At 66.1% G+C, this 56641-nt stretch carries 50 protein-coding genes; 16 read left to right on the top strand and 34 right to left on the bottom strand.

The annotated features are described in order from the left end of the window. The 4 genes from mrdA to M3I53_RS30145 form a co-directional block, all read right to left on the bottom strand. Window positions 1–2343: penicillin-binding protein 2 (gene mrdA / locus M3I53_RS30130; protein ID WP_254319456.1), on the bottom strand; the 2343-nt coding region annotated here is incomplete at its 3' end. A gap of 101 nt (window positions 2344–2444) precedes the next feature. Beyond that, window positions 2445–2957, bottom strand: coding sequence for a rod shape-determining protein MreD (gene mreD / locus M3I53_RS30135; RefSeq protein WP_069264625.1), 513 nt, complete (start codon window positions 2955–2957; stop codon window positions 2445–2447). Next, window positions 2957–4087 carry a rod shape-determining protein MreC gene (gene mreC, locus M3I53_RS30140; RefSeq protein ID WP_254319457.1) on the bottom strand — a complete coding sequence of 377 codons (1131 nt, stop codon included), beginning with the start codon at window positions 4085–4087 and terminating at the stop codon, window positions 2957–2959. Before mreC ends, mreD begins: the two co-directional genes overlap by 1 nt. Before the next feature lie 191 nt (window positions 4088–4278). Next, window positions 4279–5322 (bottom strand): rod shape-determining protein, encoded by a 1044-nt coding sequence (locus tag M3I53_RS30145; RefSeq protein WP_004189550.1) that lies wholly within the window; start codon window positions 5320–5322, stop codon window positions 4279–4281. 431 nt (window positions 5323–5753) lie between these two features. On the opposite strand from M3I53_RS30145, the gene gatC reads away from it, so the two are divergent. The 5 genes from gatC (at window position 5754) to M3I53_RS30170 (ending at window position 11064) form a co-directional block, all read left to right on the top strand. Next, the gene (gene gatC, locus M3I53_RS30150; RefSeq protein WP_254319458.1) at window positions 5754–6053 is read left to right on the top strand and encodes an Asp-tRNA(Asn)/Glu-tRNA(Gln) amidotransferase subunit GatC; all 300 of its coding nucleotides are present in this window, start codon (window positions 5754–5756) and stop codon (window positions 6051–6053) included. A 193-nt stretch (window positions 6054–6246) separates the two neighbouring features. Continuing rightward, a complete protein-coding gene (gene gatA / locus M3I53_RS30155; RefSeq protein WP_254319459.1) occupies window positions 6247–7737 on the top strand; it encodes an Asp-tRNA(Asn)/Glu-tRNA(Gln) amidotransferase subunit GatA in 1491 nt (496 codons plus the stop codon). Between the two features lie 2 nt (window positions 7738–7739). Continuing rightward, complete coding sequence (gene gatB, locus M3I53_RS30160; RefSeq protein ID WP_254319460.1) at window positions 7740–9215, top strand: Asp-tRNA(Asn)/Glu-tRNA(Gln) amidotransferase subunit GatB; 1476 nt, start codon at window positions 7740–7742, stop codon at window positions 9213–9215. Between the two features lie 146 nt (window positions 9216–9361). Next, the gene (locus M3I53_RS30165) at window positions 9362–10198 is read left to right on the top strand and encodes a PPK2 family polyphosphate kinase (RefSeq protein ID WP_254319461.1); all 837 of its coding nucleotides are present in this window, start codon (window positions 9362–9364) and stop codon (window positions 10196–10198) included. 86 nt (window positions 10199–10284) lie between these two features. Beyond that, window positions 10285–11064, top strand: a complete 780-nt coding sequence (locus tag M3I53_RS30170) for an exodeoxyribonuclease III (RefSeq protein ID WP_254319462.1) — start codon at window positions 10285–10287, stop codon at window positions 11062–11064. Window positions 11065–11094: 30 nt separating this feature from the next. On the opposite strand, the gene M3I53_RS30175 is transcribed toward M3I53_RS30170, so the two are convergent. The 8 genes from M3I53_RS30175 to argB all read right to left on the bottom strand — a co-directional run bounded on the left by M3I53_RS30175 (window position 11095) and on the right by argB (window position 18883). After that, on the bottom strand, window positions 11095–12207 hold the full coding sequence (locus tag M3I53_RS30175; protein WP_254319463.1) for a M48 family metallopeptidase: 1113 nt from the start codon (window positions 12205–12207) through the stop codon (window positions 11095–11097). Beyond that, window positions 12204–13598, bottom strand: a complete 1395-nt coding sequence (locus M3I53_RS30180) for an AmpG family muropeptide MFS transporter (RefSeq protein WP_254319464.1) — start codon at window positions 13596–13598, stop codon at window positions 12204–12206. The genes M3I53_RS30175 and M3I53_RS30180 overlap by 4 nt, the downstream gene beginning before the upstream one ends. Before the next feature lie 81 nt (window positions 13599–13679). Further along, complete coding sequence (gene metW / locus M3I53_RS30185) at window positions 13680–14288, bottom strand: methionine biosynthesis protein MetW (RefSeq protein ID WP_133188307.1); 609 nt, start codon at window positions 14286–14288, stop codon at window positions 13680–13682. Next, entirely contained in the window at window positions 14285–15430 is a 1146-nt protein-coding gene (locus M3I53_RS30190) for a homoserine O-acetyltransferase (protein ID WP_254319465.1), read from the bottom strand. Before M3I53_RS30190 ends, metW begins: the two co-directional genes overlap by 4 nt. Window positions 15431–15740: 310 nt before the next feature. Next, window positions 15741–16331 (bottom strand): HdeD family acid-resistance protein, encoded by a 591-nt coding sequence (locus M3I53_RS30195; RefSeq protein ID WP_254319466.1) that lies wholly within the window; start codon window positions 16329–16331, stop codon window positions 15741–15743. A gap of 64 nt (window positions 16332–16395) precedes the next feature. Beyond that, window positions 16396–17082 (bottom strand): nucleoid occlusion factor SlmA, encoded by a 687-nt coding sequence (slmA, locus tag M3I53_RS30200; protein ID WP_254319467.1) that lies wholly within the window; start codon window positions 17080–17082, stop codon window positions 16396–16398. A 45-nt stretch (window positions 17083–17127) separates the two neighbouring features. Beyond that, complete coding sequence (locus M3I53_RS30205; RefSeq protein ID WP_254319468.1) at window positions 17128–17931, bottom strand: pyrimidine 5'-nucleotidase; 804 nt, start codon at window positions 17929–17931, stop codon at window positions 17128–17130. Window positions 17932–17983: 52 nt separating this feature from the next. Continuing rightward, on the bottom strand, window positions 17984–18883 hold the full coding sequence (gene argB, locus M3I53_RS30210; RefSeq protein ID WP_028203194.1) for an acetylglutamate kinase: 900 nt from the start codon (window positions 18881–18883) through the stop codon (window positions 17984–17986). A 331-nt stretch (window positions 18884–19214) separates the two neighbouring features. Here argB and M3I53_RS30215 point away from each other — a divergent pair, with 331 nt between their 5' ends. Then, on the top strand, window positions 19215–19451 hold the full coding sequence (locus M3I53_RS30215; RefSeq protein ID WP_254319469.1) for a cysteine-rich CWC family protein: 237 nt from the start codon (window positions 19215–19217) through the stop codon (window positions 19449–19451). Here M3I53_RS30215 and M3I53_RS30220 read toward each other — a convergent pair. Continuing rightward, window positions 19441–21102 (bottom strand): hypothetical protein, encoded by a 1662-nt coding sequence (locus tag M3I53_RS30220; protein WP_254319470.1) that lies wholly within the window; start codon window positions 21100–21102, stop codon window positions 19441–19443. The two genes, M3I53_RS30215 and M3I53_RS30220, sit on opposite strands and share 11 nt — an antisense overlap. A 117-nt stretch (window positions 21103–21219) precedes the next feature. Here M3I53_RS30220 and M3I53_RS30225 point away from each other — a divergent pair, with 117 nt between their 5' ends. Both M3I53_RS30225 and M3I53_RS30230 read left to right on the top strand, forming a co-directional pair. Beyond that, window positions 21220–22653 (top strand): ATP-binding protein, encoded by a 1434-nt coding sequence (locus M3I53_RS30225; protein ID WP_254319471.1) that lies wholly within the window; start codon window positions 21220–21222, stop codon window positions 22651–22653. Window positions 22654–22671: 18 nt separating this feature from the next. Continuing rightward, window positions 22672–23214 carry a response regulator transcription factor gene (locus M3I53_RS30230; protein WP_254319472.1) on the top strand — a complete coding sequence of 181 codons (543 nt, stop codon included), beginning with the start codon at window positions 22672–22674 and terminating at the stop codon, window positions 23212–23214. A 65-nt stretch (window positions 23215–23279) separates the two neighbouring features. Here M3I53_RS30230 and hslU read toward each other — a convergent pair whose 3' ends face one another. From hslU to M3I53_RS30275, 9 genes are all read right to left on the bottom strand, one after another. Then, a complete protein-coding gene (gene hslU / locus M3I53_RS30235) occupies window positions 23280–24641 on the bottom strand; it encodes an ATP-dependent protease ATPase subunit HslU (protein WP_254319473.1) in 1362 nt (453 codons plus the stop codon). Window positions 24642–24677: 36 nt separating this feature from the next. Next, a complete protein-coding gene (gene hslV / locus M3I53_RS30240) occupies window positions 24678–25214 on the bottom strand; it encodes an ATP-dependent protease subunit HslV (protein ID WP_254319474.1) in 537 nt (178 codons plus the stop codon). Window positions 25215–25552: 338 nt separating this feature from the next. After that, window positions 25553–25972 (bottom strand): RNA polymerase-binding protein DksA, encoded by a 420-nt coding sequence (gene dksA / locus M3I53_RS30245; protein WP_028203189.1) that lies wholly within the window; start codon window positions 25970–25972, stop codon window positions 25553–25555. A 594-nt stretch (window positions 25973–26566) separates the two neighbouring features. After that, entirely contained in the window at window positions 26567–27652 is a 1086-nt protein-coding gene (locus M3I53_RS30250; RefSeq protein ID WP_254319509.1) for a GTP-binding protein, read from the bottom strand. 221 nt (window positions 27653–27873) lie between these two features. Further along, window positions 27874–29088 (bottom strand): class I SAM-dependent rRNA methyltransferase, encoded by a 1215-nt coding sequence (locus M3I53_RS30255; RefSeq protein ID WP_254319475.1) that lies wholly within the window; start codon window positions 29086–29088, stop codon window positions 27874–27876. A gap of 63 nt (window positions 29089–29151) precedes the next feature. After that, a complete protein-coding gene (xerC, locus tag M3I53_RS30260) occupies window positions 29152–30090 on the bottom strand; it encodes a tyrosine recombinase XerC (RefSeq protein WP_254319476.1) in 939 nt (312 codons plus the stop codon). 19 nt (window positions 30091–30109) lie between these two features. Continuing rightward, window positions 30110–30793 carry a DUF484 family protein gene (locus tag M3I53_RS30265; RefSeq protein WP_254319477.1) on the bottom strand — a complete coding sequence of 228 codons (684 nt, stop codon included), beginning with the start codon at window positions 30791–30793 and terminating at the stop codon, window positions 30110–30112. Window positions 30794–30923: 130 nt separating this feature from the next. Continuing rightward, on the bottom strand, window positions 30924–31790 hold the full coding sequence (gene dapF, locus M3I53_RS30270; protein WP_254319478.1) for a diaminopimelate epimerase: 867 nt from the start codon (window positions 31788–31790) through the stop codon (window positions 30924–30926). A 58-nt stretch (window positions 31791–31848) separates the two neighbouring features. Then, window positions 31849–32736, bottom strand: a complete 888-nt coding sequence (locus M3I53_RS30275; RefSeq protein WP_254319479.1) for a lipid A biosynthesis lauroyl acyltransferase — start codon at window positions 32734–32736, stop codon at window positions 31849–31851. Between the two features lie 271 nt (window positions 32737–33007). Here M3I53_RS30275 and metK point away from each other — a divergent pair, with 271 nt between their 5' ends. After that, window positions 33008–34198: a methionine adenosyltransferase gene (gene metK, locus M3I53_RS30280; RefSeq protein ID WP_028203182.1), complete on the top strand. Its 1191-nt coding sequence runs from the start codon at window positions 33008–33010 to the stop codon at window positions 34196–34198. A 123-nt stretch (window positions 34199–34321) separates the two neighbouring features. Here the strand turns inward: metK and M3I53_RS30285 are convergent, their stop codons facing one another. Continuing rightward, window positions 34322–34690, bottom strand: coding sequence for a hypothetical protein (locus M3I53_RS30285; RefSeq protein WP_254319480.1), 369 nt, complete (start codon window positions 34688–34690; stop codon window positions 34322–34324). A 525-nt stretch (window positions 34691–35215) separates the two neighbouring features. Here M3I53_RS30285 and M3I53_RS30290 point away from each other — a divergent pair. After that, the gene (locus M3I53_RS30290; RefSeq protein WP_254319481.1) at window positions 35216–35977 is read left to right on the top strand and encodes a phytanoyl-CoA dioxygenase family protein; all 762 of its coding nucleotides are present in this window, start codon (window positions 35216–35218) and stop codon (window positions 35975–35977) included. A gap of 23 nt (window positions 35978–36000) precedes the next feature. On the opposite strand, the gene M3I53_RS30295 is transcribed toward M3I53_RS30290, so the two are convergent. Beyond that, a complete protein-coding gene (locus M3I53_RS30295) occupies window positions 36001–36207 on the bottom strand; it encodes a DUF3185 family protein (protein WP_254319482.1) in 207 nt (68 codons plus the stop codon). A gap of 216 nt (window positions 36208–36423) precedes the next feature. On the opposite strand from M3I53_RS30295, the gene mgrA reads away from it, so the two are divergent. Then, complete coding sequence (gene mgrA, locus M3I53_RS30300; RefSeq protein WP_254319483.1) at window positions 36424–37467, top strand: L-glyceraldehyde 3-phosphate reductase; 1044 nt, start codon at window positions 36424–36426, stop codon at window positions 37465–37467. 274 nt (window positions 37468–37741) lie between these two features. After that, a complete protein-coding gene (locus M3I53_RS30305) occupies window positions 37742–38665 on the top strand; it encodes a fatty acid desaturase (RefSeq protein WP_254319484.1) in 924 nt (307 codons plus the stop codon). 156 nt (window positions 38666–38821) lie between these two features. Here the strand turns inward: M3I53_RS30305 and M3I53_RS30310 are convergent, their stop codons facing one another. The 5 genes from M3I53_RS30310 to M3I53_RS30330 form a co-directional block, all read right to left on the bottom strand. Then, window positions 38822–39007 (bottom strand): hypothetical protein, encoded by a 186-nt coding sequence (locus M3I53_RS30310; protein WP_254319485.1) that lies wholly within the window; start codon window positions 39005–39007, stop codon window positions 38822–38824. A 385-nt stretch (window positions 39008–39392) separates the two neighbouring features. Further along, on the bottom strand, window positions 39393–40634 hold the full coding sequence (locus M3I53_RS30315; protein WP_254319486.1) for an MFS transporter: 1242 nt from the start codon (window positions 40632–40634) through the stop codon (window positions 39393–39395). A gap of 104 nt (window positions 40635–40738) precedes the next feature. Next, the gene (locus tag M3I53_RS30320; protein WP_375542605.1) at window positions 40739–42292 is read right to left on the bottom strand and encodes an efflux transporter outer membrane subunit; all 1554 of its coding nucleotides are present in this window, start codon (window positions 42290–42292) and stop codon (window positions 40739–40741) included. After that, the gene (locus M3I53_RS30325; protein ID WP_254319488.1) at window positions 42292–43533 is read right to left on the bottom strand and encodes an efflux RND transporter periplasmic adaptor subunit; all 1242 of its coding nucleotides are present in this window, start codon (window positions 43531–43533) and stop codon (window positions 42292–42294) included. Before M3I53_RS30325 ends, M3I53_RS30320 begins: the two co-directional genes overlap by 1 nt. Before the next feature lie 10 nt (window positions 43534–43543). Further along, window positions 43544–46726, bottom strand: a complete 3183-nt coding sequence (locus M3I53_RS30330) for an efflux RND transporter permease subunit (protein WP_254319489.1) — start codon at window positions 46724–46726, stop codon at window positions 43544–43546. 547 nt (window positions 46727–47273) lie between these two features. Between M3I53_RS30330 and M3I53_RS30335 the strand changes: the two genes are divergently transcribed. Beyond that, window positions 47274–47486: a hypothetical protein gene (locus M3I53_RS30335; protein ID WP_028203174.1), complete on the top strand. Its 213-nt coding sequence runs from the start codon at window positions 47274–47276 to the stop codon at window positions 47484–47486. A 124-nt stretch (window positions 47487–47610) separates the two neighbouring features. Beyond that, window positions 47611–48663 (top strand): serine/threonine protein kinase, encoded by a 1053-nt coding sequence (locus tag M3I53_RS30340; RefSeq protein ID WP_375542606.1) that lies wholly within the window; start codon window positions 47611–47613, stop codon window positions 48661–48663. A 15-nt stretch (window positions 48664–48678) separates the two neighbouring features. Here M3I53_RS30340 and M3I53_RS30345 read toward each other — a convergent pair whose 3' ends face one another. Then, complete coding sequence (locus M3I53_RS30345) at window positions 48679–50637, bottom strand: DUF3857 and transglutaminase domain-containing protein (protein ID WP_254319491.1); 1959 nt, start codon at window positions 50635–50637, stop codon at window positions 48679–48681. 451 nt (window positions 50638–51088) lie between these two features. Here M3I53_RS30345 and M3I53_RS30350 point away from each other — a divergent pair, with 451 nt between their 5' ends. Next, window positions 51089–52489, top strand: coding sequence for an OFA family MFS transporter (locus M3I53_RS30350; RefSeq protein WP_069265223.1), 1401 nt, complete (start codon window positions 51089–51091; stop codon window positions 52487–52489). A 13-nt stretch (window positions 52490–52502) separates the two neighbouring features. Then, window positions 52503–52631 (top strand): DUF1145 domain-containing protein, encoded by a 129-nt coding sequence (locus M3I53_RS30355; protein ID WP_233878921.1) that lies wholly within the window; start codon window positions 52503–52505, stop codon window positions 52629–52631. Between the two features lie 174 nt (window positions 52632–52805). Here the strand turns inward: M3I53_RS30355 and M3I53_RS30360 are convergent, their stop codons facing one another. Genes M3I53_RS30360 through M3I53_RS30375 form a run of 4 tightly spaced genes read right to left on the bottom strand, consistent with a single transcriptional unit; the run spans window position 52806 to window position 56585 of the window. Beyond that, window positions 52806–53828, bottom strand: coding sequence for an XdhC family protein (locus tag M3I53_RS30360; protein WP_254319492.1), 1023 nt, complete (start codon window positions 53826–53828; stop codon window positions 52806–52808). Further along, window positions 53801–54373 (bottom strand): CoxG family protein, encoded by a 573-nt coding sequence (locus M3I53_RS30365; protein ID WP_254319493.1) that lies wholly within the window; start codon window positions 54371–54373, stop codon window positions 53801–53803. The genes M3I53_RS30360 and M3I53_RS30365 overlap by 28 nt, the downstream gene beginning before the upstream one ends. After that, a complete protein-coding gene (locus tag M3I53_RS30370) occupies window positions 54364–55647 on the bottom strand; it encodes a VWA domain-containing protein (RefSeq protein WP_254319494.1) in 1284 nt (427 codons plus the stop codon). Before M3I53_RS30370 ends, M3I53_RS30365 begins: the two co-directional genes overlap by 10 nt. 50 nt (window positions 55648–55697) lie before the next feature. Then, window positions 55698–56585: a MoxR family ATPase gene (locus tag M3I53_RS30375; protein ID WP_254319495.1), complete on the bottom strand. Its 888-nt coding sequence runs from the start codon at window positions 56583–56585 to the stop codon at window positions 55698–55700. Window positions 56586–56641: the final 56 nt, after the last annotated feature.

Raw genomic sequence — 56641 nt, forward strand, 5'->3', positions numbered from 1 at the left:
GTGCGGGCGTTGGGGGCCAGGGCCGAAATGGCGAGGCACCGAGGCGGGCGCGGGGCGGGCGGCGCCCGTGCCGGGCGTGCCGTTCGCGCCGCCGGTGGCGCCGTTCACGGCGTCGGTTGCGGCGGGCGCGTCGGGACTAACGTTCTGGCGGGGCTTGCGAGTCTTGCCGACGGCGCTGCTGGCGGGCGTGGGCCGCGCAGCCGCGCCCGAGGCTTGCGAAGCCGCCGCAGCAGCGGAAGCCGCCGCGGCCGCAGATGCCGCGCCGGGAATCGGCAGCGGCGTGAAGCCGGCGGCGACCCTCACAGGCTGCACGGCGGGCGTGGCCGGGGCAGCGCCCGACGCCGCCGACGCTGCCGACGCCGCCTCGGGCGGCGCGCCGATCACCGGGGCGGACGCGTCCTCCGTGGCCGAAGCCGCCGCGCTCACGGCCGCCTGTTCGACGCCGGGCTTCAAGCGATCGACGAGGTAGTAGTCCAGCACGCGGCGAGCGATCGGGCCTGCGGCCTGCGCGCCCCAGCCGCCGTTTTCGACGATCAGCGCGACGGCGATCTGCGGCTTCTCGGCGGGCGCGAACGTGATGAAGAGCGCGTGGTCGCGCAGATTTTCGGCGAGCGCATGCGCCTTGTACTTGCCGCCCTGCAGCGAGAAGACCTGCGCCGTGCCGGTCTTGCCCGCCGAGGTGTACGGCGCGTTGCGGAACACCTGGTAGGCCGTGCCCGACGGATTCATCGTCACGTTTTCCATTCCGCGCTTGACCACGTCGATATCGGCCTGGCTCACGTTCAGGCGCCCGCTTTCGCTTGGCACCGTGAGGCGCTCCTGCTTCGTGATCGGATTCTCGATCTCCTTCACGAGGTGGGGCTTCATCAGAATGCCGTTGTCGGCGAGCGTGGCCGTGGCGTGCGCGAGCTGCAGGATCGTGAACGAGTTGTAGCCCTGGCCGATCCCCAGGCTGATCGTCTCGCCCTCGTACCAGCGCTGCTGCTCGGGCTTGCGGTACGCCTTGCGCTTCCATTCGGTGGAGGGCAGAATGCCGCGCGCCTCGCCCGCGATGTCGATGCCGGTGAGCTGGCCGAAGCCGAGCGGCTTCATGAAATTCGCGATGTTGTCCACGCCCAGGTCGTGCGCGAGCATGAAGAAGTAGGTGTCGTTCGACACCATGATCGCGCGGTTCATGTCGATCCAGCCCTGGCCCGAGCGCACGTCGTTGTTGAAGCGGTGGCCGCCGAACATGTAGTAGCCGGGGTCGGAGAAGCCCCACTGCGGCGTGCGCTTGTGCAGCGTGAGCGCGGCGAGCGCCATGAACGGCTTGTAGGTCGAGCCCGGCGGGTAGGTGCCGTGCAGCGGACGGTTCAGGAGCGGGTGATCGGGCGAGTTGTTGAGCTCGTCCCAGGTCTGCTGGTCGATGCCGTCCACGAACGAGTTCGGGTCGAAGCTCGGCGCCGAGACGAACGCGAGAACGTCGCCCGTGGACGGCTCGATCGCCACGAGCGCGCCGCGCTTGCCCGCGAACGCCTGTTCGGCCACCTGTTGCAAACCGATGTCGATCGAGAGCACGAGGTTGTTGCCGGGCGTAGCCTGGGTGCGCGAGAGCGTGCGCACGGGGCGCCCGCCTGCCGTCACTTCCACTTCCTCGAAGCCGGTCAGGCCATGCAGCTCGGTTTCGTAACTCTGCTCGACGCCGATCTTGCCGATGTAGTCGGTGCCGTTGTAGTTGTTCGCGTCCAGGCGCGGATCGTAGTGCTCGGGATCGCTGTCGTTCTTGTCGGAGAGGTCGTCGATGCGCTCCTGGTCGCGCTGCGAAATCCGGCCGATGTAGCCGATCACGTGCGCGGCCGTGGGCCCGAGCGGATATTGGCGGAACAGGCGCGCGCGCACTTCCACGCCGGGGAAGCGGAAGCGCTGGGCCGTGAAGCGCGCGACTTCGTCGTCGGTCAGGCGCGTGCGGATCGGCAGGCTCTCGAAGTTCTTCGAGTCTTCGAGCAGCTTCTTGAAGCGGCGGCGGTCGCGCGCATCGATCGGGATCACGGTCGAGAGCTCGTCGATCGTGTTGTCGAGCGTGTCGGTGAGCTTCGAGGGCGTGATTTCGAGCGTGTACGCCGAGTAGTTCTTCGCGAGCACGACGCCGTTGCGGTCGGTGATGATGCCGCGGTTCGGCACGATCGGCGCCACGGAAATGCGGTTTTCGTCCGCCTGCAGCGAGTACTTGCTGTGGTTCCAGACCTGCAGATAGAGGAAACGGAACGCGATCAGCCCGAAGCAGACGAACACGAACAGCCCCGCCGCCGCGACGCGCAGGCGGAACTTCGTGAGCTGCTGCTGGGTGTCCTTGAATTCGGTCATGCTGTCAGACCCAGGCTCCGCGGTTCCAATCGCGAGGAACGGCGGGCCGGGGTGCGTAAGAGGTAGTCAAGCGAGTCTTCCAGCGGCGAGCGGCGCGCCGCTCAAATAGGCCGGGTGTCGTCGGGATCGACGGGGCGGCGCTGCGGCAGCAGCAGCAGCACGCTCGCGATCGGCCAGAGGATCGCCTCGACGAAGCCGCTGATGAGATAACCCCAGCCAGGAAACGACGCGCCCATCAGCAGGCGGATGACGAACGGCACGACCTGCGCGCCGACCAGCATGGGCGTGACCGCGAACATTTGCAGGCCGATCGACATCCACAGCACGCGGCGGTGAATGGTGATCGCGCCATACGAAAGCAGCGTGTAGGCGAGCGCGTGCTCGCCGAGCAGATTCGCGTTGTGGACGTCCATGAGGAGCCCGAGGAAGAACGCGACGCCCATGCCGACCTTGCGCGGCTGGTGAATGTTCCAGAACAGCAGCACGAGCGCGACGAAGTCGGGCACGCCGGGCAGCTTGCCCCAGGGCAGCAGGTTCAGCAGGAACGCCGCCGCGAGGCTGAAAACGATGAAGTACGGATTGACCGGCTGCAGAATGTATTGCGGACGCGGCATCAATGGCCCCCTTTCTCGACGGCCTTCGCTGCCTCTTCCCGCAGGCTCTCCCGGGGTCTTCTCTCGGCCTGCTTTTTCTCCGCCGGCTTCGTGTCTGCTGCGGCTGCGTTCGCTGCCGGCTTCGCCTGCTGCGCCGCGGCCGGCGCCGCACCCGATGCAGCGGCGGCGGGTTTCGCCTTCGCGTCGTCGGCTTTCTTGTCGCTCTTCTTGTCCGCGGCCTTGGCGGGCTTCTTCTTCGCGTCCTTCGCCTCGGCGGCCGCTGCGGCTTCTTCGGCGGCGATCGGGTTGGGCGGCACCTGTGGCACATAGTGCAGCACGAGCACCTGGCGCGCCCCGCGCACGGCGGCGAGCGGCAGGCAGACCACGCGTGCGAACGCGGTGTCGGCCTGCTTATCCACGCGCAACACCTTCGCGACCGGCAGCCCTTGCGGATAGATGCCGTCGAGTCCGCTCGTCACGAGTTCGTCGCCCACTTGAAGATCAGCGCTGATCGGCACGAAGCGCAGATCAAGCAGGTCGCCCTTCGCCGTGCCGTAGATCACGCTGCGCAGGCCCGTGCGCACGACTTCGACCGGCACGGCCTGGTCCTTGTCGGTGACGAGCGTGACTTCGGACTGCATGGGGAACACACGCGTGACCTGGCCGATCACGCCGTCCTCGCTCAGTACCGGCGAGCCGTTCTGGATACCCTGCTGCGAGCCGCCGCCGATCACGACCTTCTGCGTGAACGGGTCGCGCGTGTCGTACTGGACGTCAGCCGGCGTGGTTTGCGCGCCGATGCGCTGCGAGAGCTGCAGAAGCGCGCGCAGGTGCGCGTTTTCGGCTGCGAGCGAAGCGGCCTCGTTGGCCTGCTGCGAAAGCTGGAGATTGCGTGCGTGCAGCTGCGTGTTTTCGGTGCGCAGCGTCGAACTCGTCACGGCCAGATCGGCGGCGCCCATAAAGAAGTCACGCGGCACGAGGGCCGCGCGTTGCAGCGGGTAGAGACCCGCGCCGAGCACGCCGCGCACGATTTCGAGCGTCTTGAAACGCGCGTCCGAGACGAGGAGCGCGAGCGACAGCACGACGAAGAAAATCAGCCGTGCGAGTGCCGATGGGCCCTGTCTAAAGAGGGGCGGCGGACTGTATTCCATGGTCGGCGCCGGGGGCGTGTGCGGTTCGGTGAAACAGAGGGTGTAACGGAGGGCACAACGAAGCGTGAAACTTCGGCGCCCCGCAGGACGCCCCGTTGCGGGCACCGTGGCGGCGCGCGCGCCGCCACGCCATCAGTGGCGCGGCGGCGCCGAAAGCGCGCCGCGGGCGAGCGCAGCGGTGCGCGGCGCGCTTACTCGTAGGAGAAGATGCTGCCAAGCTTGTCCATGCGCTCGAGCGCCATGCCCGAGCCGCGCACCACGCAGGTGAGCGGATCTTCGGCCACGAGCACCGGCAGACCGGTTTCTTCGGCGAGCAGGCGGTCCAGGTCGCGCAGCAGCGCGCCGCCGCCCGTGAGCATCATGCCGCGCTCGGCGATGTCGGCGCCCAGTTCCGGCGGCGTTTGTTCGAGCGCGATCTTCACCGACGAGACGATCTGGTTCAGCGGGTCGGTGAGCGCTTCGAGAATTTCGTTGCTCGAAATGGTGAAGCTGCGCGGGATGCCTTCCGACAGGTTGCGGCCCTTCACTTCCATTTCCTTGACTTCGGAACCCGGGAAGGCCGAACCGATTTCCTTCTTGATGGCTTCGGCGGTTTGCTCGCCGATCAGCATGCCGTAGTTGCGGCGGATGTAGTTGACGATCGCTTCGTCGAACTTGTCGCCGCCCACGCGCACCGAGCCCTTGTAGACGATGCCGCCGAGCGAGATCACGCCCACTTCGGTCGTGCCGCCGCCGATGTCGACCACCATCGAGCCCGTGGCTTCCGAAACCGGCAGGCCCGCGCCGATCGCGGCGGCCATCGGTTCTTCGATGAGGTAGACCTGCGAGGCGCCCGCGCCGTGCGCGGCTTCCTTGATCGCGCGGCGCTCGACCTGGGTCGAACCGCACGGCACGCAGATGATGATGCGCGGCGACGGCGAGAACATGCGCGACTCGTGCGCCGTCTTGATGAACTGCTTGATCATCTGCTCGGTGACGGTGAAGTCGGCGATCACGCCGTCCTTCATCGGGCGGATGGCTTCGATGTTGCCCGGAACCTTGCCGAGCATCTGCTTGGCTTCCTTGCCGACTGCCTGAATCGTCTTCTTGCCGTTCGGGCCGCCTTCCTGGCGAATGGAGACGACCGAGGGTTCGTCGAGGACGATGCCCTTGCCGCGCATGTAGATCAGGGTGTTGGCGGTGCCGAGGTCGATCGCCAGATCGTTGGAGAAGTAGCTACGCAGAAAACCGAACATTCAAAAATCCTGTCTCGCTTGTGGCCGTCCTTCCAGCTTGGTGGGCGAGGGCGGCAGCGGAAAAATTAACAGCCTCAGGGCGATATGCTCCACCACGAGAGCACTCCGAAATCACGGCGGAGGGCGTCGCAAGGGGCGCCACGAGGGGCCTGAGACTGCGGGGATGATTACCGGAGGCAGCCTGGCTGCGCCGCCCGTTTGATCTTGTCTGGCCGCATTGTGTTGCGAACAGAACTGAAAGGCGGATGCAAGGCGGTCCGGGTTTGGGTCGAACGCGTAATGATACCTTATAATTTTGCCTGTTTTGCAGGATCCGGAAGGCAGTTTTTGACCTCATCGAAGCTTTCCTCCAGAGCCGGATCCGGCGCGATAAACCGCTGTTGCAGCACCGAATTTCCGCACTGCCACAGCCCCTTTTTTCCGGTGACCGCATGGCCCTGACCCTGAACGATGTGAAGCGCATCGCGCATCTTGCGCGCCTCGAACTGGCCGACGCCGAAGCCGGCAATACGCTCGTACGCCTGAATGACTTCTTCGGCCTCGTCGAGCAGATGCAGGCCGTGGACACGACCGGCATTGCCCCGCTCGCCCACCCGATCGAGCAGATCGAGGACGTCGCGCTGCGTCTGCGCGAGGACGCCGTGACCGAAATCGTGGACCGCGAAGCGCTGCAGCGTCCCGCGCCCGCGGTGCAGGACGGACTTTACCTCGTACCGCGCGTGATTGAGTAAACGCGCAGCATTTTTTCGCCATTTCGAAAGCTTTCGAGTCGTCGGAACCGTTCGAAACGGCACGGACTCCCGAATTTTCCGGGGTTTTCCGGGTAGCGGCCCGCGCGTTTGCCAACGTGGCTCGAGCCGCTCCCCGGACGGCGCAACGATCTAGATGTCGACCACGCCGTGACGTTCTTCCAGGAATCACGCAATGCATGACAAAAGCTTGACCGAACTGCGCGCCGCGCTGGCTGCGAAGGAGTGCTCCGCAGTCGAGCTGGCCCAGCACTTTCTGGGCCGGATTGATGCGCACCAAGACCTGAACGCCTTCGTCGACGTCAATCCCGAATTGACGCTCGCCCAGGCGAAGGCCGCCGACGCGCTCCTGCACTCGGGCCACGCCGGCCCGCTCGCGGGCATTCCGCTCGCGCACAAGGACGTATTCGTCACGCGCGGCTGGCGCTCGACTGCCGGCTCGAAGATGCTTGCAGACTACGTGAGCCCGTTCGACGCGACCGTGGTCGAGCGGCTCGAGCGCGCGGGCATGGTCTGCCTCGGCAAGACCAACATGGACGAATTCGCGATGGGCTCGTCCAACGAGAACTCGCATTTCGGCGCCGTGAAGAACCCGTGGGACACGAAGGCCGTGCCGGGCGGCTCGTCGGGCGGTTCCGCCGCGGCCGTCGCCGCGCGCCTCGCGCCCGCCGCGACCGGCACCGACACCGGCGGCTCGATTCGCCAGCCGGCGTCGTTCACGGGCGTGACGGGCATCAAGCCCACCTACGGCCGCGTCTCGCGCTACGGCATGATCGCGTTCGCCTCGTCGCTCGACCAGGGCGGCCCGTTCGCGCACAGCGCGGGCGATTGCGCGCTGCTCCTGAACGCCATGGGCGGCTTCGACGAGCGCGACTCGACGAGCCTCACCCACGCACACGAGGACTACACGCGCTTCGTCGGCCAGACATGGAGCCAGGACGCCGGCGCCGACAAGCCGCTCGCGGGCCTGCGCATCGGCCTGCCGAAGGAATACTTCGGCGCGGGTCTCGCCGACGACGTGCGCGCCGCCATCGACGCGGCGCTCAAGACGTACGAATCGCTCGGCGCCACGCTCGTGGAAGTCACGCTGCCGAAAACCGAGCTGTCGATTCCCGTGTACTACGTGATCGCCCCGGCCGAAGCCTCGTCGAACCTCTCGCGCTTCGACGGCGTGCGCTTCGGCCACCGCGCCGCCGAATACCGCGATCTGCTCGACATGTACAAGAAGTCGCGTGCCGAGGGCTTCGGCCCCGAGGTGAAGCGCCGCATTCTGGTGGGCACCTACGTGCTCTCGCACGGCTACTACGATGCGTACTACCTGCAGGCGCAGAAGATTCGCCGCATCATTGCGCAAGACTTCCAGGAAGCGTTCAAGCAGTGCGACGTCATCATGGGACCGGTCGCGCCGAGCGTGGCATGGGACCTGGGCGCAAAGGGCGACGATCCGCTGCAGATGTACCTCGCGGACATCTACACGCTCTCCACGAGCCTCGCGGGCCTGCCCGGCATGAGCGTGCCGTGCGGCTTCGGCGCGGGTGCGAACTCGCAGCGACCCGTCGGTCTGCAGATCGTCGGCAACTATTTCAACGAGGCCCGCATGCTGCAGGTCGCCGACGCCTTCCAGCGCGCGACCGACTGGCATCGCAAGGCGCCGGCAGGGGTATGAACATGGCAACACAGTGGGAAGTGGTGATCGGTCTGGAGACGCACGCGCAATTGTCGACGGCGTCGAAGATCTTCTCGGGCGCATCGACGCAGTTCGGCGCCGCGCCCAACTCGCAGGCCTGCCCCGTCGATCTCGCGCTGCCGGGCGTGCTGCCGGTGATGAACCGCGGCGCCGTGGAGCGCGCGATCCAGTTCGGCCTCGCGATCAACGCGACGATTGCGCCGCGCAGCATATTCGCGCGCAAGAACTACTTCTATCCGGACCTGCCGAAGGGCTATCAGATCAGCCAGTACGAGATTCCGGTCGTGCAGGGCGGGCAGATCACGATCCAGGTCCCGGCTAACGAAAAGGCCGGCAAGGAAGCCTACGAGAAGACCGTCAACCTCACGCGCGCGCACCTCGAAGAAGACGCGGGCAAGTCGCTGCACGAAGACTTCGCGGGCATGACGGGCATCGACCTGAACCGCGCCGGCACGCCGCTGCTCGAAATCGTCACGGAACCCGAAATGCGCAGCGCCGCGGAAGCCGTTGCGTACGCGAAGTCGCTGCACACGCTCGTCGTGTGGCTCGGCATTTGCGACGGCAACATGCAGGAAGGCTCGTTCCGCTGCGACGCGAACGTCTCCGTGCGCCCGGTCGGCCAGAAGGAATTCGGCACGCGCGCCGAGATCAAGAACCTGAACTCGTTCCGCTTCCTCGAAGAGGCGATCCAGTACGAAGTGCGCCGCCAGATCGAGTTGATCGAAGACGGCGGCACGGTGGTGCAGGAAACGCGCCTCTACGACCCGGACAAGCGCGAGACGCGGTCGATGCGCAGCAAGGAAGACGCGCACGATTACCGCTATTTCCCCGACCCCGACCTCATGCCGCTCGTGATCGATGCGGCGTGGGTCGAGCGCGTGAAGGGCGAGCTGCCCGAGCTGCCCGCGACGATGCAAAGGCGCTTCATCGAGCAGTATGGCGTCACGCCGTATGACGCGAACGTGCTCACGTCGAGCAAGGCGATGGCGGCTTACTTCGAAGCGGTCGTGGCGCAGGCGGGCGCGGCGCAGGCCAAGACCGCCGCCAACTGGTTGATGGGCGAAGTCTCGTCGCAGCTCAACCGCGAAGGCCTCGACATCGCCGCTTCGCCGGTCTCGGCCGCGCAGTTCGCCGTGCTGCTCGCGCGCATCGCCGACGGCACGATCTCGAACAAGATCGCCAAGGAAGTGTTCCAGGCGATGTGGGACGAGAAGGCCGGGGATGAAGCCGCTGCCGACCGCATCATCGAAGCGAAGGGCCTCAAGCAGATCTCGGACACCGGCGCGCTCGAAGCGATCATCGACGAGGTGCTCGCCGCGAACCAGAAGTCGGTGGAAGAATTCCGCGCCGGCAAGGAAAAGGCGTTCAACGCGCTGATCGGCCAGGCCATGAAGGCCACCAAGGGCAAGGCGAACCCGCAGCAGGTCAACGAACTGCTGAAGAAGAAGCTGGGCTGAGTCTGGCCGCGTTTGTGTGAAGTGCCGGCCTGATTCGGGCATGCTTGCGAGGCGGCGTCGTGCGTAGCAGTGCGGCGCCGCCTTGCCGCTTCAGGCGGGCAACGGCGTTGGCGCCGTCAAATTCACGAGAAAGAGGAGAACAACGCATGTCCCATATCCCGAGTCTCGACGATTACCGCGTGCCGTACTTCAGCGACAACAAGCCGGAGACGTTCTCGCTCGGCGCGCTCGACCCCGCCGCGAGACCGTTTTCGAGCGGCAGCAAGGACGGCGACCGCAACCGGCTCGCCGAGATCGGCAAGAAGCTCGACGTGTTGCAGGAGCGTCTGCATTCGCAGCGCCATGAGCGCGTGCTGCTCGTGTTGCAGGGCATGGACACGAGCGGCAAGGACGGCACGATCCGCGGCGTGTTTCACGAGGTCGATCCGCTCGGCCTGCGCATCGTGCCGTTTCGCGCGCCGACGCCCGTCGAGGCCGCGCGCGACTTTCTCTGGCGCGTGCACCTGCAGGTGCCCGCGGCCGGCGAGCTGGCCATCTTCAACCGCAGCCACTACGAAGACGTGCTCGTGCCGCGCGTGATCGGCCAGATCGACTCGGCCGAGTGCGAGCGCCGCTACCGGCAGATTCGTCATTTCGAGGCGCTGCTCGCGCAGAGCGGCACGTCGATCATCAAGTGCATGCTGCATATCTCGAAGGACGAGCAGCGCAGCCGCATCCAGGCGCGCATCGACGACCCCACCAAGCACTGGAAATTCGACGTCTCCGATCTCGAAGCGCGCAAGCATTGGGACGCCTATCAGACCGCGTACCGCGACGCGCTCGCGGCCACCTCCACGGAACACGCTCCGTGGTACGTGATTCCCGCGAACTCGAAGTCGCATCGCAACGTCATGGTGGCCGAACTGCTGCTGCGCCTGATGGAAAGTCTGAAGCTCGAATTTCCGCCGGCCAAGGCCGAACTCAAGGGTCTCAAGATCGACTGAGACTGACCCGATTCCCTCGCGCGGCGCGGCGCACTTCCGGTTGCGCGCGCCATGCAAGGCAACGCACAATCAAGAGGAAAGAAGACATGTTGCGTGTGATCACCGCGAATCTGAACGGCATCCGCTCGGCGGCGAAGAAGGGCTTTTTCGAATGGTTCGGCGAACAGAAGGCCGACGTGCTCTGCGTGCAGGAAATCAAGTGCTCGCAGGACGACATGACGCCCGAATTCCTCGCCCCGCACGACTTCACGGGCTACTTCCAGCACGCGGCCAAGAAGGGCTATAGCGGCGCGGGCGTCTATTCGCGCCACGAACCCGACGACGTCATCATCGGTTTCGGCAGCGAGGAGTTCGATCCGGAAGGGCGCTACGTGGAAACGCGCTTCGGCAAGCTTTCGGTGATCTCCGTGTACGTGCCTTCGGGCTCGAGCGGCGACGAGCGTCAGGCCGCGAAGTACCGCTTCATGGACGAATTCATGCCGCATCTCGCGGAACTCAAGCGCGAGCGCGAAGTGATCCTGTGCGGCGACGTGAACATCGTCCACAAGGAAATCGACATCAAGAACTGGAAGGGCAACCAGAAAAACTCCGGCTGCCTGCCCGAAGAGCGCGCCTGGCTCACGAGCCTCTTCGACGACGTGGGCTACGTGGACGTGTTCCGCACGCTTGACCCGCGCCCCGAACAATACACGTGGTGGAGCAATCGCGGCCAGGCGTATGCGAAGAACGTGGGGTGGCGTATCGACTATCAGATCGCGACGCCCGGCATTGCGCACAAGGCGAAAAAGACCTCGATCTTCAAGGACATCAAGTTCAGCGACCACGCGCCGCTGACTATCGACTACGACTACAAGGTCAAGAGCTGACGCTCACCCGGGCGCGCTGTGAAACCGCTTTCAGGGCGCCGAGACCACCTTGCGCTTCTGCACTGCCGGGATGCCCTGGTAGTCGGGCAATTCGGCGAGCGGCTTGCCGATGGCCTTGGCGTAGAGCGGCATCATGTCGGCGAGGCGCTTGGCGATGTCGGCGCGCCGCGCCGGCGTGTACGGATGCACGTAGATGAAGCCCTGGTCGCGGTCGGCGCGCGTCGCCACCGCGAGCTTGTCCCACAGCGTGAGCGCCGCGCGCGGATCGAAGCCCGCACGCGAGGCGATATCGCTGCCGATCACGTCGGCTTCGGTTTCATCGGCGCGGCCGTAGTGCATCTCCACGAGCTGCGAGCCGATTCCGAGCGGAAAGACGCCGAGATCCGCGAGCCCGAATAGCTGCGGCACGGAGCCCGACTCGATCTGCGCGGCCTGTTGTTCGCCGAGGCGCTCGCGCACGTGCTCGCGCACCGCGTGTGCTATCTCGTGGCCGAGCAGCATGCCGAACTCGTTGTCGTTGAGTTTCACGCGGTCGAGCAGGCCGCCATACACGACGATCTTGCCGCCCGGCAGCGCGTACATGCGGATGTCGTTCGAGCGGATCACCGCCACTTCCCACTTCCAGTTCTTGACGCGATCGCTCCACTTCTGCGAGTAAGGCGCGAGCCGGTCGACGAAAGCCCGCACGCGCTGCACGTGCGGATCGCTCTCGGCATAAAGGCGGTTCGAATGGGCCGCGCCGCGCACGATCTCGTTGAACTCGGCGGTAGCCTGCGCTTCGAGCATCGGCGAGGGAATCAGGTTGCGGTATACGGCGGCGTCGCCAAAGCGCACCACGCGCCCCGTGTTCGGCGCGCCGGGGGCGACGCTTGCGTTTGCGCCGCTGTTTGCTGCGCCGTTCGCGCCGTTCGCCTGGTTTGTGGTGCCGTTGCCTGCGCTCGCGGAGCTGCCTGCTGGCGGCGTGGCAGGGTTGCCCGGCACGCTCGCCGGGGCGCTCGTGGCGGCCGGGCTCTCGGCGCCCCATGCACTCCATGCGCAAAGGGCCGGCCAGGCAGCGGCGAGAGCCAGCACGAGCGCGCGAGCGCGCGCGCCGCTGCGCTGCAGCGCACGCGGGCCTGGCGCGACGGTCTCATGCGTGCTCACGACCGGACTCTCCACGGGGCAATACGAATGAGCAGGAGCATACCCGGTACCGCGAGCACCGTGCAGACGATGAAATAGTCGAACCAGCCGATCTTCGCGACCACGTAGCCGCTCGCGGCGGAGGCTAACGTGCGCGGCACGGAGGCGAGGCTCGTGAAGAGTGCGAACTGTGTGGCGGTGTAACGCGGATCGGTCGTGCTTGCGATATAGGCAGTGAACGCGGCGAGCGTGAGCCCCGTCGCGAAGGTCTCGAAGCCGTACACGAGCGCGAGCGCAACGGCGCGCGGGTCGAGCGTGAACTGCACGTTCGCGCCGAAGAGGCCCGCGGCCCACGACACCGCGTGGCTCACGGCGAGCACGGCATCGTAGATGGCGGCGAGCGAGGGCGAGCCTGCGCCGAGTTGCGCGAGCCACGCGAAACCCAGAGTAGAAATCATTTGCAGGAAACCGAAGATCCACAGCCCGCGCCCGATGCCGATCTTCACGAGCGCCACGCCGCCGATAATGCCGCCCGCGAGGCTCGCGCCGAACGCCGTCATCTTTGCGATCACGCCGATCTCCGTGCGCGAATAGCCGATGTCGAGGAAGAACGATGTGGACAGGGTCGTCGCCATCGTATCGCCGAGTTTGTAGAGGAAGATAAAAGCGAGCACAAACAGTGCCGCGGCCAGACCGTCGCGGCGCACGAATTCGGCGAACGGCTGCACGATCGCTTCGCGCAGGTTCCTGGGCGGCGCGCCGTGTACTTCGGGCTCTTTCACGACGAGCGTCATGATCATGCCGGGAATCATGAACGCCGCCGTCACGACGAACACGGTGCTCCACGGCAGATGGTCGGAGAGGATCAGCGCGAGCGAGCCCGGCACGAGCGCCGCGATCTTGTAGGCGTTCACGTGCACGGCGTTGCCGAGGCCCTGCTGCGTATCGGTGAGCAGTTCACGCCGGTAGGCATCGATGGAGATGTCCTGGCTCGCGCCGAAGAACGCCACCAGCGCGGTGAGCGCAGCCACAGTCCAGATCGAATCTTTCGGCGAAACGTAGCCGAGCGTGCCGATAGCGAGCGCCACGAGAATCTGCGTGACGAGCATCCAGCCGCGCCGCCGCCCCGGACGCCAGCCGGGCAGGCGCGGCACGTAGCGGTCCATGAGCGGCGCCCAGACGAACTTCCAGGTGTACGGGAACTGGATCAGCGCGAAGAGGCCGATCTCCTTGAGATTGACGCCCTCCGAGCGCAGCCACGCCTGCACCAGATAGACGAGCGTGAAGAGGGGCAGGCCGGAGGTAAAGCCGAGGAACACGCAGATCAGCATGTGCGTATTCAGATACGCACGCCAGCCGGGGTGGGATTCGTGAGCGGTAAGAGCGGGTGCCTCGTGGGGCGGATTCTGCATGTCGTCGTTAGCGGCGGCGGTGTTTGGTGCGGTTCCTCGTGAACCGGTCGTGCAGAAAAACACGCGACGCCGCGCACGGCGTCATTTTTTTCTCACGCGATAGACCGCAAGACTACCACGCCAGTTCACACCCCAACGAACGGTCTGACCTCCGTGGAGCACGGCGCGGTCGAGAATTTCAACGCCCACTTCGGGCGCGAGCGCCTCGAAGTCCTTGACCGTGAGAACGCGCACGTTCGGCGTGTTGTGCCACTGGTAGGGCAGCGACTTCGAAACCGGCATGCGGCCGCGCAGCACCGAAAGCCGATGCGGCCAGTAGCCGAAGTTCGGGAACGAGACGATGCACTCCTTGCCCACGCGCGCCGTCTCGCGCAGGATGGCCGCCGTCTGGTGAATGGTCTGCAGCGTTTGCGAGAGGATCGCGAAGTCGAAGCTCGCGTCCTCGAAAAGGCGCAGGCCGTCTTCGAGATTCTGCTGGATCACGTTGATGCCGTTCTTCACCGAAGCGAGCACGCCCGCGTCGTTGATCTCGATGCCGTAGCCCGTGCACTCGAGCTCCTCGGTGAGCAGCGAGAGCAGCGAGCCGTCGCCGCAGCCGAGGTCGAGCACCTTCGCGCGCGGTTCGATCCAGCGCGCAATGGTGCGAAAGTCGGGACGGGCGGAAAGACTGTCGAAAGCGCTCTGGTTCATGCGCCCACCTCAGCAGCAATACGTTCGTAGTAAGCGCGCACCACATTGTGATAGCGCGCGTCGTCGAGCAGGAAGGCGTCGTGGCCATGCGGCGCGTCGATTTCCGCGTAGGTCACCTGGCGCTTGTGATCGAGCAGCGCCTTCACGAGTTCGCGCGAGCGTGCGGGCGCGAAACGCCAGTCGGTCGCGAAGCTCGCCACGAGGTATTTCGCCTTCGTGTGCGCGAGTGCGCGAGTGAGGTCGCCGTCATAGACCTTGGCTGGGTCGAAGTAATCGAGCGCGCGCGTGATCAGCAGGTAGGTGTTGGCGTCGAAGTAGTCGGCGAACTTGTCGCCCTGATAGCGCAGGTACGACTCCACTTCGAATTCCACGTCGAAGTTGAAGTTGTAGGCGTTCTCGGCGCCTTCCGCACGGCGCAGCGCCCGGCCGAATTTCTCGGCCATGTCGTCATCGGACAGATAGGTGATGTGGCCGATCATGCGCGCCACGCGCAGGCCGCGGCGCGGTTTCACGTTGTGGGCGTAGTAGTCGCCGCCGTGGAAGTCGGGGTCCGAGAGGATGGCCGAGCGCGCGACCTCGTTGAACGCGATGTTCTGCGCCGAGAGTTTGGGCGTGGAGGCGACCACGATGCAGTGGCCGAGGCGATCCGGATAGCGCAGGCTCCATGCAAGCGCCTGCATGCCGCCAAGGCTGCCGCCCATCACCGCGGCGAACTTCTCGATGCCGAAGCGATCGGCCACGCGCGCCTGGGCGTCCACCCAGTCCTCGACGGTCACGACCGGAAACTTCGCGCCATAGGGCTGGCCGGTGGCCGGGTCGATGCTCATCGGACCGGTCGAGCCGAAGCACGAGCCGAGATTGTTCACGCCGATCACGAAGAAGCGGCTGGTGTCGAGCGGCTTGCCCGGGCCGACCATGTTGTCCCACCAGCCCACGTTCCTGGGATCGTCCGCGTAGACGCCCGCCACGTGGTGCGACGCATTGAGCGCGTGACAGACGAGCACCGCGTTGCTGCGCGCGGCGTTGAGGGTGCCGTAGGTTTCGACCACGAGGTCGTACCCGGCAAGCGCCGTGCCGTTCTGCAGTTGCAGAGGCTCGTCGAAATGCAGTGTTTGAGGAGCGACGATGCCGATCGATTCCATTCGTTCCGCCTTGGTTTTTCGGGCGGCTAAACGGTGTCGGCGGGCGCGGAGTGCGAAAGGATTGGCGCAGCTGACGACCTCTTTAGCCGCATTTATATCGAACTCCGGGGCCTGGGCCTGGGAGTTCACGCGCCCGCAATCGAGTCAGCAAATCGGCGCGTGGGTATTGCAAAAGGAACGCAGAGTATATCGGAAAAAGTGCAAAGCGACGCGTGCGCACGGGAAAGGCGGCCGGGCGGCGCGCTGCCGTCCCGCGCCTTGGCGCCGCCGCTTCACGTGCCCGCGCACCGCGCGAGGCCGCGAAGCCTTATCACTTCCCGGGCTCGGACGGATGCGCGTTGCGCCAGCGCCGCAGCTGCAGGGCCGCGATGATCATCAGGATGCCGTAGAGCACTGCATAGGCGGCGATGACCCAGATCAGCGAGAGCGCGCCCGCGCCGGGGAACATCGCGAAGAAAAAGCCAACCGTGGCCGAGAGCAGTCCCGAAATCCCGACCGCCCACGGATGCGCGATGGCGTGCCGGTACTGGATCGCATAGACGATCTCGAAGATGCCCGTGAAGAACGCCCAAACGCCGATGATCATCACGAGGACGATGGCGGTCTCGCCCGGCCAGAAGAACGCGACGAGGCCGGCGATCACGCCGATCAGACCGATGACGATGTAGGTCCAGCGCCGCGTGCCGCCGCCGCGCGCGCCGTAGATGAGCGCGAACGCGCCGTCGACGAGGGCGTAGGCGCCCCAGACGATGGCGAGCGTGAGCACGGTGAGGCCGGGCAGCGAGAAGGCGAGCACGCCGAAGACGATCGCGGCAATGCCTCGCGCAATGAGCCAGCCCCAGTGGGCGGAGAGGCCCATCAGGATGGGCGGCAGGCCGAGGGGAGGAACGGGACGGTTCATGCGACGGTTCTCCTTCCTGTTAGCGACGCGAGCAGCCGCCACGGAAAAACGCCGCGCGGCCGCGCTATTGAAGAATGATGCGGATCTGCTCGTCGGCGTGCTCGCTCGGTGAACGCGTGAAGCCGCTTTGCGCGTAGCGATGCCAGCAACCGATCACATAGCGCACGACCAGATTCGCCCGGACCGTTGGATCGTATCCCTTGGCGGTGGGTTTCGCGTTGACATGGTCAGACCCCGAGATCGCCTTGCGCTCGGCCTCCTGGGCGAGGTCGACGCGCAGACACTGGCGCAGCGACGCCTCGACGCGATCGAGCATCTGGTTCACGCGCTCGGCGAGGCGCTCGTGCTCGCCCACGAGCGCTTCGCAGGTCAGCACGCGGGTCATGCCCGCGTTGCGCGTGGAAAAGTTCACGAGCATCAGCGCGATCGCACGCGCCTGCAGGACGCCGCTCGGCTCTTTTTCGACGATCTGGTTGATGAGCCCGAAGAGCGTCTGCTCGATGAAATCGATCAGGCCCTCGTACATCTGGGCCTTGCTCGCGAAATGGCGATACAGCGCGGCCTCGGAAACCCCCAGGCGCGCGGCCAGCGCCGCGGTGGTGATCTTCTCGCCGCGCGGCGCCTCGAGCATGGTGGCGAGCGTCTGGAGAATGTGGATACGGCGTTCGCCCGGTTTCGGGCGGGGGGCGCGGCGGGCCGCGCCCGGCGATTCTGCTGCTTCGACTGCGTCACGCGTTTGTGTCGGCTGCATGGATATCGTCCCTGGCGTTGGCCTCTGGGTTGGCGCTCCCCCGTTTTACTTCGAGCGTCCCGACTGCAGGCCTGGTTTCAGGGATTTTAGCGAACGAATGCGACGATCGACATAGTGCGGCCTGCCGGTACCCGGCAAGTGCGGGGGCAAATGCCCCGTGATCCAGATGGTGCGGATGCCGAGGCGCCGGTAGCGCTTGAGGTGGCTGCGCGTATCTTCGATCAGGATCGCATCGGCGAGCGCCACGCCCGCCCGGCGCAGGGTGCCGCGCAGCATCGCGCAGTCGGGCTTGGCGCGCCAGTGGCTGCGCGAGCGCATGCTTTCGATGGCGATCACGCGTTCGAACAGCCGCTCGATGCCGAGCGCCGCGAGCACCGCGTGCGCGTAGGCCTCGGGTCCGTTGGTCAGCACGATCTTGCGCCCGGGCAGGGCGGCGAGCGTGCGGGCGAGGCCGCGCTCGGCGTGCAGCATGCCGTGCAGGTCGTCGAAGGTGTGCACGACCTTGAGGAAGTCGTGCGGGTCGATTGGATGATGGCGTGTGAGACCGAGCAGCGTCGCGCCGTAGCGGCGCGTGTAGCTCGTGCGCAGGTGATTGGCTTCGTCGCGGCTCACGCCGAGCGCGTCGACGATGTACTGCGTCATGCCGGCGTTGATGGCCGGGAAGATGGCGCGCGACGCGTTGTGCAGCGTATTGTCGAGATCGAAGAGCCAGACGGGGGCGCCGTAGCTCGGGCCGCGCGAGGTGGGGGCGCCGTAGCTCGGGCCGCGTGAGGTGGGGGCGCCCGCTGTGCGGGCGGCGCGGCGCGGCCGGCGCCGGGCACGCCTGGCATGAAGGCTGGAGTCGGTCATCGCGGACGTGAGACGCGGCGGCGGCACGGCGCCGCCGCCGGGAGCAAGGGGCTTAGTGCGAGCGGATCATCGTGCCGAACGGCTGTTCGGTCAGGATTTCCAGCAGCACGGAGTGCTCGATGCGGCCGTCGATGATGTGCACCGAGCGCACGCCGCTCTTGGCCGCGTCGAGCGCCGACGAGATCTTCGGCAGCATGCCGCCCGAGATCGTGCCGTCTTCGAAGAGCGCGTCGATCTCGCGCGCCGAGAGGTCGGTGAGCAGATTGCCCGCCTTGTCCATCACGCCCGGGATGTTCGTCATCATCACGAGCTTTTCGGCATTGAGCACCACCGCGAGCTTGCCCGCCACGAGGTCCGCGTTGATGTTGTACGAGAGGCCGTCTTCGCCGAAGCCGATCGGCGAGATCACCGGAATGAACGCGTCGTCCTGGAGCGCCTTTACGACCGCCGGGTTGATGGCCTCGACTTCGCCCACCTGACCGATGTCGATGTACTGACCGGGGTTGTCGCGGTCCGGCATCATCAGCTTGCGCGCGTGGATCAGGCCGCCGTCCTTGCCGGTCAGGCCGACCGCATGGCCGCCGAAGTGGTTGATCAGCGTGACGATGTCCTGCTGCACCTCGCCGCCGAGTACCCACTCGACGACTTCCATGGTTTCTTCGTCGGTCACGCGCATGCCCTGGATGAACGTGCCTTGCTTGCCGATCTTCTTGAGCGCCGTGTCGATCTGCGGGCCGCCGCCGTGCACGATGACCGGATTGATGCCCACGAGCTTGAGCAGGATGACGTCGCGCGCGAAGCCCTGCTTGAGCCGCTCTTCGGTCATCGCGTTGCCGCCGTACTTGATGACGACGGTCTTGCCGTGGTACTGGCGAATGTAAGGCAGCGCTTCGGCCAGAATTTCGGCTTTCAAGGTTGGGGCGATCTGCGAAAGGTCGATGGGCTCGGACATGGCGGCGGAGACTGGACGAAAAACAGACGAAACTCGCGGACGAAGATCCGCGGACGAAAAACGCGGCGGCAAAACGGTCGAAACAGGCCGGATTGTACAGGACTGGCGCGGTGCAGCAGAGAAAACGGCGGGGAAAACGACGCCCACCGGGCGCTCGGCGAGGCACCAGCGCAACACGGGCGCGAGGGCATCGGCAGCGCCGTAAAACGGGGCGAAATCGGCAGAAAATGGCGGGCGCGACCCGCGAGGCGAAGCGAGGCGCGGGCCCCACGCGCGGGCTGTGGCATCATCTTTCTGTCGCCAACCCATGGCTTCAAGAGGAGCGCGCGCCATGACCGCCTCCGCCGTGCCCGCCACCGGCATGAAAAGCGCCCGCTGCCCGCGCTGCGGCAACAGCTTCGACTGCTGCAGGAACACCGAACCCTTCGATTGCTGGTGCAAGTCGCTGCCCGCGTTGCCCGCGAGCGAGCTGGACCCGCGCGGGCGCTGCCTGTGCCCCGAATGCCTCGCGGCGGCGGCGGCTCCGGCAGCGGGAGCCGCGCCGAAGGGCAGGAGCGCTATGCCGTGAAGGGCGTGCTGCGTTGCGCGCCGTGCGCGAGCGCCGCTAGATCGGCGCTCACCTCGTCGAGCACGGAGTCCCACTGCCTGAACGCCTTTTGACGGTACAGCCGGGTATTCGGATACCAGGGACTGTCGCGCCGATCCAGCAGCCAGACCCAATGCGGATTCACGTCCAGCAGCACCCAGGCGCGCTTGCCGAGCGCGCCCGCAAGGTGTGCGCTCGACGTGCACACTGAAATTACCAGGTCGAGCGCGTCGACGAACGCGGCGGTGTCGTCGAAGGTCTTCCACTGAGCGCTGAAGTCGTTCAACTCGAAGCCCGCTGCGCGCGCCGCGGCGAGGTCCTGCTGTGCGCCGGGTTGCAGCGAATAGAACGCCACCCCCTCGATGCCTGCGAAATGCCGGGCGTACCGCTCGAGCCCGACGCACCGAAACGGATTACGTTTGTGCGTGAGGCTGCCCGTCCACGCGAGCCCGACCTTCAAGCGCCGTTCGCCCGCAAGGCGCTCGCGCCAGCGCGCCGCCGCTTCGGGATCGGGCCTGAGATAACCCGTGGGGCCCGGGATCGTGGCTTCCTCGGTGCCGAAGATGAGCGGCAGGCTCAACAGCGAAACTTCGCAATCGTAGGGCGGCAGGTTTTCGACGGGGCCGCCCGCGCAGTACAAGTCGCAATGGCTGCCGAGGCTTCGCGCGAGCAGCGCGCCCATCTGCGGAAACGAATTCCAGACGAGCCGGCCGCCTTCGCGATGCACACGTTCGGCTAGCATGGGCACGTAGCGGCAGAATTGCAGCAGGTCCCCCATGCCCTGTTCGCCCCAGACCAGCAAGGTGCGGCCCGCGAGCGGCTCGCCTCGCCACTCGGGCTTCCGGAACGCCGGGCGGCCCATGGCCAGCTCGCTCGAGCCCTGCCAGCGCATCTCGTGTCCGGGCCAGCCTTCGGCATAGTTGCCGCGCAGAAGCTGCATCATCGACAGGTTCGAACGTAGCGAAGCGTCGTTGGGCGCATACTGGCAGGCGGCGCGCGCGGCGCGTTCAACCTCGTCCCACTGCTGCGTTTCCTTGCAGGCCATCGCATAATTGTTCAGGGCGAGCGGGCTTTGCGGCGCGAGTTCGAGCGCGCGGCGGCTGGCGTGGAGTGCACGCGCCGCGTCGGCATCGGTTGGGAACACGCGCGCCAGGTTGATCCAGGCGTTGACGTTGTCGGGCTCTTCGGCGACCGTTTCTTCGAGCAGCGGCAGAATCTCGCGGTCTCCAAAATTGATCTGCATCAAAGCTGTTGCAAGATTGTTGCGCAGATTTGGAAACGTACGCGCGATTCCCAGCGCGTGGCGGTAAGGTTCTACCGCTTCGGCGTGACGGTTTGCAAACTGCAGCGCGAGGCCCGCTGCGAACCACGCGGCGGGCCGCTCCGGTGCGAGCCGGGCGATCGCGCCACTCAGGCGTACGGCTTCTTCTGCCAGGGCGCTGTCCTTTGCGCGAGCGGCGATGAGCATGAGCGCGTCGTCGTCGAGGCCGCGCAAACGGGCGCGCGTCGCGGCCAGCAATTCGTGTGCGGACGCATCGGTCGCCTCGTCGGTTCCACCGGCGGTGGCAGCGTCGATGAAATCGAGAAAGAGATTGCGTACGGTGTGGAGTAAGTCAGGGGACGAGGCTTGCATTGTTCCGTCTTGCTTGTCAGAAAGCGCCGAAGCAAAAGTGGTGGGCGAATGACATAGATTGAAGCAAACCCTTTCAAGATGATGAATCAGAGAAGTCTTAACCGGTAAACTGACAGCATGCATCGCATAACCGTCAGTGCTCGCGTCAATCTCAGCCATCTGTTCTGGCTGCGCAGTCTCGCCATCATCGGCCAGCTCTGCACTATCGCGTTCGTACAACTCTTCATCGGCGTGCAGTTGCCGCTGCCCGCCATGCTGTTCGTGATCGCCATGGAAGTGGCGTTCAACGGCGTGACCTGGCTGCGCGTCACGCAGGATCGCCCCGAGTCGAATCTCGAACTGTTCGGCCAGCTCTGGGTCGATCTCGGTGCGCTTTCCGCGCTGCTCTTTCTCTCCGGCGGTACGACCAATCCGTTCGTGTCGCTCTACCTGCCCTCGCTCGCCATCGCGGCCGCCGTGCTGCCGTGGTATCTCACCGCGTGGCTCGCGGCCTTCGCGGTCGCCTGCTACGTGCTGCTCGGCTTCGATAACGTGCCGCTCAATCTCGACAATCCCGCCAACCTGTTCGACTACTATCGCGCGGGCATGTGGGTGAACTTCATGGTGAGCGTGTGCCTGATCGTGTGGTTCGTCGCGCGTATGTCGCGCGCGCTGCGCCAGCGCGATACCGCGCTCGGCGACGCGCAGCAGCGCCTGTTGCGCGACGAGCGCGCCGTAGCGCTGGGCGTGCAGGCTGCCACCGTAGCGCACGAGATCGGCACACCGCTTTCGACCATCGCCATGCTCACCGAGGAGCTGCGCGACGTCGCACGCACGGACAAGGGCCTCGAACCGTATGCCGCCGACCTTGAACTGCTCGACAAGCAGATCTCGCTTTGCACCTCGGCGCTCGCACGGCTGAGGAGCCGCGCGTCGTCTACGGGCGCGCGCCAGCTCGTGAGCGAATGGCTCGGGCCGTTCGTCGAACAATGGCGCCTGCGCCATCCGCACGTGAAGTTCGAACTCCTCGACAATGGACCGGGCGACTTCGCCCTCGACGACACCGTCGCCGTCGGGCAGATCCTCACCATCCTGCTCGACAACGCCGCGCGAGCCAGCCGCGATTTCGTGACGCTGCGCGCCTATGCGGCCGCGCGAGCCGGCTACGTCGATTTCGAGGTTTGCGATGCGGGCCCCGGCATTCCGTCGTCGCTGCGCGCCTCGCTGGGCGCCGCGCCCGTGGACAGTACCCAGGGCGGTCACGGCGTCGGGCTCTATCTCGCGTTTTCGTCGGCGGCGCGGCTTGGCGGCTCGATCGAGCTCAACGACGTTACGCCGCCCGGCAGCGCGTCGGGCGAAGTGAGCGGCGCGGACGACGAGACTTCGGTTGGCGCCATAACCGGCAGCGCCATGCGCACGCGCCGGGCGCGCGGCACCCGAGCGGTGCTGCGCTTGCCGGCGAAGCAGGTCAAGGCGGGTCAGGCGAACTCCGCGGCGGCGCGCGAGGGCGCAGCGCCTGCGGGTTCGGAGATTGGATCAGGCGAGGGGCCGGCCCGGCCCGACGCCGCGTAACAACACGGAGAATTAGGTATGAGCGATATGAGTTTTCTGGTCATCGACGACGACGAAGTGTTCTCCGACATCCTCACGCGCGGCCTCACGCGGCGCGGTTTGGAGGTGAAGCAGGCACACAATGCGGAAGAGGCGATTCGTTTCGCCAACCAGCAGAAGTTCTCGCAGATCACCGTGGACCTGCATCTCGGCAACGACTCAGGCCTGTCGCTCATCGCGCCGCTGCGCGAACTGCAGCCCGACGCACGCATGCTCGTGCTCACGGGCTACGCGAGCATTGCTACCGCGGTGCAAGCCGTGAAAGACGGCGCGGACAACTATCTGGCCAAGCCCGCCAACGTCGAGATGATTCTTTCTGCACTCCAAAGCGATGCGAGCGCCATGCAGGCCGAAGAAGCCATCGAGCACCCGGCGCCGCTCTCGGTCGCACGCCTCGAATGGGAACACATCCAGCGCGTGCTGGCCGAGCACAACGGCAACATTTCGGCCACGGCGCGCGCGCTCAACATGCACCGGCGCACGCTGCAGCGCAAGCTCGCGAAGCGCCCGGTGCGCCAGTAAGCACAGCCCCAGGCGCAGCAAAAGGGACCCCGCGGGGTCCCTTCTTCATGCGCCATGCGTAACGTTTAGAGCACGTAACGCGACAGATCTTCGTCCTGCGCCACTTCGCCGAGCGCCTTGTCGACATAGGTGGCGTCGATCGTCACGCTCTTGCCTGCGTGATTGCCGGCGGCGAACGAGACATCTTCCAGCAGCTTCTCGATCACCGTGTAAAGACGGCGCGCGCCGATGTTCTCGGTCTTCTCGTTCACGGAGAAGGCGATTTCCGCGAGGCGGCGAATGCCGTCTTCGGCGAAATCGAGCTGCACGTCCTCGGTCGCGAGAAGCGCCTGATACTGCTTCACGAGGCTCGCGTCGGTCGCGACCAGAATCGCTTCGAAGTCCTTCACGGAGAGCGAGTCGAGTTCCACGCGAATCGGGAAACGGCCCTGCAGTTCGGGAATCAGATCGCTCGGCTTCGCAAGATGGAACGCGCCGCTCGCGATGAACAGGATGTGATCGGTCTTCACCATCCCGTATTTCGTGTTGATGGTCGTGCCTTCCACGAGCGGCAGCAGATCGCGCTGCACGCCCTGACGCGAAACTTCGCCGCCGCTGCCTTCGTTGTTGCGCGAGGCGATCTTGTCGATTTCGTCGAGGAACACGATGCCGTTCTGCTCGACGTTCTGCACGGCCTTTTGCTTGACCTCTTCGTCGTTGAGCATCTTGCCGGCTTCCTCGTCGGTCAGCAGCTTGAGCGCTTCCTTTACCTTCACCTTGCGGCGCATTTTCTTGCCGCCGCCGAGATTGGCGAACATCGAACGGATCTGCTCGGTCATGTCTTCCATGCCCGGGGGGCCCATGATGTCCATGCCCACTTGCGGCTGCTCGACGTCCAGCTCGATTTCCTTGTCGTCGAGATGGCCTTCGCGCAGGCGCTTGCGGAAGGTCTGGCGCGTGGTGCTATCGTTGTCACCCCGACCGCTTTCGGCGTGGCTCCCCGCATCGGACGAACCGAAGCCTACCGGGCGCGCCGTCGGCAGCAGGATATCGAGAATGCGGTCTTCGGCCTGATCTGTGGCCTTGCTGCGCACTTTGCGCATTTCCGTTTCGCGCGTCTGCTTCACCGAGATTTCGATGAGGTCGCGCACGATGCTGTCCACGTCGCGGCCCACGTAGCCCACTTCGGTGAACTTGGTCGCTTCGATCTTGATGAACGGCGCGTCGGCGAGCTTCGCGAGACGCCGCGCGATTTCGGTCTTGCCGACGCCCGTCGGCCCGATCATGAGAATGTTCTTCGGCGTGATTTCCTGGCGCAGCGGCTCGGCGACCTGCTGGCGGCGCCAGCGGTTGCGCAGCGCGACGGCCACGGCCTTCTTCGCGTTCGCCTGGCCAATGATGTGCTTGTCGAGTTCCGAGACGATCTCGGCGGGGGTCATGGTGCTCATCCTGATTCCTTCTCGTCGGTACGGTCGATTGGCGAGTTATTCGATGGTTTCGATCACGCGGTTGTGATTCGTGTAGATACACATGTCGCCCGCGATCTCGAGCGATTTTTCGACGATCTCGCGCGGCGAGAGTTCGGTGTTCTGCACGAGCGCGCGGGCCGCGGCCTGCGCATACGCGCCGCCCGAACCGATCGCGCAGATGCCTTCTTCGGGGTCGAGCACGTCGCCGTTGCCGGTGATCACGAGTGTGGTGGTCGCGTCGGCGGCGATCAGCATGGCTTCGAGGCGGCGCAGCATGCGGTCGGTGCGCCAGTCCTTGGCGAGTTCGACGGCGGCGCGCGTGAGGTTGCCCTGATGCTTTTCGAGCTTGGCTTCGAAGCGGTCGAGCAGCGAGAACGCGTCGGCGGTGCCGCCGGCGAAGCCGACCATGACCTTGCCGCCGTAAATGCGCCGGACCTTCTTCGCGCCACCCTTCATGACGATGTTGCCGAGGGTGACCTGGCCGTCGCCGCCGAGCGCGACCTTGTCGCCGCGCCGCACGGATACGATCGTCGTGCCGTGAAATTGCTCCATGTGCGTTCCTTTTTACCGTTGGTGCCGGGTTGCATGCGAAGGTGATGTGCCTGCCGCTTTCGGGTGGGCGCTGCGGTGTCCGCGCGCCGTGCACGCTGCGGGCGCCGCCGCCCTGAATCCGGGTGCGTCGCGCGCGCTTCTCGCGCGCCGCGAGCGCATATCATTTGGAGTTTAGGGCGGCGCAGGGCATATCAAGGGCCGCGGGCGGAGAAAACGGCACGGCGGCCAGCTGTGAAATGGCGCGCGCCAAAAGAAAAAAGCGCACGGGGCTCCGTGCGCTTCGACAGGGAAGGCAAGTCGCTAGCCGCGCAAGCAGGGCTTCGCGGCCAGAATAAAGCTCAATCGCCGAACAGCTTCTGGCGCAGTTCGCGGCGCTCTTGCGCTTCGAGCGAGAGCGTGGCGGTCGGACGCGCGAGCAGACGCGGGATGCCGATCGGCTCGCCCGTTTCTTCGCACCAGCCGTAGTCGCCGGAATCGATGCGCGCGAGCGATTGCTGCACCTTCTTGAGCAGCTTGCGTTCGCGGTCGCGCGTACGCAGCTCGAGCGCATGCTCTTCTTCGATCGTCGCGCGGTCGGCCGGATCGGGAACGATCACGGTTTCGCGCAGATTCTCGGTGGTCTGGCCCGCATTGCGGAGGATTTCCGCCTGCAGCTGTTCGAGCCGGTTCTTGAAGAAGGCGAGCTGATCCTCGTTCATGTAATCCTTGTCGCTCATCTTCAGGATTTCGGCTTCGGTCAAGAGTCGTTTCGTCGTCATCTGGCTTGCTTCTTCAATGAGTGAGGCAAAACTGGCACATCTTGCCTGCACTTTTGTGTTGCCCGCAGTGGCCGCGGTGGCCGTTACCAACCTTTACCACTTGCCAGGCGCAGTTACCGCGCCGTTATATGCGCGCTGGCGGGCACGGACGATGAACTGTCGTGACGCCCGAAGCGCCGCTGCGGGGCCGAACTCCTCTGGAAACCGGTCATCAGATGCTTCTGAGGCATATATCGTACCGACTGCGCGCTGCGACGCGATGCGCTGCCGGCGGGGCGTCCCTCGGCTGAATACCGGGGCACCTCTCTTCCAGTGGGGCCGTATTGTAACCGAACCGCAAACTCGCGCCGCAAGCGGGAAATCCCTGCTGTGACCCGCCTGTCGCCAGGACGTTTACGCACCGGTCGATATCCAGAAAATATAACGCGCCAATCGTGAAAAAGCGATGGTCGGGTACGTTATTTGACGCACAGAACCGGAAGGAATGCTTTGCGCAGGCGGCAAACTTGGCCTCGCCGTCGCGTCGCCGTGCGCAAACTCCATACGAAAACGCCCGGCAGCGAGCCGGGCGTATCGGGAAAAGCGGGAAATCGGTCAGGCGAGGCAGGCGTCGAGCCCGTCGGTGATGAGGTCCTGCGGCAGCTCGATGCCGATGAACACCATCTTGCTGCCCTTCTTCTCGATGGGCAGCCACTTGGCGGCCAGGTCGCTGCCCATCATCTGGTGCACGCCCTGGAACACCACCTTGCGGTCCACGCCCTTCATGTAGAGCACGCCCTTGTAGCGCAACAGGCGCTCGCCGTAGATCTGCAGGATGCCGCCGAGGAAGTCTTCGAGGCGGTTCGGATCGAACGGGCGGTCGCTGCGGTAGACGAACGACTTGATCTTGTCGTCGTGGTGCGCGTGACGGTGGTGGGCGTGATCGTGGCCTTCGTGGTCGCACTGGCCGTGATCGTGGTCGCAATCGGCGTGATCGTGGTCATGCGCGTGGTCATGGTCATGATCGTGATGCGCATGAGCGTGATCGTCTTCGGCGAGGAAGTCGGGGTCGATTTCGAGCTTCGCGTTCAGGTTGAAGCCGCGCAGGTCGAACACTTCCTTGATGTCGGCCTCGCCGAAATTGACCTGGCGGATCTGCGCCTTCGGATTCATGTGCAGCACGCGATGGCGCAGATCGGCGAGTTCATTCTCGTCGACGAGGTCGGCCTTCGTGATGAAGAGGCGGTCGGCGAAACCCACCTGGCGCTGCACCACTTCGTGCTCGTCGAGCTGATGGTTGCCGTGCTTGGCGTCCACGAGCGTGATGATCGCGTCGAGCAGGAATTCGTCGGCGATCTCGTTATCCATGAAGAACGTCTGCGCGACGGGGCCCGGATTGGCGAGGCCGGTGGTTTCGATCACCACGCGGTCGAAGTCCAGCTTGCCGTCGCGCTTTTGCTGCGCGAGGTCGCCGAGCACGCGCGCGAGGTCGCCGCGAATCGTGCAGCAGATGCAGCCGTTGCTCATCTGGATGATCTGCTCGGTGCTGTCTTGCACGAGGATTTCGTTGTCGATGTTCTCTTCGCCGAACTCGTTCTCGATCACGGCGATCTTCATGCCGTGCTTCTCGGTCAGGATGCGCTTGAGCAGCGTGGTTTTTCCGCTGCCGAGAAAGCCGGTCAGGATGGTGACGGGAATCATGCTGGTTGCCATGCTGTCTGCCTGGTAGGTGTTCGAGGGGTACGTTCAGGCGCGCCGCTTCGTGCTGTCGCTGCCTTCGAGTGTTACAACATAACTTCCTATTGAAACATATCTGCGCCGGGCCCGCATGCGGCGGCCGGGGGCGAGACACAATCGGGGCGCGAACGAGCGGTTCGAAAGGTGCTCCAGCGCGCCGCCGAAAGGGCACAAGTAAGGCCGTCTCAGGCGATTTGCAACAACAGGCCCTTCAGATATTCGCCTTCCGGGAACGCCGTGAGCAGCGGGTGATCCACGCCCGCGCCAAGACGCTTGAGGATACGCGCGTCCACCCTGGCGTCGGCGGCGGCGCCCGCCACGATCTTCTGGAACAGCGCCGAATCGATCGCACCCGAGCACGAGTACGTGAACAGCAGGCCGCCCGGGCGCAGCAGCTTGAAACCCGTGAGGTTGATGTCCTTGTAGGCGCGCGCGGCGCGGTCCACGTGCTCGCGCGAGGCCGCGAACTTGGGCGGATCGAGCACCACGAGATCGAAGCGCTCGCCCTCGTCGTAGAGGCGGCGCAGCGTCTTGAAGGCGTCGGCGTCTAGCCAGGCGGCGCGCGCTGCGTCGAAGCCGTTCGCCTCGACGTTCTTCTGCGCCGTGGCGAGCGCTTCGCCCGAGGAATCGATCGACACCACCCGTTTCGCACCGCCCTTCATGGCCGCGAGCGAAAAGCCGCCGGTATAGCAGAAGCAGTTGAGCACCTCGCGCTCGCGCGCGTACGTCTGCACGAGCGCGCGGTTGTCGCGCTGATCCACGTAGAAGCCGGTCTTGTGGCCGTTGCGCACGTCCACGTGATAGCGCACGCCGTTCTCGCTCGTGATGATCGTGGCCGGCGGTTCGTCGCCTGCGAGCAGGCCGGTGATCTGTTCGAGCCCTTCCTTCTCGCGGATCGACACGTCCGAGCGCTCGTAGACGTTAGGGCAGCCCGTGGCCGACGTGAGCGCGGCGACGATCGCCTCCTTCCACGCCTCGACGCCCGCCGCCATGAACTGGCACACGAGCTGGCCGCGGCCGCTTTGTGCAACATCCCCGCCGTCTTCGATGTAGAAATCGACGATCAGGCCAGGCAGACCGTCGGCCTCGCCGAAGATGAGGCGCACCGCGCCCGTGCCGCTCACCATCGCGCGGCGGTCGGCCACGGCGCGCTGCACGCGCCGCTTGAAGAACGCGTGATCGATCGGTTCGTTTTCGTCGAAGCTCCACACGCGCGCGCGGATCTGCGAATGCGGGCTGTACGCGGCGCGCCCGAGAAAGCGGCCGTCGGCCGCGCGCACGATGACCGTGGCGCCTGGCGTGGGCTTGCCTTCCACGCGGTCGATCGCGTTCGCATAGACCCACGGATGGCGGCGCAGCAGGGATTTTTCTTTGGACGGCTTGAGGGTGACGATATTCATGATGGGTTCGATGCCGGGTGACGGCACTTGTATCGCGCGGTGTCGCGCGAGTGCCGTGGCGTATCAGTCGCGCTTCTTGGCGCGCGGATGCGCGGTGTCGTAGACCTTCGCGAGATGCTGAAAGTCGAGCGACGTATAGACCTGCGTGGCCGAGATGCTCGCGTGGCCGAGCAGTTCCTGCACGGCGCGCAGGTCGCCGCTCGACTGCAGCAGGTGGGTGGCGAACGAGTGCCGCAGCACGTGCGGGTGCACGTTCGCGGGAATGCCCGCCGCGATGGCGGCGCGTTTCACGCGCTCGCGCACCACGCCGGGCGCCATGCGGTTGCCGCGCACGGAGAGAAAGAGCGGGGCGTCGTCGTGCTTCACGAAGGCGCTGCGGGCGGCGAGCCAGGCGTCGAGCGCGTCGAGCGCCTTGCGCCCGACCGGCACCATGCGGTGACGGTTGCCCTTGCCCAGCACCTCGACTTCGGCGGCGTCGCGCTTGAGCCAGCCCGCCGATTCGTAGCCGTCGCGCTTCACGTAACGCACGTCGAGGCCCACGAGTTCGGCGAGCCGCAGGCCCGACGAGTAGAACAACTCGAGCATCGCGCGGTCGCGCAGCGCTTCCGGGCCGCCTTCTTCCGAGCCGGCGATGGCGGGCGCTTCCATGAGATGCGCGGCGTCGTCGACGGAAAGCGCCTTCGGCAGTGTTTTGGCGCGCTTGGGCGCACGCACGGCGGCCACGGGATTCGCATCCATTTCGATGCGCCCCGCGAGCCAGCGATAGAAGGCGCGCCAGGCCGACAGCCGGTGCGCGATCGAGCGTGCCGAGAGGCCGCCCGCATGCGCGCGCGCCACCGCGCCGCGCACTTGCGCGGGGGTAACCGTTTCGAGCGGCTTGCCGTTGGCGAGCTTCTTCAGCTCGTCGAGTTCATGCGTGTAGCCGCGCAGCGTGTGCTCCGAGAGCCGCCGCTCGTGTTCGAGCGTCGCGAGGTAGTCGGCGATCGGGTCGGTCGGGTTCACGTTGGGCGGCCTGGGTAGGTCAGTGCGGCAAGAGGCGCGAGAGCGCCGCGCTCGCGAGTGCACCGATCTGCGTGAGAAAGTCGGTGGCCATGCCTTCATGGAAGCGGCGCGGGTCGGGTGAGCCCATCACCAGCAGCCCGAAAGCTTCGCCCACTGGCGCGTCGTTCGAGGCCACAGCGGGGGCGCGCAGCGCGATGATCGCAACCGATTCGGCGGCGCCGTCGCTCGAGTCGAGCCATTGCGCGGCCTCGAAGCCGGTGTTCGCGCCGCAATACGGCGTGTCGAGACTATTCGCGAAGATACGCACTTCCTCGCCGGTATGGCGCGCGAATTCCGCCTGGCTGTAGGACTCGGCGACGTCCCAGACGCGCAGCGCGGCTTGCGGCATGTCGAACACGTCGCGCAGGTTCTGCGTGATCGAGCGCGGCAGCGCGTACGGGTCGCGCTCGGCGACCATGCGCGTGGTCCAGCGGTTGAACTTCGCGGCGATCGAATCGTTCTCGTGGCCGTAGCGCAGCAGCTCCGAAAGACGCCGCTCGAGATGCTTGTTCTTCTCGCGCAGCATTTCCATCTGGCGCTCCTGCAGCGAGACGGCAGCCTTGCCGTGCGGATTGCCTAGCTTGATCGTCGCGAGCAGTTCGGCGTGCTCAACGAAAAAATCGGGGTGGGCGAGCAGATAGTCGGCAACTTCGCGATCGTTCATGTTGTGGACGCGTTGTAGTTGTGAGGCGCGCACGGCGGCGCGCAGGCTGTCATGCGGTTGATTGTTGCTGCGTATTCGTGCGGCGCGACGTTCTCTCGTGGCGCGCGCCGCATGAGGCCGATGGTGCGCGTTAGTCGGCCAACTCGATCTCGCCTTCGAACACCGTGGTGGCCGGGCCCGCCATGGTGAGCGCGGCGGATTCGTCGCGCGCGCCGTCCCAGGCGATGGTCAGCAGGCCGCCGTGGGTATGTACCTTCACGGGCGTGTCGAGCAGCCCGCGGCGAATGCCTGCCGCCACGGCCGCGCACGCGCCGGTGCCGCACGCGAGCGTTTCGCCCGCGCCGCGCTCGAACACGCGCAGCTTCACTTCGTGGCGCGAAACGATCTGCATGAAACCGGCATTCACCTTGTTCGGGAAACGCGCATGCGTTTCGATGACCGCGCCCTCGGCCTCCACCGGGTACGCCTCGACGTCGTCGACGACCTGCACCGCGTGCGGGTTGCCCATCGAGACGACCGACACCCAGCGCGGTGCGCCGTTCACGTCGAGCGGCCAGAGCGTGTCGTTGCCTTCGCGGCGGCCTTCGAGGCCGTTCGCGTTGAACGGCACGAGCGCCGGCTCGAACTCGGGGCGGTCCATGTCGACGACGACTTCACCGTTTTCCTGCACGACGAGCGTAATCGTGCCCTTCTGCACCTGCACGCGCACGCGGTTCGAGTCGGTGAGCTTGCGGTCGCGCACGAATTTCACGAAGCAGCGCGCGCCGTTGCCGCAGTGCTCGACCTCGCCGCCGTCGCAATTGAAGATGCGATAGCGGAAGTCGACGCCTTCCACGGTCGGCTTCTCAACCAGCAGCAACTGATCCGCGCCGATGCCGAAGTGGCGGTCGGCGAGCGCGCGCACGCGCTCGGGCGTGAGCGCGAGATCCTGGCTGTAGCCGTCGAGCACGACGAAGTCGTTGCCCGCGCCGTGCATCTTGGTGAATTTGAGTTTCATGCCGTTATTGTAAGCGAGGCCCGGGCGAAAACCCGGGCCCGGGTCGTGTGCGCACCGTTCAGCTGTAGACGCTCGGCTCGCCTGGCGGCCGCGTCTTGAAGCGCTTGTGGACCCAGTAGTACTGCTCGGGAATGCGCGGAATCTGCTCTTCGAGAAAAGCATTCATGCGGCGCGCGTCGAGGTCGTCGTCACCGGTCGGATAATTTTCCCAAGGTTTGAATACTTTCAGCCGATAACCCTTGTAATTGGGCAACACCTCGCCGATGAACGGTACGACCTGCGCATGACCCACCTTTGCCAAACGCGCCACCGCGGTAAGCGTGCAAGCCGGTACGCCGAAGAAGGGCACGAACGTGGAATTGCGCATGCCGTAGTCCATATCGGCGCCGAGCATCACCGGCTTCCTGTCGCGCAGCCAGCGCAGCACGGCGCGCGCGCTGTCCGCGCGGCTCACCATTTCCGCGCCGAAACGGCTGCGTCCCGCCTTGGCCGCGGCTTCGAACTCGGGGTTCGAGAACGGCTGGTAGAGCGAGCCGCATGGCCGGTGCAGCGAGTAGTTCAGAAACATAGAGCCGGCCTCGATGCCCACGAAATGCAGGCCGAGGAAGAGCGTAGGCGGCAGGTTCGGATCGGTGAGATCGATCTCGCTATCGAGTTCGACGATTTTTTCGAGCTTCTTCGCCGAGGCGAACCATTGCACGCTGCGCTCCATGTAGCTGCGAATGGCGTGACGGAAGTGCAGCCCCGCCACTTCCTCGCGCTTTTCGTCGCTCCACTCGGGGAAGCACAGGCGCAGATTCGTATGAACGACGCGCTTGCGCCGGCTCGGAATCTTGTAGAGCAGCCAGCCGAGGCCGTCGCCCAGACGCGCGACGAAGCCATAGGGCAGAATCGCGAACAGCTTGAGCAGGCCGATGGCGAAACGGGAGCCGAGTTTGCCTAGCATGCGGCAACTCCGCGGCAGGGCTTGCGAACAGTGGGGAAGGCGACGAACGGCACGCGAGGGTACTCTGCGACAATTTAAGGAAGTCGCTATAATAAGGGCTTCGCCGAGTTAATAGACAACTTGCGGGGCGAAGCCGGTGGGCTGTGAACTACGCGTGATAGATCGCGAATCATGGCAACCGGGCAGCAATTCCGCTAAAGCGTCGCCGCTTCAAAGCTCCCGAAGCTGGCTACGTGAACTCAACCGTCACCAGCTACAAGGAGCTAGACAAGTGGCAAACGACTATTTCTTCACCTCCGAATCCGTCTCCGAAGGCCATCCGGACAAGGTCGCCGACCAGATCTCGGACGCGATCCTCGACGCCATTCTCACGCAGGACAAGTACTCGCGCGTTGCAGCGGAAACGCTGTGCAACACGGGTCTCGTCGTGCTGGCCGGTGAAATCACCACGACGGCCAACGTCGACTACATCCAGGTCGCGCGCGACACCATCAAGCGCATCGGCTACGACAACACCGACTACGGCATCGACTACCGCGGCTGCGCGGTGCTCGTCGCTTACGACAAGCAGTCGCCGGACATCGCCCAGGGCGTGGACCGCGCGCACGACAACAACCTCGACCAGGGCGCCGGCGACCAGGGCCTGATGTTCGGCTATGCATGCGACGAAACGCCCGAACTCATGCCGCTGCCGATCCACCTGTCGCACCGTCTGGTCGAGCGCCAGTCGAACCTGCGCCGCGACGGCCGTCTGCCCTGGCTGCGTCCGGACGCGAAGTCGCAGGTCACGATCCGCTACGTCGACGGCCGGCCGCACGCCATCGACACCGTCGTGCTCTCCACGCAGCATTCGCCGGACATCGACCTCGGCACGCTGCGCGAAGCCGTGATCGAAGAAGTCATCAAGCCGGTGCTGCCGGCCGAGCTGATCAAGGGCGACATCAAGTTCCTCGTGAACCCGACCGGTCGCTTCGTGATCGGCGGCCCGCAGGGCGATTGCGGTCTCACGGGCCGCAAGATCATCGTCGATACGTACGGCGGCGCAGCCCCGCACGGCGGCGGTGCGTTCTCGGGCAAGGATCCGTCGAAGGTGGACCGCTCGGCAGCCTACGCCGGCCGTTATGTTGCGAAGAACATCGTGGCCGCCGGCCTCGCGTCGCGCTGCCTGATCCAGGTGTCGTACGCCATCGGCGTAGCCGAGCCGACCTCGGTCATGGTCAACACGTTCGGTACCGGCAAGGTTTCGGACGCGACCATCACGAAGCTCGTGCGCGAGCACTTCGACCTGCGTCCGAAGGGCATCATCCAGATGCTCGACCTGCTGCGCCCGATCTACGAAAAGACCGCCGCTTATGGCCACTTCGGCCGCGAAGAGCCGGAGTTCTCGTGGGAAGCGACCGACAAGGCGCTGACTCTGGCCGAAGCCGCCGGCACGGAGCCGGTGAGCGCAGCCGTCGCGTAAGCATTCGCGAAAGCCGGCCTCGCGCCGGCTTAAGTGAAGATAGCGAAGAAAAACCCCGCAGGGCGCAAGCCCATGCGGGGTTTTTGTTTTCTGCGGATCGCGCGGCGTGGGTCGCGCGGGGACTCAGCGCATCGCAAAGCCGAACCAGCCTTCGCTGCTCGCGGCCATCCGGCGCGGCTTGCGCGTGCTGCGCGCCACATGAACCGTGGAAGGCGCGGCGAGCGTGCGCAGCGGCGCGTTCGGACGATAGAGCAGCGTGCGCAGCGAGAAGTGACGCGAGCCCGAACGCATGCGCAGCACGGCGAAGAACGAGTGGAACCAGCTGCGCATATTGTCGACGGGCTTCGCTTCGCGCACTTGTTGCGTGAGCGCGCGGGTGCGGGCGGCGTGGTGTCGCAGTGCGCGCACGAGGTGACGGCGGGCGGGGCGCGCCGCTTTCAGGGCTGTGTGGGCGGCGTGGGTCATGCGTTGAGAATTGAAGAAGGTATGCATGGCGATTGAGCAATCGGGTTCGAGGTGCGCCTTGCGCGACGCTGTGGTCGAGCAGCAACCGTGCCTGTCTGTCAGGGCGTCACGATCTGGATGGACGGGAGACAGGCCGCATGGCGCGGCGTGGGACGCGACGGGACGGATTCTTCTGTTGGAGCGCCTTGTGTGGCAAGGCGTTCACGGCGATCCGTGCGTGCGATGAGAATTTGGCGAAGTAAAACAACATCGTGGCAGGCTACACGCGAATCATGACCGCAGAAAGTCGGTTAATACCCGGCCCTGCGCGTCTTTGATGCACACGATCCCGCCCTTTGTCCTCATCGCGGTGCGTGCGCGCCATTCGCGTGCGGCTCGATTTGCGGTGCGCATGGAGCCACGTCGTGTGAGCGCGTGGTCCTTCCCGCCGTGCCCGCACGCTTTACAATCGATGAGTCGGCGCGCGCCGACGCCTCAGCCCTGTTCGATTAACGAAGCGACGAACGCAGGCTGCGGCCCTTGCTCGCATCGAGATCGCATAACGGAAGTCCCATGTCAGTCCATTCAAAGAAAGAACAGGTGCAGGCGCTGCGCGAGCGCGGCTTCGTGGTCGTGCCGGGGCTCGTTTCGCCCGAGCGCTGCGAGGCGATGAAGCGCGTTGCGCAGGAGCAGTTGCAGGCAGCCGCCGCTCCGCTCGAATTCGAAGCCGATCTGCGCTATCCCGGCGCGCCAGAATCGAAGGATGCCCCTGGCGGCCATACGGTGCGGCGCCTGCTCGACGCCTATTCGCGCCACGCGCTGTATCGCGAATGGGCCACGTCGCCGGAAATAGCGGGGTGGATGGAGCTGTATTTCGGCGAGGAGCCGGTGCTCTCGCGCGCGCATCACAACTGCATGATGACGAAGCACCCGCACTACGGCAGCCTGACGGGCTGGCACCGCGACGTGCGCTACTGGTCGTTCGAGCGCGACGACCTCGTGTCGGTCTGGCTTGCGCTCGGGCCGGAGAAGATGGAAAACGGCGGTCTATGGTTCGTGCCGCGCTCGCACGACGCGCCGTTCACCTCGGACAACTTCGACGCCGCGAAATTCTTCCGCGCCGACCTGCCCGAGAATAAGGCGTGGGTCGATCGCGCCATCGCCCCGACGCTCGCCGCCGGCGATGTGGTCTTCTTCCACTGCAACACGCTGCACTCGGCGGGGCAAAACCAGAGCGATCAGGTGAAGTTTTCGCTGGTGTACACCTATCACGGCGCGAGCAACGTGCCGCTGCCGGGCACGCGCTCGGCGTCGAAGCCTGAGGTGAAGTTCTAAGCCGAGGCTTTTCGTGCTTGCGCCTAGCGCCGACGCCCCGACATCGCGAGCCCGGTGATGCCCGCGAGCGTCGCGGCGATGCCGCCCCCGATCAGGAGGATCGTGCGGTTGGTGGGCGCGCCGGTAAAGAGGCGCCACATGTCGTTCGCGAACGAATGGAGCGACTGGCCGCCGAAGTACAACAGGACGACGCCGCAGGCGATGAGCGCGATCGAAATCGCTTTGGCCATGAACAACCTCTCGCAAGGGATGGACGCCGCAGTGTAGGCGAGTGGCCGCGGCGCGTCCAGGGCGCGGTTTTTCCGCTGCCTGACACGCGCTCTCCATCGCCATTCCCGCATAGTGGACATCTGCACGGCTTGGGCGGATTGGCTAACATAGCTGCCTCACGCGAGCGTCGCGCCCATCTTTTTGCTCACTTCCCGTTTTCGCCGAGGATTCAGACCATGGCTTATGAAGCAGCCTCAGAACGCTATTCGGACATGCAGTACCGCTTTTGCGGCAAGTCGGGGCTCAAGCTGCCCGCGCTGTCGCTCGGTCTGTGGCACAACTTCGGCGACACCACGCCGATCTCGACCCAACGCGACATCCTGCGTACCGCGTTCGATCTCGGCATCACGCACTTCGACCTCGCGAACAACTACGGGCCGCCGTACGGCAGCGCCGAAACGAACTTCGGCCGCATTTTCAAGGAAGATTTCCGTCCCCACCGCGACGAGTTGCTGATCTCGTCGAAGGCCGGCTGGGACATGTGGCCGGGTCCCTACGGCCAGGGCGGCGGCTCGCGCAAGTACGTGCTCGCGAGCCTCGACCAAAGCCTGCAGCGCATGGGCCTCGACTACGTCGACATCTTCTATTCGCACCGCTTCGACGTGGAAACGCCGCTCGAAGAAACGGCGGGCGCGCTGGCCACGGCCGTCCAGCAGGGCAAGGCGCTCTATGTCGGCATCTCGTCGTATTCGCCCGCGAAGACGCGCGAAATGGCGAGGCTGCTCGCCGATTACAAGGTGCGGCTGCTCATTCACCAGCCGTCGTACAACATGCTCAACCGCTGGGTCGAGGAAGAACTGCTCGACACGCTCGAGGACCTTGGCACGGGCAGCATTGCTTTCACGCCGCTCGCGCAGGGCGTGCTAACGAACAAGTACCTCAACGGCGTGCCCGAAGACGCGCGCGTGAACCGCCCGGGCGGCGGCTCGCTCAAGAGCGAGCACCTGAGCGAGCAGAACATCGAGCACGTGCGCAAGCTCAACGACCTCGCGCTGCGCCGCGGGCAGAGCCTCGCGCAAATGGCGATCGCCTGGACCCTGCGCGGCGGCCGCGTGACCTCGGCGCTGATCGGCGCGAGCCGCGCGGAGCAGGTGCGCGAGAACGTCGCGGCGTTGAAGAACCTCGAGTTCTCGAAGGAAGAACTCGCGGAGATCGACCGCTATGCGACCGAAGGCGGCGTGAACCTGTGGGAGAAGCCGTCGACCGATCAGCCCATCTGAGCGACACGCTTCTGCCTGCTTCCCGGTGCAAAGAACCGCCTCCTCGCGAGGCGGTTTTTTATGCGCGGACGATAGGCCTTACATCGGCCGTGGCCGCACGGCGGGCCGTTCTTCGCTTTGTCATGTGGCCCTGCTAACGTCGCGGCAGCCTTTGCCGCGAGGAATCACCATGGAGTTCTTGAGCGCCGAATCCGAAGCGCTTTCCCCGTCCGCCACCCGCGCCGAACCCGCCAGGCGGCCAACCCACTCACCCCAGCCGTCAACGGCGGCCCGCATGAACGCCGCGCTGTTCGCGGTCGCGTTCGCGGCGCTTAGCTACGAACTCATCGGATTGCCGCTCTTGCTGGACGCGGCGGGCGGACCGACGCTCGCCCTGCTGGCGACGCTCGCGCCCGTCGTGCTCGCCACGCCGATCCACTGGGGCCTCATTCACGAAGGCATACACGGACAACTGGCGCGCGAGCGGCGCGTGAACGAGCGGCTCGCCCGCGCGCTCTCGATCGGTCTGGCGATGCCATTCGACGCCGTGCGTTTCGGACACCTGATGCATCACCGCTTCACGCGCGAGCCGTTCGACCGGCCCGATGTGCACGACACGCACGACGCGAGCGGCCCGCGCTGGCGTCGTCGCGTGGCGTACTACGGGCGGCTGATGGGTGGTCTCTACCTCGCCGAATTGCTGCTGCCGCTCTTGGCGTTCATGCCGGGGCGGCTCGCGCGCGCGATCATCGAGCGCGGCGTGGGTGCGCATGGCCGCGAAGGCGTGCAGGTGCAGCGGCTCTTCGCGAACCACGCCACCGATCCCGTGAGGCGCCGCCGGGCGCGGCGCGACTGGCTTGCGTCGCTCGCCCTCTATGCGGCTTCGTTCGCCCTCTACGGCAAGGCCTGGCCCGTGCTGCTCGCGGCGATGTACCTGCGCGGACTGTGGCTCTCGCTTGCCGACAACCTGCCGCACTACGGCGTCGCGCTCGACGAACCGGGACGCGCGCGGGATTTTCGCGTGCCGCGCGCGCTGGGCGTGATGCTGATGAATCATCATCTGCATCGCCAGCATCATCTGCATCCGACGCTGCCGTGGACGGCGCTGCCCGCGCTCGTGCACGCCGAAGAGGCCGCAGGCGTGGCCCCGCGAACGGGCTATCTTGCCGCTGTGTTGCGTCAGTTCAAGGGCCTACAGCCGGGCGTGGATCCTGGCTGAGAGAGGGGACGAGCGAGTGGCGCACGTGCGCGCAAGCCGCGGCGCTTCGAGCCGCGAGGATGCCGCTTGGTCGCTTTGTCGCTTGGTCGCTTCGGCGCTGGGTAGCGTCGGCGCATCGCGAAGCGCCGTGCGTACGACGCGTACGGCAAACGTCCGCTACATCAGCGCCGGCAGTGTCTCGACGAGTGCAACGGCCGCGAGTACGCCGATCAGCGCGCCGATCACGCGCAGCGTGTTGTGTCTGAATTCCGTCGCGCACGGCACGGCGCCGAGAAAGAGCGCGCCGGCGAGGGCCATCGGGATGATCATCACGAAATCGCCGATCGTGAAATAACCTTGCATGCTCGTCTCCTGTCGATCCGGAGTGAGTGCTTCGGCCCTGACTCCGGCCCCATGCAGGGGTTGCGTATCGTATGGGCGACGAAGGCTCGCAGTGGTTGTCGTTCTCGTCGCCATGCCACTGGCATGCCGCTGCGGCCCCGGGCCTGAAATCGAGTATAGGTGAGGGCGGCGAGCGCGGCGGCGCGCGTGTGCGCCGTCCGGCTCGCGGTGAAGCAGATGCCGCGCCGCAAAAGCCCGCCAGAGGCGGAGTGCCGCGGCTGTGCGATGCGTGCGGCCTGCAAATCGCGAGTCGTCTGAATATTACGGACGCCTTTCGATTGCAGTGCCGCGCAGCACACAGGGCGCGAGCGCGCAGGTTGCATGCCGCGGCGGCCGCTTCGCGGGTTCAGGCCACTCCGGCGCTCTCGCGCCCGCGCAACGTGAGCGCCAGTGCGAGCCCCACGACCAGCAGCACGATCACGAGCCCGGCCACGCCGCCCCAGCCCGCGCCTGCCCAGAAGTGCCCGCCGATCGAACCCATCACGCTCGAGCCGAGGTAGTAGGCGAGCAGATAAAGCGCAGCGGCCTGGCCCTTCGCTTCGCGCGCGAGGCGGCCGACCCAGCCGCTCGCCACCGCATGCCCCGCGAAAAAGCCGATGGTCAGGCAGGCAATGCCCGCCGCAATCGCCGTGAGCGGCGCAAACAGCGTGAGCACGACGCCCGTGAGCATCAGCGCGAGACTGGCGATCAGCACGCGGCCGCGCCCGAACGTGTCGGCCATGCGGCCCGACCACGGCGAGGCAACCACGCCCGTCAGGTAGACGAGGAAAATCGCGCCGATGGCCGTCTGGCTCATGTGATAGGGCGCCGCGATCAACCGGTAGCCGATGTAGTTGTAGAGCGTGACGAAGCTGCCCATCAGCACGAAGCCCATGGCGAACAGCATCGGCAGGCCCGGCCGCGCGAAATGGCGCAGCAGCGCCGCACGGCGATGCGCGAAACCGAGACCGCTCTTCGGCGCGAAGTGGCGCGAGGGCGGCAGCAGCGAGCGGAACGCGAACATGGAGGCGAGTCCGAGCACGCCGATCACGGCCACGGCCGCACGCCAGCCGAACAAGTCGGTGACGATGCCCGTGATCACGCGCCCCGCCATGCCGCCGATAGCCGTGCCGCCGACGTAGAGGCCCATCGAAAGGCCGAGGCCGTCCGGGTGCATTTCCTCGGCGAGCCAGGCCATGGCCACCGCGGGCACGCCGCCGAGCGCGATGCCGAGGAGCGTGCGCAGCACGAGCAGCTGATGCCAGTGCGGCACGAAGGCGGTGGCGAGCGTGAGCAGCGACGAGGCGCACAGCGACGCAGTCATCATGCCGCGCCGGCTCCAGCCTTCGGAGACGAAGCCCGCGACGAAGATCGCAACGGCGAGCGCGGCCGTGGTGAACGAGAGCGAGAGGCTGCTCTGCGCCGGGCTCACGCCGAAGGTTTGGGAGAACGCGGGCAGGAGCGGCTGCACGCAGTAGAGAAGCGAGAAGGTTGCGTAGCCGGCGAACAGCAGCGCGAGGCTTGCGCGCCAGAATGCGGGGGTGCCGCGTTCGATGTACGGAACGGCGGAGGGCGCGGAAGTGCTCGGGGCGCCCGATGATGCAGTCACGACAGGATCTCCAGCAATATTGCAAAGGCGCAACGATACGCCTGATGGGCAAATGGCGTTGTCGAGCGCCGCAGGCCGGGTGCCTGGCGCGACCGCGTGTGCGCTTAGCCCGGAGCGCGCGAGGCGCCTGGCTGCGCGCTGCGAGCGGCGGCCGGCGAAGCGCCTTGCGGCCCGCTGGCGGGTTGTGCTTTTTGCGCATCGTCCGGGCGGACCAGCGCCGCGTCGCTCGGCAAGTCCGCCGCGTTCCAGCCGCCGCCCAGCGCCTTCACGAGCGCGACGCTCGCCGCCATGCGCCGGCGCGAAATCGCCACGGCCTGGCGTTCGTTGGTGAGCGCCGTGGTTTGCGCGACCACCACGTCGAGATACGTGATCGCGCCGCCCAGATAGCGATTGTTGATGGTGACGAGCGTGCGCTGCGCGGCATCCACCGCGCGGTCCTGGGCCGTCGCCTCCTGGGCCAGCAGGCGCAGCGCCGCGAGGTTGTCCTCGACCTCGCCGAAGGCGTCGAGCACCGTCTGGCGATACTGCGCGACGTTCTCGTCATACTGGGCGCGCGCTTCGTTGCGCACCGCCTCGCGCCCGCCGAAGTCGATCAGCGTGCCCGCGAGCGTCGGCCCGAGCGACCAGAAGCGCGCGGGCGCGACGAGCCACTGGCTGAAGTTGGTCGCCTCCAGGCCGCCCGTGACCGCGAGCATGAGGTTCGGGAAGAACGCCGCCGTCGCCACGCCCACCTGCGCGTTCGCGGCGGCCACACGGCGCTCTGCGGCCGCGATGTCGGGGCGCCGTTCGAGCAGCGTCGACGGCACGCCCGGCGGGCTCGCGATCGCGCGCACCGCATAGGCCTCCTTGGGCGCGGCAGCGAGCGTGAACGTGGAAGGCGACTGTCCGATGAGGATGGCGATGGCGTGCTCGAGCTGCGCGCGCTGCACGCCGAGATCGATCGCCTGCGCCTCGGTGGTCTGCAGCTGCGTTTGCGCCTGGCCCACATCGGCGTCGGTGGCGATGCCGCCCGCGTAGCGGTTCTGCGTGAGTTCGAGCGACTCGCGGTAGGCCTTGATCGTGTCGTCGAGCAGTTGCCGTTCGCGGTCGATGCCGCGCAGCTCGAAATAGTCGGTCGCGAGTTCGGCCTGCATGGAGAGCAGCACGGCCTGCATGTCGGCGGCGCTCGCCTGCGCGCTCGCCTTGGCAGCCTCGACGTTGCGCGCGACGCGGCCCCAGATATCGGGCTCCCAGGTGGCGTCGATGCCCACGGAGTAGTCGTTGATCGTTTGACCGGCCTTCGACGTGTACAGGAGATTCTGCGAGGTGCGGTAGCGCGAAAAGTCGCCGCTCGCCGTCACGAGCGGAAAAAAGCTCGAGCGCTGTTGCGCGACGTTCGCGCGCGCCGCGCGAAAGTGCGCCTGCGCGGCCTGCACGTTCTGGTTCGCGCCTTCGACCTGGGCTTCGAGTGCGTCGAGCGTGGCGTCCTCGTAGATCGTCCACCACGCGCCGCGCGACCCGCTATCAGCGGGCTGCGCAATCGTCCAGCCCGTGCCTTCGAGTTCCTTGAACGTCGCGGCCACAGGCATCGCCGGGCGCACGTAGTCGGGGCCCAACTTGCAGCCGCCGAGCGCCGCAAGCATGGCCAACGCGAACAGTCGAAAACGCGCGTGCTTCATCATTCGCCCTGCGCCTGTGCCTTGCTGCCCGCGCCACTCGCGCCATGCGCCGCACCGGCCTCGTGCTCGCCGTGCGGCTGCACGATGCGCACCGGCGTGCCGTCGACGATCGCGTCCTGCGGATTGACGATCACGCGCTCGTCGCCAGTGAGTCCCGACGCCACCGCCACGCGAGTGCCGAAGTCGGTGCCGAGCGTCACATTCACGAGCTTCACGCGATTTTGCGCATCGACGGTCGCCACCTTCACGCCGTCGGGGCGGAACAGGAAGGCGTTGCCGGGCAGCGTGATCGGCGTGGCCGAGCCGTCGAGCGCGAAGTGGACCTGCGCGTAGGCGCCGGGCAGCAGCTCGCCGCTGCGGTTGTCCACATCGACTTCGACCAGCATGGTGCGCTGCTGCGCGTCGACGGCGCCCGCCGTGCGCGCGACGATGCCGGGAAAGTGCTTGCCCTGCTCCTCATTGAGCGTGAGATACGCGTGCTGCTGCACGCGGATCTGCTGCGCGTAAGCCTGCGGTACGTTCGCGTACACGCGCAGACGGTCGGCCTGCGCAAGATGGAACAACTCCTTTTGCGAGGTGCCGCCGTTGCCCGCGTCGATGAGCGCGCCCACGTCCACGTTGCGCGCCGTGACGATGCCGTCGAAGGGCGCCGTCACGCGCTCGTACGACTGCAACTGTGAGAGCCGCGAGACGTTGAAGCGCGCGGAATCGAGCGTGGCCTTTTTCGCGAGCATGTCGCCGACTTTTTCGTCGGTGTCCTGTTTCGCCACCGAGCGCGTTTGCAGCATCTGCGTCCAGCGGTCGGCCGTGGTTTTCGCGAGCGCGTAGTTCGCTTCGGCGTTGGCGAGATCGGCGCGCGCGGCGCGCAACTGGTCGTCCACTTCGGGCGCGTCGATTTCGGCGAGCAACTGGCCCGCCTTCACGTGCGCGCCGATGTCGAAGTACCACTTGCGCAGATAGCCGCTCGTGCGCGCGTAGATCGGCGTGTCGAGAAAGGCCTGCACGTTGCCAGGCAGCACGAGGTCGAGTGCGCGCGCCGAGTGCTGCGGCGTGACCACCTGGACGGTCAGCGTGCTCGCGGTTTGTGCCTCGCGTTCGAGCGCCGCGTGCGCGCTGTGGCGCGACCAGATGCCCTGCGCCGCGAGGCCGAGCACGATGAGCGCGGCAAGCACGATGGGCCAGCGCCGCGGTTTATGAGGCGACGGCTCTTGCGGCGAAGGCGTTTGCGAATGATTCGTCATGACAGGGTATTCATGATTTGGGCACCACGTTCTCACTGGCGCGCTGGCGGCGCTCGCCGAGCTTGCGGTAGATGAGCGAGAACACCACGGGGACGAAGATCAGCGTGGCGAGCGTGCCCACCGCGAGGCCGCCGATCACGGCGCGCCCGAGCGGCGCGTTCTGCTCGCCGCCTTCGCCCAGGCCGATGGCCATCGGCACCATGCCGATCACCATGGCGAGCGCGGTCATGAGCACCGGGCGAAAGCGTGTGTAGCCCGCTTCGATCGCGGCGCGCGCCGCGTCGCCGTGCAGGCGCAACTGCTCGCGCGCGAAGCTGATGACGAGAATGGAGTTCGCCGTGGCAATGCCGATACACATGATCGCGCCCGTGAGCGCCGGAATGGAAAGCGTGGTGTGCGTGAGGAACAGCATCCAGACAATGCCCGCGAGCGCGCCCGGCAGCGCCGTGATGATGATGAACGGATCGAGCCACGACTGGAAGTTCACGACGATCAGCAGATACACGAGCACGATCGCGAAGACGAGCCCGCCGAACAGTCCGGAGAACGAATCGTTCATCGTCTGGACCTGGCCGCGCAGTTTGATGCTCGACGTCTTCGGCAGTTCGCCGCGCGTCTGGTCGATCATCTTCGAAATGTCGTCGGATACGGCGCCGAGGTCGCGCCCGTCGGCGGTGCCGTAAATGTCGATGGTGGTCTGCGCGTTGTAGTGCGTGACCACCGCGTCGCCCGATATGCGCTGCATGCTCGCGAGCGAGCCGAGTATGTTGCTGCGCCCGTTTGCGGTGAGCGGAATGTTGGCTAGCGATTGCAGCGAATCGATCGTGTATTGCGGGGCTTCGGTCACGACGTTGTAGCTCACGCCGTTGATCGGATTGAGCCAGAACGTGGGCGTGGTCTGCTGGCTGCCCGAGAGCGTGATGAGCAGGTCGCTCGCCACGTCCTTCTGCGTGAAGCCCGCCTGCTGCGCGCGCGTGCGGTCCACGTCGATGAAGATGCGCGGCAGGTCCGCGGGCTGCTGGATGCGCGCGTCGGCGAATCCGGGCACGCCGCGCAGCCGCGCGAGCAGCTTCGCCGCGAACGCGCGGTTGCCGGCCACGTCGCGGCCCACGATCTGCACGTCGATGGGCGAGGGCATGCCGAAGTTCAGCGTCTGGCTCACGATATCGGCGGGCAGGAAGGCGAACTGCGCGCCCGGAAACTCGTCGTTGAGCGTGCGGCGCAAGAGGCGCACGTAGCCGGCGGTCGCGTGATGGTCCTCATTCAGCGAGATCAGCACGTCGGCGTCGGACGTGCCGATGGTGCCCGTATTGCTGTACGAGAGGTTGATGCCCGAGACCGGCAGGCCGATGTTGTCGATGATCGAATGCAGCTCGCCCGGCGCAATCAGTGTGCGCACGCGTTTGTCGATACGGTCGACGAGCACGGCGGTTTCCTCGACACGCATGCCCGTTTTCGCGCGCACGTGCAGCGCGATGGTGCCCGCATCGACCTGCGGAAAGAAGTCGCGCCCGAGGAACGGCATGAGCAGCAGCGACGCGCCGCAGCAGGCGAGAAACGCCACGACGAACCACACAGGATGCTTCACGCGCGCCACAAGAAACCCGCGATAGCGCTCGCGCAGCCCCTCGAAGCCGCGCTCGAACGCGAGGTGCACGCGCATGAACGGATTGCGCGTCGTCGCATGCGTATGATGCGGGTCGGCGGCCTTGTGATGGTGGCGCATCAGGTACTTCGCGAGCGTGGGCACGAGTGTGCGCGAGAAGAAGTACGAGGCCAGCATCGCGAACACCACGGCTTCCGCGAGCGGAATGAAGAGGTAATGCGCCACGCCCGTGAGCAGGAACATCGGCACGAACACGATGCAGATCGAGAGCGTGGAGACGAGCGTGGGAATCGCGATCTGATGCGCGCCGTCGAGAATCGCCTGTTCCAGCGTCTTGCCTTGCTCCAGTTGCTGGCTGATGTTCTCGATCGCGACCGTTGCGTCGTCAACCAGAATGCCGACCGCGAGTGCGAGCCCGCCCAGCGTCATGATGTTGATGGTCTCGCCGAGCGCCGCGAGCACGATGACCGAGGTGATCATCGACAGCGGAATCGAGATCGCGATGATGAGCGTGGCGCGCCAGTTGCCGAGGAACAACAGGATCATGAGCGCCGTGAGCGCCGCGGCCATCAGCGCTTCGCGCAGCACGCCCTGCACGGAGGCGCGCACGAACAGCGACTGGTCGGCGACCGGATCGATATTGAGCGAGCTCGGCACGAGATTGCGCAGCGTCGGCATCATCTCCTTGATGCGATCGACGATCTCGAGCGTCGAAGTGTTGCCGCTCTTGTTGATCGTGAGAAGCGAGGCGCGCTGGCCGTCCACGCGCACGATATTGGTCTGCGGCACGTAGCCGTCGCGCACGTGCGCCACGTCGCGGATGTAAATCGTGCCGCTGTCCGTGGTTTTCACGGGAATGTCGTTCAGGCCCGCTAAGCTGTCGGGGCTTGCATTCATCGTCACCGAATATTCGGTTGCGCCTATTTTGGCCGTCCCCGAAGGCAGGATGAGGTTCTGCGCGCTGATCGCGTTCACCACGTCCATGGGCGAGAGATTGTGCTGCTGCAGCGCGCTCTGGTCGATATCGACCATGATCTGCCGCTGCTTGCCGCCATAGGGCAGCGGCGCGGAGGCGCCCGGCACGGTCGCGAGCTGCGTCTTCAGGAAGTTGTTCCCGTAGTCGAACAACTCCTGCTCGGTCAGCTGCGGCGAAGAAAGCGACAGGCGCAGGATCGGCACCGTCGAGGCGTTGTAGCGCAGGATGAACGGCGGCTGTATGCCGGGCGGCAGCGAGCGCAGCTGCGCCTGTGAGAGCGCCGTGACCTCGGCGAGCGCTTCCTGGATATTGGCATGCGGCTGAAAGAAGATCTTCACGACCGCGATGCCGTTCAGCGACGTCGATTCGGTGTGCTCGATATCGTTCACTGCCACGGAAAGGCCGCGCTCGTAGTTGAGCACGATGCGCTTTTCCATCTCGTCGGCGGGCAGACCCGTGTAGGTCCAGATCACCGAGAGCACCGGGATGTCGATGTTCGGGAAGATGTCCGTGGGCGTGCGCAGGATCGTCAGCGGCCCGACGATCAAAAGCAGCAACGCGAGCACGACGAACGTGTACGGGCGCTTGAGCGCGAGTCGAACGATCCACATGGAACGGCGGGTTCCTTCGCTGGTGGCGGAGTCTGGCTCGCGCGGCTGGTCTGGCCGCGGTGGCGAGCGTTCAGGTTATCGGTATCGTGGCCGGCTGTTGTGGGGCGCGTGAGGTCTTTGCCTGTGCTGCGCCGGGCCTTTGTGATGCACGGTTGGGACAGGACTATAGCGCCAGTCACCCTGCATCAGCGTACTTTTTCAGGGACTGCCCTAGCAAGGTCGCGAAGAGTGGGGTTTACCATCTGTTACAGTCAGGTTTTCGTAAGATGCGTGAGCGAAGCGGGGCGGGGTTGTGGCGGCACAGGGCGCTGTGAGCACGCCGCCGGTGATACACCCCCCTATTTTTTCGCTTTGCTCGCGCGCTCAAACAGGCAACAATGGGTAAGCCAAGGGCCCGGCCGTGCTTAAGCGCGCGGCGCGAGCGGGTCGCCCGAGGCGGGTTTGGATGCGCGCGCAACTGATCGTGCGCATCGGTTTTTTTGTCAGCATGCCGACCGGTCTTCCTTCGAGGGAGCCGGCGAAGGTAGCGAGGTAACGGGGAAACATCATGCAAATCGGTTCTATCGTCCGTACCGTTCATATCGCCGTGCCCCAAGGCGCACGCGGCATCGTGATGCGCATTCTCGGCGACATGGCGATGGTGACGTGGTATGCCGGGGAGCCCGGCACGTCGGCGCAACTCAACACCGAGCCCTTTTTTCTTGAAGATCTGATCGATACGGGCGAGCACGTCATGCCCGCCGGCGCGCAGATCCACTAAGCCTGGGCCCTGTGACACGTTGACGAGGCGCTTGCGTCTCGTCGCAGGGTCGTGCGCCGCTTTTGTGTTCATCGTGTCTGCCGTGCGCACCGATTGCTCGCCGGCACTGCCCGCAAGAGGCACAATTGCGGGTATGAATTACGATCCTTCTCCTGTCCCGGGCGGCCCTTCCGGTCCCGGCGACCAGCAAGCCGCGCCGTACGCGCGCCTCACGCCCGAATGCGTGCTCGACGCCGTCGATGGCGTGCTGATCCCAGCCGGGCGCCGCACGGATGGCCGCATGCTCGCGCTCAACAGCTACGAGAATCGCGTGTACCAGGTGGGCGTGGAAGACGGGCCGCCGCTCATCGCCAAGTTCTATCGCCCCGGGCGCTGGAGCGACGAGGCGATTCTCGAAGAGCACGCATTCGTCGCCGAACTCGCCGCGCGCGAGATTCCAGCCGTGCCTGCGCTCGCCTTCGAAGGGCGCACGCTGCACGAGTTCGACGGGTTTCGCTTCTCGCTGTTCGAGCGGCGCGGCGGCCGCGCGCCTGATCTCGACCGCAGCGACACGCTCGAATGGCTAGGCCGTTTCATCGGCCGCATTCACGCCGTGGGCGCGACCCAGCCGTACCAGGCGCGCCCCACGCTCGACATCCAAACCTACGGCTACGAGCCGCGCACGTATCTGCTCGAACACGGTTTCGTGCCCGAGGACCTGCGCGAGGCGTGGCAGACCGTGGTGACGCTCGCGCTCGAAGGCGTGGAGGCGTCCTTCGAGCGGGCAGGCGACGTGCGCGCGTTGCGCCTGCACGGCGACTGCCATCCGAGCAACGTGCTCTGGACCGATGCCGGCCCGCATTTCGTGGACTTCGACGACAGCCGCATGGGTCCCGCTATCCAGGATTTGTGGCTGCTTTTGCCCGGCGATCGCGCGGGCGCTTCGCGTGCGATGGCCGATTTGCTCGCCGGCTACGAGGACTTCTGCGAATTCGAGCCGCGCGAGTTGCATCTCGTCGAAGCGCTGCGCACGCTGCGTCTCATCCACTACTCGGCCTGGCTCGCGCGCCGCTGGCACGATCCCGCGTTTCCGGCCGCCTTCCCGTGGTTCAACACGCAGCGCTACTGGGAAGAGCGGATTCTCGAACTGCGGGAACAGATCGGCGCGATGCAGGAAGGACCGCTCTGGCCTGTGTGAACGTCGTGCGCCGGCTCACTGCGCGCTCGCCGGACTATCCAGCGCGGCGCCCTGGGCCGACGGCTTGACGATCAACTGCGCGCGCAGGTCGCGCGCCATCGTCTCGAACGCGGGTCGCATCTGCGCGAAATCGTCGGCGCTGCATACGTCGCTCGCGAAATGCGTTTGGCCCATACGCGTGACGCGCAGCACATTCGCCTGCGGGTCGAGCGCGTACTGCGAACTGAAATCGATGAAACGGTTGTCGGCGCGCTGCGGCATGGGGACGTCGAGTACGCGCATGCCCGGCGGCAGCACGATGCGCGTGCGCTCGGTCACCACCACGTTGCGGCACATGAAGGGCTGCGTGCGCCGCGATTCGCCGAGCCAGTAGCGCAGATTCGCGTCGAGCCCGCCCACGAAGCTCGTGAGGGTGGGCACCGGCGTCGTCATTTCAGGGTCGACGAAGCCGTCGAAAGTGCCTGTGAGCGTGAGCACGAGCGGACCTGCCGTGGCGTCGAGCGGGCTCGAGGCGAGCGTGGCGTTGCCGCGCAGGTTGGCGTTGCGCAGCTCCCATTGCAGCGACTCCTCGCGCTGCGCGGGCGTTTGCAGGCGCAGCACGCTGCGCGTCTGCTCGGCGGACCAGCCTTCTGACTGCAAGCGGTAGATGAAGCGCGCCGAGCCGTCGGGCGCGACCGTGATGTCGAGATCGCTTTCGCGCGTGGTCGTGGCCGTGGCGGGCGTGCGGACCTGCGTGCCGTCGCCGGCGAGCACGGCCTCGCGGTCCATGTCCGTCGACGGCAAATAGCCGAACTCGATGTTGCTAGCCGTGGAGTCCGCGAACATCTGCAGATCGGGCAGCCAGGTGATGACGTGATTGATCACGCCGAAGCCCGGCACGCTTGGCAGCGTGTAGACCGTGCCGCTGTTCACGAGCGCCGGCGTGCTGCGGATGCCCACGGCGCCGAGCAGCGCGCCGTAGAGCGCGACGTGGTCCTTGCAGTCGCCGTAGCGGTTCGCGAGCACGTCGGTTGCCCGGTGCGGCACGATCTCGCCGCGGCCGATATTCATCGCCACATAGCGGATGTTGCGGCGCACCCAGTCATAGAGCGTTTGCGCCTTGGCGCGCGCGGTGTCGTCGTGCGCCGTGAGCGTCTGCGCAAGGCGCACGATGGCCGGGTCGCGCGCGGTGGGGTCCACCGCCGCGTCGCGATAGACCTTCGCGAAGGCCGCGTAGTCGGGAAAGGTGGACACCATCAGCCGGTCGCCGTAGCTCACATAGGCGACCGAGCCATATTCGAGGCGCTCGAAATTCGCCTTGTCGTAGCGGTACTCGTAGCGCGTGCGGCCGTTCACCGTGGCGGGCGGGAGCACGGTGAAGCCGCGCGCGTCGGCGTAGAGCGGCACTTTCGCGGGCAGGTCGTAGATCACGCGGAAGTGGTGCGTGGGCGCGAGGTCGGGCGGCGTGAAGTCGCTGAACCAGCCGGGCACGAGCGGCACGCGCTGGATCTTGCGCCACGTGAGATGCACGCGTGCGCCCGGCTCCACGGCCGGGAACACGATCACCTTGTCCTGGACGTCCTGGAACATCGGGGCGTCGAACGAGCGCACTTCCTGCACGTCGCGGATCTGCTCGGGGCGCACTTCGTGACGCGCGCCCCGGGCGTCCTCGGTCCATGCTTCGAGCACGTCCACGTGGGCCATCTCACGGTTGAACCACACGTAATACTGGCCCGCGCGCGCGATGCCGGCCTCCGTGTTCACGCGCAGCGTGAGCGAGTCGAGCTTGGTGTACGAGCCGTCCGCGTTGACGGTGAAGGTCTGCGTTTCCGCCTCGTTGGTGTAGGGCGCCTGCGCGGCGCTGCCTGCCGGATTCAGCGCGCCCGCTTCGAGGGGCACCGCGGTGAGCTGCGCCACGCCCGGGCGCAGGTCGGCGGCGAAGGTTCCCGTGGCGGGGCCGAGCACGGCTAGGCAAAGAGCGAGAGCGAGGCGCATGGGGGGCTCGGCAGGTGGCGGGTCGCAGATAGGCGCTACTTCCGCCACTTAAAAGTCATGCAACCCGCTTGTCAAGCGGATGGCCCGCACACAGCCCGCAGGGGGCCCTGAATCGAGTGTTGAGTCTAAATGCCGGGCTGCGCAACGACAGGTCCGCTTGCAGCGTTGTCCGCGGCGTCATAAGGCGCACCCCCCATTTGCTGCGCGCGCAACAATCGAGGAAGCGCGGCGGCGCGCGGGCCATTGTAGGGCATATGTATGTTTACCTCATATTGCCAAGGAGGCGGTTGGGGACTAAGGTTCGTGCAGCCGTCAAGCGGCAATTAAGTGTTCCATGCGTTCGCGCATAAAAAGAGCACGAAAGACCACGCCTACCAACAGCCATTTTTGGATGGGGCCAGAGCGAGCGTTCACCCCGCGCTCTCAACCTCTGGTCGATTCGGGAGATCCCATGAGCAGCGTTGCAGATTCGACGCGCGGTGCGCAAAGCGCACCTTTCTTTTCCAAAGAGGCGACCATCGCCCCGCCGGGCTTTTCGCGCTGGATGGTGCCGCCCGCCGCGCTGGCCGTGCATTTGTGCATCGGCCAGGCCTACGCGTTTTCCGTGTTCAACGCGCCGCTCACGAAGGTGATCGGCATTACGCAGTCCGCGGCCGATGACTGGTCGCTCACCACGCTGGGCTGGATTTTCTCGCTGGCCATCGTCTTTCTCGGCCTTTCCGCGGCGTTCGGCGGCAAGTGGCTCGAACGTGTCGGCCCGCGCCGCACGATGTTTACCGCCGCGTGCTGCTTTGGCGGCGGTTTCCTCGTTTCCGCGCTCGGCGTGTATCTGCATCAGATCGCGCTGCTCTATCTCGGCTATGGCGTGATCGGCGGCATCGGCCTCGGGCTCGGTTACGTCTCGCCGGTTTCGACGCTGATCCGCTGGTTCCCCGATCGCCGCGGCATGGCAACGGGCCTCGCGATCATGGGCTTCGGCGGCGGCGCGATGATCGCCGCACCGCTCTCCGTCATGCTGATGAAGCATTTCGCGAGCGACACGAGCGTGGGCGTCGCCCAGACCTTCGTGGTGCTCGGCGTGGCCTACTTCATCTCGATGACGATCGGCGCCATTACCATCCGGGTGCCCGCGCCGGACTGGAAGCCGGCCGGCTGGACGCCGCCCGTCGTGGCGAAGAAACTCGTGTCGAACCAGCACGTGCATATCGACCAGGCGCTCAAGACGCCGCAGTTCTACCTGATCTGGCTCGTGCTGTTCCTCAACGTGACGGCCGGCATCGGCATTCTGGGCCAGGCTTCGGTCATGATCCAGGAAAGCTTCAAGGACACCGTGAGCGCCGGCGCGGCAGCGGGCTTCGTCGGCCTGCTCTCGCTCTTCAACATGGGCGGGCGCTTCGTGTGGGCTTCGGCTTCCGACTGGGTGGGCCGCAAGAACACCTACTTCATCTTCTTCGTGTTCGGCGCGGTGCTCTATTACGCGGTGCCGCAATTCGCGCAGAGCGGCAACATCGTGTTCTTCGTGCTCGCGTTCTGCCTGATTCTCTCGATGTACGGCGGCGGCTTCTCGACCGTGCCCGCGTATCTCGCGGACATGTTCGGCACGGCGTTCGTCGGCGGCATTCACGGCCGTCTGCTCACCGCGTGGGCCGCGGCAGGCGTGGCGGGCCCGGTGCTCGTGAACTACGTGCGTGCGTATCAGGTCGCACACGGCGTGGCGAAGGCCGATGCGTACACGATGACCGTGCACATCATGGCCTCGCTGCTCGTGGTCGGCTTCATCTGCAATCTGCTCGTGCGCCGCGTGGACGCGAAGCATCACATGAGCGAGACGCAACTCGCCGCCGGTAAATAAGGAGGAACGCGCAATGTCTACTCAAGCCGCCCCGAAATCGTCGAACAAGGCGCTGATGGCGATCTTCTGGCTCTACGTGCTGGTGCCGCTCGTGTGGGGCGTGACCAACACGCTCACGCAGGCGATGAAGCTGTTCGGCTGATGCCGTGACGCTCAGGTGAAGCGAGGCGGCGCGAGCCGCCCGCCCGAAACCCCTATTGCGGGCCGCAGACGAAAGTCGCGGCCCGCGGTTTTTTTGGGGGCGCAATAGTGACACGAGCGCGAGAAAGACGACGACGGTCGCTCACCTCACGCGTGAAGGCGCCCGCGCAGCCCTTCACACATCGCACGTCGATCCCGCGCCCGCCGCCTGTTCGCGCGCGGCTTTTGCGCCTTCCACCTGGAGAATGGTCGGCAGCGAGACGCCGTTCTTCGCAGCCGTGACCTCCGCGAGGATCGACACCGCGATCTCCGGCGGCGTGCGGCTGCCGATGTAAATGCCCACCGGCCCATGGAGGCGCGCGAGTTCCGCCTCGCTCAGGTCGAACTCCTTGAGCCGCTCGCGCCGCGCCGCGTTGTTGCGCCGCGACCCCAGCGCGCCCACGTAAAACGCGGGCGTCTTGAGCGCTTCCATCAGCGCGAGGTCGTCGAGCTTGGGGTCGTGCGTGAGCGCGATCACGGCGCAGCGTTCGTCGAGCTTCATGTCGAGCACCGTGTCGTCGGGCATGGTGCGTACGAGCGTCGTGCCGGCCACGTCCCAGGTGTCGGTGTATTCCTCGCGCGGGTCGCACACGGTCACCTGGTAATCGAGCCCCACCGCGATCTGGCAGAGATAGCGCGAGAGTTGCCCCGCACCGATCACCAGCATGCGGTAGCGCGGCCCGTGGATCGTGAGCAGGCGCGCGTCGTCGAAGTCCACGCCATCGGTCGCTTTCGCGGGGCCGAGCGTGGCGTGGCCAGTCGCCATGTCCAGTGTGCGCGCAACGAGTTCGCCGCGCTCGACGGTTTCGAGCAGTTCGCGAATGCCCGAGGCTTCGGAGAGCGGTTCGAGCACGAGCTGGATCGTGCCGCCGCATGGCAGTCCGAAACGATGCGCCTCTTCCGCCGTGATGCCGTACTTGACGGCTTCGGGCCTGGCGATCGTCACGCCTTCGCGGCGCACGCGGTCAATCAGATCGTCCTCGATGCAGCCGCCCGAAACGGAGCCGACCACGAGGCCGTCGCCGCGTACCACGAGCATCGCACCCTCGGGACGCGGCGACGAGCCCCACGTTTTCACCACCGTCACCAGCAGCGCGCGGTGCCCTGCGTCGAGCCAGTGCGCGCTGGATTTCAGGACTTCGAGATCCACGCTGTCCATGATCGTTTCCTCTTCGGTGTTTCCTCTGCGCCTTCGCCTTGCGGCTGGCTTTCTGTGTCACTCGCGGCAGGCTCCGCCGCCTCGCCGGTATTTTGCTGTGCGCCGCCGCCCAGTTGTTCCCCGAAACGCTTGAAAAACTCGCTGGCGATCTTGCGCGCCGCGCCGTCCACGAGCCGCGAGCCGATCTGCGCGAGCTTGCCGCCCACCTGCGCGTTCGCGGTGTAAGTGAGCGTGGTCGATTCGTCGCCGGCGGCTTCGAGCTTCACGTGCGCGTCGCCCTTGCCGAAGCCTGCTGCGCCGCCCTGGCCCTCGAAGACGATCGTGTAGCTGTTCGGGGCCTCGATGTCGGCGAGCTGCATGCGGCCCTTGAAGCGCGCCTTCACCGGACCCACCGCCGCCGTCAGCGCGACGGCGTAGGCGTTCTCGCCGTCGGCTTCGATGCTTTCGCAGCCCGGTATGCACGCCTTGAGAATCGCCGTGTCGTTGAGGGCTTCCCAGGCGCGCTGTTGCGGCACCGGCAGCGTGTGGCTTTCGGTCAGCTCCATCGTGTTTCTCCTTGTGCCGGGCGCGCCTGCAGGGTGTGCAATGCGCGTGCCGGTTGTGGCAGATCAGTCGCCAGATGCGTTGCCGCGCGAGGCGCAGGCCCGATCGGCGCGGCTTCGCACAGGCTGCGCGCGAACGCTTCGAGGCTGTCGAGATTGTGGACGGGGTAATGCGCGTCGACGTGGGGCAGCATCGCCTGCACGCCGCGCGCTTTCGGCGCGAAATCGCGATAACGCAACAGCGGATTGAGCCAGATCACGCGATGCGCGAAGCGGTGCAGGCGCGCCATCTCGTCGCTTAACAGGCCGCACTCGTCGTGATCGAGCCCGTCGGTGACGATAAGCATCGTCGCGCGTCCCCCGAGCATGCGGCGCGCCCAGCGGCGGTTGAATTCCGCGAGCGTGGCGCCGATGCGCGTGCCGCCCGACCAGTCAGCGACCTGGCTGGCGAGCTGTGCGAGCGCGACGTCGGGGTCGCGTTCGCGCAGCGCGCGCGTGGCGTGCGTCAGGCGCGTGCCGAACAGGAACACCTGCAGGCGTTCGCGCGATTGCAGCAACGCGTGGCAGAAGTAGAGCACCGCGCGCGAGTAGCTGCTCATCGAGCCGGAGATGTCGAGCAGCAGCACGAGCGGCAGCTTGCGTTCCACGGGCGCGCGATATTTCCAAACGGTCCAGTCGCCGCCCGCGCGCACCGCGTGGCGCGCGCTCGCGCGCAGATCGGCATGCGTGCCGCGCGACGAGGCCTTCAGGCGCCGCGTGCGAACGGTGGCGAGCGGCAGGCGGCGTGCGCGGATCAGGTGGCGCAGCGCGCGCCATTCGTCGGCGGTGAGCGTGTCGAAGTCGCGCTGGCGCAGCCGTTCTTCGGCGCTGAACGTGGCGTGTGCGCGCAACTCGTGTTCTTCGTACGAGGGCGGTGGCTTCGCGCCGGGGCGATGGGCAGGACGCGCCGCGAGCGCGTCGGCTAGGCGGTTGTTGCGGCGCGGCGGCGGCACGCCGCCTTGCACCTTCGGCAGCAGCAGCGCGCGCAGCTTGCCTTCGAAATCCGGATCGCGCCAGAAGAGCGCGAAGGCGGCGTCGAAGATCTCGCGCTCGTCGGGCGCGCTCGTGAGGAGCGCGGCGAGCGCCGCATGCACGTCGTCGCGGCGGCCGAGGTCGATGTGGCGCAGCGCTTCGATCGCGTCGACGGCGCGCGAAGGCGACATCGGCAAGCCTGCGCCGCGCAGCACGCGCACGAAATGCACGACGTTGCGCGCGAATACGGGCGCCAGCGTGGGCATGGCGGCGGGCGACAGGGACGGAAGGGATGATGAGGCGGAGGGCATCGTGCTCAGTCCGCGAGCGCGAGCGTCTGCGCGATGCGTTGCGCGTCGAGCTGCGCGAGGTCGTCCTGGTACTTCAACAGTACGCCGAGCGTGTCCTGCACCGACTGCGGATCGAGTTCCGTCACGGCGAGCGCGCTAAGCGCGCGGCACCAGTCGATCGTTTCCGCGATGCCGGGCGCCTTGAAGAGATCCATCGTGCGCAACTGGTGCACGAACGCCACGGCGCGCTGCTGCAGTTCGGGCGCGGTTTCAGGCGCGCGCGTGGCCACGATCGCGAGTTCGCGCGCGCGGTCCGGATAGCCGAGCCATTGATAGAGACAGCGCCGCTTGAGCGCGTCGTGCACTTCGCGCGTGCGGTTCGACGTGATTACGACGAGCGGCGGCGTGCTCGCACGCACGGTGCCGTATTCGGGAATCGATACCTGGAAGTCCGAAAGGAGTTCGAGCAGGAAGGCTTCGAACGGTTCGTCGGCGCGGTCGATTTCGTCGATCAGCAGCACGCGGCGCGCGCCCGGGTTTTGCGGATCGGGTTGCAGCGCCTGCAGCAGCGGTCGCTTGAGCAGGAATTCGTCGCGATAGAGCGTATCGTTGCGGGGCTTTTCGCCGTCGGCTTCGGCAAGTCGCAGCGCCATGATCTGGCGCGGATAGTCCCACTCGTAAAGCGCGCTCGCCGTGTCGAGCCCTTCGTAGCATTGCAGGCGCAAGACCGTTGTGCCGAGCATCGCCGCCGCGGCCTTCGCGAGTTCGGTCTTGCCCACGCCCGGCTCGCCTTCGAGAAACAGCGGGCGTTCCATGCGCAGCGCAAGAAAGAGCGCCGTGGCGAGTTCGCGGCTCGCGAAATAGCCGCGCGCTTCGAGTTGTGCGAGGGTGTCGTCGATCGAGGCGGATTGCATGCGGGATTCTGGCAACGCGAATCAAAGGCGGCGAGCGCTTCCACGTCCACCTGGAA

The organism is Paraburkholderia sp. CNPSo 3272 (assembly GCF_024206495.1).
Classification (GTDB): Bacteria; Pseudomonadota; Gammaproteobacteria; order Burkholderiales; family Burkholderiaceae; genus Paraburkholderia.

Coding starts and splice junctions, on each gene's coding strand:
- mreD (WP_069264625.1), bottom strand. CDS start 2,957: ATGCCGCGTCCGCAATACATTCTGCAGCCGGTCAATCCGTACTTCATC.
- mreC (WP_254319457.1), bottom strand. CDS start 4,087: ATGGAATACAGTCCGCCGCCCCTCTTTAGACAGGGCCCATCGGCACTC.
- M3I53_RS30145 (WP_004189550.1), bottom strand. CDS start 5,322: ATGTTCGGTTTTCTGCGTAGCTACTTCTCCAACGATCTGGCGATCGAC.
- gatC (WP_254319458.1), top strand. CDS start 5,754: ATGGCCCTGACCCTGAACGATGTGAAGCGCATCGCGCATCTTGCGCGC.
- gatA (WP_254319459.1), top strand. CDS start 6,247: ATGCATGACAAAAGCTTGACCGAACTGCGCGCCGCGCTGGCTGCGAAG.
- gatB (WP_254319460.1), top strand. CDS start 7,740: ATGGCAACACAGTGGGAAGTGGTGATCGGTCTGGAGACGCACGCGCAA.
- M3I53_RS30165 (WP_254319461.1), top strand. CDS start 9,362: ATGTCCCATATCCCGAGTCTCGACGATTACCGCGTGCCGTACTTCAGC.
- M3I53_RS30170 (WP_254319462.1), top strand. CDS start 10,285: ATGTTGCGTGTGATCACCGCGAATCTGAACGGCATCCGCTCGGCGGCG.
- M3I53_RS30180 (WP_254319464.1), bottom strand. CDS start 13,598: ATGCAGAATCCGCCCCACGAGGCACCCGCTCTTACCGCTCACGAATCC.
- metW (WP_133188307.1), bottom strand. CDS start 14,288: ATGAACCAGAGCGCTTTCGACAGTCTTTCCGCCCGTCCCGACTTTCGC.
- M3I53_RS30190 (WP_254319465.1), bottom strand. CDS start 15,430: ATGGAATCGATCGGCATCGTCGCTCCTCAAACACTGCATTTCGACGAG.
- M3I53_RS30195 (WP_254319466.1), bottom strand. CDS start 16,331: ATGAACCGTCCCGTTCCTCCCCTCGGCCTGCCGCCCATCCTGATGGGC.
- slmA (WP_254319467.1), bottom strand. CDS start 17,082: ATGCAGCCGACACAAACGCGTGACGCAGTCGAAGCAGCAGAATCGCCG.
- M3I53_RS30205 (WP_254319468.1), bottom strand. CDS start 17,931: ATGACCGACTCCAGCCTTCATGCCAGGCGTGCCCGGCGCCGGCCGCGC.
- argB (WP_028203194.1), bottom strand. CDS start 18,883: ATGTCCGAGCCCATCGACCTTTCGCAGATCGCCCCAACCTTGAAAGCC.
- M3I53_RS30215 (WP_254319469.1), top strand. CDS start 19,215: ATGACCGCCTCCGCCGTGCCCGCCACCGGCATGAAAAGCGCCCGCTGC.
- M3I53_RS30220 (WP_254319470.1), bottom strand. CDS start 21,102: ATGCAAGCCTCGTCCCCTGACTTACTCCACACCGTACGCAATCTCTTT.
- M3I53_RS30225 (WP_254319471.1), top strand. CDS start 21,220: ATGCATCGCATAACCGTCAGTGCTCGCGTCAATCTCAGCCATCTGTTC.
- M3I53_RS30230 (WP_254319472.1), top strand. CDS start 22,672: ATGAGCGATATGAGTTTTCTGGTCATCGACGACGACGAAGTGTTCTCC.
- hslU (WP_254319473.1), bottom strand. CDS start 24,641: ATGAGCACCATGACCCCCGCCGAGATCGTCTCGGAACTCGACAAGCAC.
- hslV (WP_254319474.1), bottom strand. CDS start 25,214: ATGGAGCAATTTCACGGCACGACGATCGTATCCGTGCGGCGCGGCGAC.
- dksA (WP_028203189.1), bottom strand. CDS start 25,972: ATGACGACGAAACGACTCTTGACCGAAGCCGAAATCCTGAAGATGAGC.
- M3I53_RS30250 (WP_254319509.1), bottom strand. CDS start 27,652: ATGATTCCCGTCACCATCCTGACCGGCTTTCTCGGCAGCGGAAAAACC.
- M3I53_RS30255 (WP_254319475.1), bottom strand. CDS start 29,088: ATGAATATCGTCACCCTCAAGCCGTCCAAAGAAAAATCCCTGCTGCGC.
- M3I53_RS30265 (WP_254319477.1), bottom strand. CDS start 30,793: ATGAACGATCGCGAAGTTGCCGACTATCTGCTCGCCCACCCCGATTTT.
- dapF (WP_254319478.1), bottom strand. CDS start 31,790: ATGAAACTCAAATTCACCAAGATGCACGGCGCGGGCAACGACTTCGTC.
- M3I53_RS30275 (WP_254319479.1), bottom strand. CDS start 32,736: ATGCTAGGCAAACTCGGCTCCCGTTTCGCCATCGGCCTGCTCAAGCTG.
- M3I53_RS30285 (WP_254319480.1), bottom strand. CDS start 34,690: ATGCATACCTTCTTCAATTCTCAACGCATGACCCACGCCGCCCACACA.
- M3I53_RS30290 (WP_254319481.1), top strand. CDS start 35,216: ATGTCAGTCCATTCAAAGAAAGAACAGGTGCAGGCGCTGCGCGAGCGC.
- M3I53_RS30295 (WP_254319482.1), bottom strand. CDS start 36,207: ATGGCCAAAGCGATTTCGATCGCGCTCATCGCCTGCGGCGTCGTCCTG.
- mgrA (WP_254319483.1), top strand. CDS start 36,424: ATGGCTTATGAAGCAGCCTCAGAACGCTATTCGGACATGCAGTACCGC.
- M3I53_RS30305 (WP_254319484.1), top strand. CDS start 37,742: ATGAACGCCGCGCTGTTCGCGGTCGCGTTCGCGGCGCTTAGCTACGAA.
- M3I53_RS30310 (WP_254319485.1), bottom strand. CDS start 39,007: ATGCAAGGTTATTTCACGATCGGCGATTTCGTGATGATCATCCCGATG.
- M3I53_RS30320 (WP_375542605.1), bottom strand. CDS start 42,292: ATGAAGCACGCGCGTTTTCGACTGTTCGCGTTGGCCATGCTTGCGGCG.
- M3I53_RS30325 (WP_254319488.1), bottom strand. CDS start 43,533: ATGACGAATCATTCGCAAACGCCTTCGCCGCAAGAGCCGTCGCCTCAT.
- M3I53_RS30330 (WP_254319489.1), bottom strand. CDS start 46,726: ATGTGGATCGTTCGACTCGCGCTCAAGCGCCCGTACACGTTCGTCGTG.
- M3I53_RS30335 (WP_028203174.1), top strand. CDS start 47,274: ATGCAAATCGGTTCTATCGTCCGTACCGTTCATATCGCCGTGCCCCAA.
- M3I53_RS30345 (WP_254319491.1), bottom strand. CDS start 50,637: ATGCGCCTCGCTCTCGCTCTTTGCCTAGCCGTGCTCGGCCCCGCCACG.
- M3I53_RS30350 (WP_069265223.1), top strand. CDS start 51,089: ATGAGCAGCGTTGCAGATTCGACGCGCGGTGCGCAAAGCGCACCTTTC.
- M3I53_RS30355 (WP_233878921.1), top strand. CDS start 52,503: ATGTCTACTCAAGCCGCCCCGAAATCGTCGAACAAGGCGCTGATGGCG.
- M3I53_RS30360 (WP_254319492.1), bottom strand. CDS start 53,828: ATGGACAGCGTGGATCTCGAAGTCCTGAAATCCAGCGCGCACTGGCTC.
- M3I53_RS30365 (WP_254319493.1), bottom strand. CDS start 54,373: ATGGAGCTGACCGAAAGCCACACGCTGCCGGTGCCGCAACAGCGCGCC.
- M3I53_RS30370 (WP_254319494.1), bottom strand. CDS start 55,647: ATGCCCACGCTGGCGCCCGTATTCGCGCGCAACGTCGTGCATTTCGTG.
- M3I53_RS30375 (WP_254319495.1), bottom strand. CDS start 56,585: ATGCAATCCGCCTCGATCGACGACACCCTCGCACAACTCGAAGCGCGC.